The following is a 57,671-nucleotide window of genomic DNA, read 5'->3' as shown; positions in this document are numbered from 1 at the left end:
CCTCAAGCCGGCCTACTGCATCACCGGCGACCTGGTGCCCGAAGAGCAGGACCTGGATCTGCCGGGCTATCCCGGCGGCACCGTCAAGACCGGCAATTGGGTGACCGACCAATTCCAGTTGGACGCGTTCGGCGAGGCGCTGCTGTTGCTGGCGGCCGCCGCCCGGCTTGACCGGCTGGACACCGGGCATTGGCGGGCCGTGGAGACGCTGGTGGAGTCCATCGAAAAGCACTGGCGCGAACCCGATGCCGGAATCTGGGAGATCGACGACCGGCGCTGGGCGCATTCCCGGCTGACGTGTGCGGCGGGCCTGCGGCGCATCAGCGAGGTCGCGCCCGCGCGCCAGGGCGCGCAGTGGCAACGTCTGGCGGATCTTCTTGTCGCCGATACCAATTCGGACTGCCTGCATCCCGACGGACGATGGCAGCGCGCGCCCGATGACCCGCGAATCGACGCGGCGCTACTGATACCGTCGATCCGCGGCGCGATCCCGGCAACCGACCCGCGCAGCGTCGCCACCGTGGCCGCGGTGCGCACCGACCTCGGCCGGCATGGGTTCGTGTACCGGTTCCAACCGGGCAAGCGACCACTCGGCGAGGCCGAGGGCGCCTTCCTGCTCTGCGGATTCCTGATGGCGCTGGCCGATCACCAGCAGGGCAACAACCTGGCAGCCGTGCGCTGGTTCGAACGAAACCGCACCGCCTGCGGTCCGCCCGGTCTGTTCACCGAGGAATTCGACATCGGTCAGCGTCAACTGCGCGGCAACCTGCCCCAGGCCTTCGTCCATGCGCTGCTGTTCGAAGCGGCGCACCGGCTGACGGACGGGTACGGCCCGTGCGTTGGCAGCGGAACCGGGTAATTCGCCGTTTGACCGGCGTAGCGGCGGGTAGACCACAAATTGTGACCATCGGCAATCGTCGCCGCCGGAAGTTCCCCGACCGCTCGACGGTGGCGATCCGGTGGTCCACCCGCGTAGTTGCCGCACCGAAGGAGCAGCATGCCCAAGACCGCCGACTTCATCGTTGATCGCCTGCGACAGTGAGGAATTCACCGAATCTTCGGATACCCCGGCGGCGTGCGCCGCGCCAAAGACCTTGGAGTCGACGGCATTTACTGTTCCAACCACGGCGGCCGGCAGGCCAACGGCGGACTGCCCGCACTGGATTGCCTGCCCGGCGTGCTCCAAGCCGCCGACGGGCTGCCGGTGCTGTTCGATTCGGGCGTCCGCGGCGGCGCCGACGTCATCAAAGCCCTTGCGATGGGAGCCACCGCGGTGGGGATCGGCCGGCCCTATCCCTACGGGCTGGCGCTCGGCGGTGTCGACGGCATCGTGCACGTGCTGTGCTCCCTGCTGGCCGAAGCCGATCTGATCATGGCGGTCGACGGGTATCCCTCCCGAAAGGACCTGACGCCCGAGGCATTACAACGCGTCCAGGCTTATTCATAGCTTCCCTCGAGATACCAGCGCCGCTGGCGGTAGCACAGCAGCAACGCACGCTCACTCTCCAGCAACACTTGGGCGCGGGCGGTGCGGCTTCCCCCTTGACCGGCTTCGGGCCGGTCATCCCACCACCGCTCATCGACCGGCCATGGTCCGGCCCACCAGCGCAGCCGCTCGTCGCGGCCACCGACGGTCAGCCGCGCCGGGTCGGCAGAAAACATTCCCCGACTGGTTACCCCCACCGAATTGCCTTGGACATCAAGCAATTCCACTGGGTCGTCCAGTAATACGGCCGGTGACGGCTCGGGCAGTTGGCCCGGCCACGGCTGATTCGGGTCGGCGTGCGGCACCGGCTCGTCGCCCAGCGGGGTCAACGTGATGCGCTCGGCCGGCCCGCGACCGCCGGACAGCACCGGCACCTGCACCGCCTCCGGGCCCAGCAGACCTTGCACCCGCACCAGCGCCCGCCGGGCCCGCAGCCTGTCTTCTTCACCCAGGCCTCCCCATAGCGGCAACTGCAGCGCCTCGGCGGACACCACCTCGATCGCCTGCAACCGCAGCCGCGTCACCGGCGCGGTGGGCCGGTCGCGAACGGTCCGGTTGGTCAACCATCCGTCCAGTTGCCAGCGCACCCGGTCGGCGGTGCCATCCTCGGTCAGCGGTTCGGCGCAGCGCCACACCCGGCTGCGCTCTTCGCCGTTGGCGGTGACCGCGTGAATGGCCAGCCGGGTACATCCCACGCCGGCGGCCATCAGCGCCTGATGCAACGTTCCGGCCAGCGACCGCCCGGCAAATGCCGCGGCATCGACCCGGTCGATCGGTGGATCGCAGTGCAGTACGGCGTCGAGTTCCGGCGGCGATTCGCGTCCGGAGGGAAGGCGTTCGGGTTCACCGCGGGCGAACCGGTGCGCGGCCACCGCGTCGGCGCCGAACCGGGATGCGATATCGGTGCGGGACAATGCGGCGAACTGACCGATGCTCCGAATCCCCATCCGCCACAACAGATCCGTCAACTCCTCTCGCCCCGGCCCGGACAGGCTCGGCTCGGTGGCAAGCTGACGGATCGACAACGCCGACAGGAACCGCGCGTCGTGCCCGGGCTCCACGACGCGACCGGCACGCGCGGCGTATACCGCGGTGGACAGCTGGTCGGCGACCCCGACCTGGCACTCGGCGCCGGTCACTGAGCTCACAGCCACCGCGTCGATCAGCCGCTCGGCCGCCTGCCGCTCGGACCCGAAAAACCGCGCCGCGCCACGCACCGGCAACACCAAAAGCCCGGGCCGCAACACCTCGGCACGGGGCACCAGATCGTCTACCGCCGCGATCACCCCCTCGAAAAAACGGGCGTCGCGGTCGGCGTCGGCGGTCACGATATGCAATTGCGGACAACGGGCCGCCGCCTCCCGCCGCCGTAGCCCACGGCGTACTCCGGCCGCACGCGCCGTCGCCGAGCAGGCAATCACCCGGTTGGCCAAAGTGACCGCGACCGGAGCCGTCGCCGGCAGGCCCGAGGCCGCGGCCGCCGCGACCGCGGGCCAGTCCATGCACCAGATCGCCAGCACTCGAGACGAGGCCACCAGGTTCACCCCATTAGCACTCGGCCGACCGGCTGCCCCCGCGCGCATCCGCTGACCTGTAGCCGCACCCGGCTGATCCGTCCGAATCCGGGAGTGGGGACGCCCCGGCCGCACGCCGTGATCTCGTAGCCGCAGACCCGGGCCTCCAGCCGTGTCGACCCCCCTTCCCAGTCGCCGTCGGTGACCAGCAGCGTGCACCCCCTGTTGCGAGCCCGCGCCACCACGGCCCGCGCCCGCGTCCGCGTCACCCGGCGACCACCCAGACCCAGGACCACCAGGTCCATGCCGTCGATGAGCACCGCGGCCACCTCCACCGGATCGGTCCCGGGATCCGGTATCACCGCGAGCCGGCTCAGATCCGCCCCCATCTCCACCGCAGCCAGCAGCCCGATATCCGGTTGGCCGACGATGGCGGCATTGCCCCCGGCCGCCGTCACCGCGGCCACCATGCTCAGCAGCAAGGAGCGGGCTCCGGACAGCATCGCCACCGTCCCCCGCGGCAGCAGCGCCGGCAACTCCGGAACCGCCAGCGTGGATTCCGATTCCGGCAGCAGGTCATCGGAACGAACGAGGTCTTTTCCGGACAGCACAGCGATCTGCCGGCGCAACGATTCCAGCTGCTCAGCACGGCTTCCATGCGGTGGGCGGGAGGCGAAAGCCGCAGTCATGACTCGCCCTCCTACCAACTCTTGGACCGATGTTTTCGAATATATGTTCGATACGGTCGAGTAAACACCCACTCCGCGACAGCCGTCAAGCAACATGAGAAGCTGCTGTGTGCGCTCGGTGCTGGTGTGGCTGCTGGTGTGTTTCGGCAGCGTTTTCGCGCCGGCCAGCAGCGCTGCCGGATCCTGTCACCCGGCGGAGCTGTTCGCCACCGACAACGCCTGGGTCATCACCGGCCCCGATTCGGAGGCAGCCGGCCAATTGCACGACGACTTGGAGCCGTTCGAGCGTCAAGCCGTGGTGACCATCGCCCAGACCGGCGCCGAGGTGACGGGATCGACCTTGGTCGACGGCGTGTTCTGGTCCGCTACGCTGCAGCAGATCGCCTATGAGCGCGCCCGCCAGTTCCATCTCTGCGTGGTCGACGAACCCACGCTGCACATCGCCGCCGAGGCGATGAATCGCCAGTTCCACCAGGAAACTGCACTGACCTTCGAATATCTTCCGCACGGTGCGCCCGGAGCCGACGCGATCCTCATTGCGGTGCCCGGCATCGACATCGCGCGCTTCGGCGATGCGTTGATGGCTGATTCAGCCGCACGCCAGCGACTGCTGGGCGGATCTATCACCACGGCCGACCACACCTTGCTCCTGGTCGCCGCCAACCGCGATCTCGATATCGCCCGCCAACTCGTCGAGGAGGCCGGCGGGTCCTGGACCGCGGCCACCATCGACTACGGCAGGCGCGAATTCGTCCAGACGTAACGGTGCCCGGCCCTGATGTAGGTTACTCCCGGCTACTCCCACTCGATGGTGCCCGGCGGCTTGCTGGTGATATCCAGCACCACGCGGTTGACCTCGGGCACCTCGTTGGTGATGCGGGTCGAGATGCGCTCGAGCACCTCGTAGGGCACCCGGGTCCAGTCGGCGGTCATGGCGTCCTCACTGGATACCGGGCGCAGCACGATCGGATGCCCATAGCTGCGGTTGTCGCCCTGCACACCGACCGAACGGATATCGGCCAGCAGCACCACCGGACACTGCCAGATCTGGTTGTCCAAACCCGCGGCGGTGAGTTCCTCGCGCGCGATCGTGTCAGCGCGCCGCAGCGTCTCCAGCCTGGCAGCGGTGACCTCACCGACGATCCGGATACCCAGTCCGGGCCCCGGAAATGGTTGGCGCGCAACGATTTCCTCCGGCAGACCCAACTCCCGTCCCACCGCGCGCACTTCGTCTTTGAACAACAGCCGCAGCGGCTCAACGAGTTTGAACTTCAGGTCCCCGGGCAGGCCGCCGACATTGTGGTGGCTCTTGATGTTCGCGGTCCCACTGCCGCCGCCGGATTCCACCACGTCGGGATACAACGTGCCCTGCACCAGGAACTCAACCTCGCGCCCGTCCAACACATCTCGCACCGCACCCTCGAAAGCCCGGATGAATTGCCGGCCGATGATCTTGCGCTTGCCCTCGGGATTGCTCACCCCCGACAGCGCCGCCAGGAAGGTGTCGGCCACGTCGACGGTCACCAGGTTGGCCCCGGTGGCGGCCACGAAGTCGCGTTCCACCTGCGCGCGCTCCCCCGCGCGCAACAAGCCGTGGTCGACGAAGACGCAGGTCAATCGGTCCCCGATGGCGCGCTGCACCAGCGCCGCGGCCACCGCGGAATCCACTCCGCCGGACAGCCCGCAGATGGCGTGCCCATCGCCGATCTGCACACGCACCTGCTCGATCAGTGCGTGAGCGATGTTGGCCGGCGTCCACTCCGCGCCGATCCCGGCGAACTCGTGCAGAAACCGGCCCAGCACCTGTTGCCCGTGCGGAGTGTGCAGCACCTCCGGGTGGTATTGCACCCCGGCCAGGCGCCGTTCCCGATTCTCGAAGGCGGCCACCGCCGCCCCCGCGCTGCTGGCCACCACCTCGAATCCGTCCGGGGCGGCCGTCACCGCGTCACCATGGCTCATCCAGACCGGTTGGACCTGCGGCAGGTCCGAATGAAGCTTGCCACCAAGGACTTTCAGCTCAGTCCGACCATACTCGCTGGTGCCGGTGTGGGCGACCGTCCCGCCGAGCGCCTGCGCCATAGCCTGAAACCCGTAGCAGATACCGAACACCGGCACACCCAGGTCGAACAGCTCCGGATCCAGCTTGGGAGCGCCGTCGGCGTAGACGCTGGCCGGCCCCCCGGACAGCACCAGCGCCAGCGGATCACGGGCTTTGATCTCCTCGATGGCGGTGGTATGCGGGATCACTTCGGAATACACCCGGGATTCCCGGATGCGCCGGGCGATCAATTGGGCGTATTGCGCACCGAAATCGACGACGAGCACCGGCCGCGGCGAGGCTGATTTCACGGGCACTGAGTCTAACGGCTATCGAAACTCACCTGTTTCGCCCGCTCCCGACGAGGAGGCCTCCGGCAGCGAAAACACGCTGCGCAGCGCGTCAATGGCGCGCTGGTCACCGGCAAACCTGACCCGGCGCAGCGCTGCCGCGCGCTCGGCGTCCCCCGCCCCGAGGCGGGCGGTGACCAGATCCGCCGCGCTGGCGGTGATGGTGACCGAAGGTTGGCCGACAGCGCCGGCCAGACGTCCTTGCGTGACGGCGAACTCGAAACGGCGCCCGTCGATTTCGGCACGGCAGGTCGCTTCCACGCCGGTGGCATCGGCCGAGTTGAAGCCCAGCAGGATTCCGGCAAGAAAGCCGTTCAATGGCGACACCGGACCGCTGTCGATCGGATCAACCCGGTCCAGGCCAAACCAGGCAAGGCTCTGCAAGACGGGCAGCACCCGCCGCCAGCCGAGGTCGCTGAGGGTGTAGACGGTGCGCCCGACCGGGGCCGGCAGGTCGGTCCGGTCGATGAGTCCGGCGTCGTGGAGTTCTTTGAGCCGATCGGCAAGCAGGTTGGTGGCGATCCCGGGCAGCTCGGCGCGCAGGTCACCGTAGCGACGGGCTCCCCCCACCAGCTCGCGCAGGATCAGCAACGTCCATCGCTCACCCAGGACGTCGAGCCCGCGCGCAATGGGGCAGTTCTGGTTGTAGTTGCGGGCGGCCACGCTGCCAGCCTAACCAGCTTAGACAACTTCCTCAACTTTATACTTGAATTAATTGTCTATTAACTTTAGCGCCTTGTCCATGAACACTCGACCGGTCATCCGCCCGCACCCGATTCCCGCGCTAGCCGTCATCTGCCTGTCCGTCTTCGTCATCAGCGTCGACGCCACCGTCGTCAACGTCGCCCTGCCCACGCTGTCACGCGAACTCGGCGCCGACACCGCGGCGCTGCAATGGATCGTCGATGCCTACACCCTGGTGATGTCGGGCCTGCTGCTCTCGGCCGGCAGCCTGTCCGACCGCTACGGCCGGCGGGGCTGGCTCGTTGCCGGCCTCGCGCTGTTCGCGATCACCTCAGGTATTGCCGCGCAAGTCAATTCGGCAGATGCCCTGATCGCGGCACGAGCCGCCATGGGTGTCGGCGCGGCGGTGATCTTCTCGACCACGCTGGGACTGATCACCAACATCTTCACCGATCCCGTACTACGCGCCAAGGCGATCGGATTGTGGGCGGCCATGGTCGGTGTCGGGGTCGCCGTCGGGCCCATCACCGGCGGCTGGTTACTCGAACACTTCTGGTGGGGCTCGATTTTCATGGTGAACATTCCGATCGCGGTAGCCGCCATCGCCGGCGGCATCCTGTTCGTGCCCACCCCGCGCGACCCGGCGGCGCCCTGGGTCGACACTGCCGGCCTGCTGCTGTCGGCGACCGGGATCACCGCCCTGGTCTACACCGTCATCCAGGCACCCAGCTGGGGATGGACCAGCACCCGTGCGGTAACCGGATTCGCCTTGGCCGCAACGATTCTCCTCGGGTTCGCGCTGTGGGAGCGGCGCAGCAGCCAGCCGATGCTGGAAATGTCGGTGTTCGCCAACCGGTGCTTCTCGGGCGGCAGCCTAGTAGGACGTTGACTTCGGACCGGCGTTCATCAAGATCTGCTCCTATTTTCCGTACCCGATGAAGGTGCGGCTCAACGGTCACGAGTGGGCCAAACGCCAAGCCACCCAGGCCGGCATCGCGTTCAGCGAGTTGTCCAATGGGTTTGCCTCCTGCGCGGATCCCGACGCGCTGGAGGCGATCTGTGATCGGCTGGGCCCGGGCACCATCACGGTGTTCTTCGAGCGCTGGATAAGTCGCCTGCCGCTACCGCTGACCGAGCACGACCGCACCGCGGGCTACTGGTGGGAGCTGTCGATGCGCCAAGTCGAGGTCTCACGCACCCTGGTCTTCGGCGCCCACGACACACCCGGGGGTTCTTGGAAGCCCTGGTTGCTGACAATCTCGACATCGGCCGCCCCGACAGCGTGGAGCTGATCTTCCACAGGCCCCGAGGGCTGGGCCAGCCCATCAAACTCGGCTGCATGCCCCGCGCCAGGATCGTCACCCGCGGTACCCAGGTCCTCATCAACGCCTTCTACAAAAGTTCCCCCATCAAGCAGTATGTGAAAGACGGGCGCGCGTTGCGCATCGAGACCGTGATCAATCCCGATGACCTGCGCTGCCATCGCCGCCTGATCCATTTCGACGAACTACAGGCCAAAGCTCGTGACGTCAACCATCGCCTGCTTGATACTGCTTGATACTGAACGTGTCGGCCAGGGCTGCGTCCTTGCGAGTCCAGCCTTTGAGCGGATCGCACAGCCCACCCTCACCGAGGATGGCAGGAGGGCCCCGGCCTTACGGTTCGGCGACCCCCGGGTCCAAGCCCTGACCCGCGCTTCTAGGCACCAGCGTGCTCGCCGTCACCGGCATCACCAACAAGAGCCCGCGCGCCTTGATGACCGGCCTGCTCGACGGCACCGACTACTCGATGAACCAGGTCAGCTACGACCTAACCCGCCTGCGCACTAACAAGCACGCCGGGCACTTCCTGCAGCTTGAACAGCCGGACGAGGTTGCCGAGTTGATCCTGGCGTTCATCGGCTCACCCAGCTGAGGCGCGTTTGGCCGCGCGTCGGGTCGAAACGCCTGACACCCGTTCAGGGCAGGTTTAGTCTCTCGCCAAGGCCGGTGACCAGCCGGGCGGCAACCGCTAGCCCGATGTTGATGGCGGAAGGAATGCCGATGTCGTATGTGATCGCAGCTCCCGAGATTGTTGGCGCGGTGGCCGGCGATTTGGCCACGATTGGGTCATCGATCAATGCCGCCCGGGCGCTGGCGGCGGCCCCGACGACGGGGCTGCTGGCGGCGGGCGCCGACGAGGTGTCGGCGGCCATCGCGTCGCTGTTTAGCGGGCATGCCCAGGCCTACCAGTCGGTGGCGGCGCAGGCTGCGGCGTTTCATGACCAGTTCGTGAAAGCCTTGGCCGCCGGTGCGGCGTCGTATGCGAGTGCCGAGGCGGCCAATGTCTCGCCGCTGCAGGCGCTGCAGCAAGGCGCGTTGAACCTGGTCAACGCGCCCACCGAGGCGTTGTTGGGGCGGCCACTGATCGGCGATGGGGCCAACGGGGCGCCGGGGACCGGGCAGGCCGGCGGCGACGGCGGCATTTTGTGGGGCAACGGGGGTAAGGGCGGGTCTGGGGCGATCGGCCAGGCCGGCGGTAGCGGCGGGGGCGCGGGGCTGTTCGGCAACGGCGGTGCCGGCGGGGCCGGGGGGACGGGCGCGGCCGGCGGCGCCGGCGGGGCCGGCGGGACGCTGTATGGCTCCGGTGGTGCCGGCGGGACAGGCGGGATCGCGGGAGCCGCCGGGACCGGCGGGGCCGGCGGCACCGGCGGTAACGCCGGGTTCTGGGGCAACGGCGGGGCCGGCGGCAATGCCGGGGTCGGCGCGGCCGGCGGTAACGGCGGCACCGGCGGGACGCTGGTGGGCGACGGCGGCGCCGGCGGCGCCGGCGGGGTGGGCGTGGCAGGCGGCGGTACTGGCGGGGCCGGCGGGTCCGGCGGCAACGCCGTCGGGTGGTGGGGCAATGGCGGGGCCGGCGGGGCCGGTGGGATCGGTGGCACCGGTGCCGACGGTGCCAACCCCGGTCTCGCGCCCCCGGTGACCCCGGCCGCCAACGGCACCGACAACAGCGGCAATGCCAATACACCCGGCGGCAACGGCTCACCCGGCACCGTTGCCGGGCAGGCCGGCGGCAACGGCGGCAACGCCGGCGGCACCAGCGCCTCTAGCAGTGCAACAGGTGCCTCCGGTGGATCCGGTGGCCAGGGCGGCACCGGGGCGCCCGGCGGGGACGGCGGCAAGGGCGGTTTCACCACTGTTTCCTCTGGCATTGCGACGGGTGGTACGGGCGGTGCCGGTGGTAACGGCGGGGTCGGCGCGCCGGGCGGACTCGGCGGCACCGGCGGCCTCACCACCGCGACGTTCTCTGGCACTGCTGTCGGCGGGACTGGCGGGGTCGGCGGGGCCGGCGGTACCGGCGCGCCGGGCGGCGCGGGCGGCACCGGCGGCACCGACAGCAGCGTGCTCGGCGTTGGCGGAACCGGCGGGCATGGCGGCGCCGGCGGTCCCGCTGCCAACAACGCCGGCACCGGCGGGACCGGCGGGGTCGGCGGCGCCGGGGGTCGTGGCGGGATTCTGGGCGGCAACGGCGGCGACGGCGGTGTCGGGGGTGCCGGCGGAACCGGAGGGGTCGGTGCGGCTGGCGCCGTTGGCGGGGGCGGCGGGGGCGGCGGTGCCAGCATAAATACAACCGGCGGCGACGGCGGTGACGGTGGTGACGGCGGTGTCGGGGGTGCCGGAGGCACCGGCGGCGCGGGCGCGGCCGGCGGTGCGGGCGGCGCGGGCGGGATCTTGGGTCACGCGGGTAGCACCGGGGCAGGCGGCATGGGCGGGACCGGCGGGGCCGGCGGGGCCGGCGGTAACGGTGGCGTCGGGGGCGCCGCCGGCCTGGGTCCGTCCGGCAGCGGCACGGGCGGGGTTGGCGGTGCGGGCGCCGATGGCGGGACCGGCGGCGCCGGCGGGGCCGGCGCCGCCGGAAGCGCCGGCGTCGGTGAGACCGGCGCTACCGGCGCACAGGGTAACAACGGCGCAAACGGCTGACGTCGCGTGCCCCACGGGGTGTGGGAACCGGGCCCCGCCAGCGCGAGAGGGTCCCGCGTGCTCCAATTGTCGCTATTCCCTGCCCCTTTGGGGCGTGCGGTCATCGATCGGGGCACGTGTGAGGACCGCGGCGGCGCAGCGGATGGCGGCCGTCGACGCGCAGTTCTATTGGATGTCGGCCAAAATCCCCAACGATCAGTTCCCGCTCTATGCGTTCGACGGCGAACCTCGCGATCTCGAGCGTGCACGCAAAGATGTGCGCCGCCGGGCTCGGGCTTGCCCGGACTTGAGCATGCGGGTTGACGACGCATGCATGCTGACCTACCCGCAATGGGTGCCGGCTGCCATCGGGCCCGAGCACGACGACGGCACCGGCCACCGAGGCCATCATGGGGTCCCCGTCCGTCGACAAGGCCGCGATGGGATCGGCGGTCAATGACACCACGCGGGAATTCGGCGGCACCCTCGGCGTCGCCATCGTGGGCAGTGTCTTTGCCTCCGTCTACTCCGGCCGGCTTGCCTCGGCGGCCGCGCCGGCCGGGCTACCCGATGACCTCCGCTCAGCAATGCAACGCTCAATAGCGATGGCGGACAAGGTGATCGGACAGCTTCCAGCGCAGCGCAACACGGCGATTCGCGATGCCGTCCAGCATGCATTCCTCGACGGCCTGCAGGCGGGCACGCTGGTGTGCGCCGGCATCGCGCTGACCGCGGCGGTCGTCGTCGCGTGGCTGCTGCCGCCGCGGGCCGAGCAACCAGCCATCACAACGTTCGACCGGGAACAACTGGAAAGGGAAATCCGATGACACGCAAGCGCGTACTGGTAACCGGCGCCACGGGCCGGATCGGCGGCGCGGCGGCATGAACACCACCATCGCGTCCCAATATCGGACCGGCCTTTCCCGGCACAACATCGAGCACGCCCTCGTCGCCGCCGGGAAAGACCTCAACCACCTCACACCGGCCGACCTGGGGCCGCTGGAGGACTTTCACACCATGGGCCGATACGCCACCACGCAATTGGTGGAGCTGGCCGAAATCACCTGCCACGACCACGTTCTCGACGCGGGCAGCGGAATCGGCGGCACCGCCCGCTTCGTCGCCGCCCGCTGCGGCTGCCCGGTCACCGCGGTCGACCTCACCGACGAGTACTGCCAAACCAATCGCTGGCTCAACGGACTCGTCGGCCTGGACGACCGGATCACGGTTGCGCAGGCCGACGTCACCGCGCTACCGCTGCCCGACTCCGCCTTTGACGTCGTGATCAGCCAGCATGTGCAGATGAACGTGGCCGACAAGGAGCGGCTGTACACCGAAGCGCACCGGGTGCTGGGCTGCGGGGGACGACTTGCACTGTGGGACATCATGATTGGCGATTACGCCGAACTCGACTATCCGCTCCCCTGGGCCGACCAACCCGCACGCAGCCAGCTGGTCACCCGCGATCAGTTACGCACCGTCATCGAGTCCTGCGGCTTTGCGATCGAGCACTGGAACGACCTCACCGAACAGGCGGCCGCCCTGATGCAAGTCCTGCTGGGCCAACCCGCCAATCCGCTGGGCTTGCACGCCTTCGTCCCCGAGTTCAGGCGAAAAGCCGAGCACCTCACGCGCGCCCTGGCGGACGGACGCCTGCGCGCCATCCAGGGCGTCGCGCGGGCAACCGAGCAGCCGGGCACAGGGCTACGGTTGCGTAGCCCCACGGATTGATCAGGCCCACGCCGGTTGCCCCGAAGCGGCGAGCATGTCGGGTAACTAGTGTGGACCGCCGGGCCACGGCGAAATCCGTTGACGACGTCGCCCGCACTCCAAACGATGCCCGTCCCCGGGAGCCTGACGCGAATCGCTGGCGGCACACCGGTAAGCATGGTGGAGTGGTACCGCCTGAACCACCCCGAAAGCGAGGTACTCCGGTGCTGGGTCTGCCCGACAAAGTGCGCGCCTGTCTGTTCGACCTCGACGGTGTCCTCACCGATACCGCCAGCGTGCATACCAAGGCCTGGAAGGCCATGTTCGACGCATACCTGTCCGCGCGGGCCCAGCGCACCGGGGAACCCTTCGTCCCCTTCGATCCGGCCGCCGACTACCGCCAATACGTGGACGGCAAGAAGCGCGAGGACGGCGTGCGGTCCTTCCTGGACAGCCGGGGAATCCAGCTGCCCGACGGACATCCGGACGACCCGGGCGAATCCGAGACGGTCTACGGGCTGGGCAACCGCAAGAACGACATGTTCCAAAAGGTTCTGCGCGACGAGGGCGTCGAGGTGTTCGAAGGGTCGCGGCGCTATCTGGAAGCGGCCGCGGCGGCCGGGCTCGGTATCGCCGTGGTGTCGTCGAGCGCCAACACCCGCGACGTGCTCGAGATCACCGGGTTGGGCCGGTTCGTCCAGCAGCGGGTGGACGGCGTCCGGCTGCGCGAAGAGCACATCGCCGGCAAGCCGGCCCCCGACTCCTTCCTGCGCGGGGCACAGCTGCTCGACACCGATCCGGACGCGGCCGCCGTGTTCGAGGACGCGTTATCCGGCGTACAGGCCGGCCGGGCCGGTAATTTCGGCTTCGTGGTAGGCGTCGACCGAGTAGGCCAGGCCGAGGACTTGCGGCGCAACGGCGCCGACGTGGTGGTCAAAGATCTCGCCGAACTACTACAGGGGGCATGATCTCCGATGATCACCGAAGAGGCCTTCCCGGTCGAACCGTGGCGAGTCCGCGAGACCAAGCTCGACCTGAACCTGCTGGCCCAGTCGGAATCGCTGTTCTCGCTGTCCAACGGGCACATCGGCCTGCGCGGTAACCTCGACGAGGGCGAACCCTACGGTCTGCCCGGCACCTACCTGAACTCCTTCTTCGAAATTCGGCCCCTGCCCTACGCCGAAGCCGGATACGGGTATCCGGAGGCCGGCCAGACCGTCGTCGACGTCACCAACGGCAAGATCGTGCGATTGCTGGTCGACGACGAGCCGTTCGACGTCCGCTACGGCACGTTGATCTCTCACGAGCGGGTTCTGGATCTGCGCGCCGGGACGCTGACCCGCCGGGCCCACTGGTGCTCGCCGGCGGGCAAGCAGGTCAAGGTGGTCTCCACCCGGCTGGTGTCACTGGCCCACCGGGCCGCCGCCGCCATCGAGTACGTGGTGGAGGCCGTCGGCGAATTCTCTCTTGTCACAGTGCAATCCGAACTCGTCACCAACGAGGACCAACCGGAGACCTCCGCCGACCCGCGGGTGTCGGCGATCCTGGAGAAACCGCTGGAGGCCGTCGACCACGAATGCACCGAGTGCGGCGCACTTCTCATGCACCGCACCCGCAGCAGCGCCCTGATGATGGCCGCCGCGATGGACCACGAGGTCGAGGTCCCCGGGCGGGTCGAGATCACCACCGACGCCCGCGCCGACTTGGCCCGCACCACCGTGATCTGCGGGCTGCGCCCGGGACAGAAGCTGCGCATCGTCAAGTACCTGGCGTATGGCTGGTCCAGCCTGCGCTCCCGCCCGGCGCTGCGCGACCAGGCCGCCGGGGCGCTGCACGGCGCGCGCTACAGCGGGTGGCAGGGGCTGCTGGATGCGCAACGCGCCTACCTCAACGACTTCTGGGAGAACGCGGACGTCGAGGTGGAGGGCGACCCCGAGTCCCAGCAGGCGGTCCGGTTCGGGCTCTTTCACCTGTTGCAGGCCAGCGCGCGCGCCGAGCGCCGCGCCATCCCGAGCAAAGGCCTCACCGGTACCGGCTACGACGGACACGCCTTCTGGGACACCGAGGGCTTCGTGCTGCCGGTGCTCACCTACACCGCGCCGCACGCGGTCGCCGACGCGCTGCGGTGGCGGGCGTCGACGCTGAGCCTCGCCAAGGAGCGCGCCGCCGAGCTCGGACTCGACGGCGCCGCGTTCCCCTGGCGAACCATCCGCGGGGAAGAGTGCTCGGCCTACTGGCCGGCCGGCACGGCCGCCTGGCATATCAACGCCGACATCGCGATGGCGTTCGAGCGGTACCGGACCGTCACCGGCGACCACACCCTGGAGAAGGACTGCGGCCTGGCCGTGCTGGTGGAAACCGCTCGGCTGTGGCTCTCGCTGGGCCACCACGACCGCCACGGCGTGTGGCATCTCGACGGGGTCACCGGCCCCGACGAGTACACGGCGGTGGTTCGCGACAATGTCTTCACCAATCTGATGGCCGCCCACAACCTGGTCACCGCCGCCGACGCCTGCCTGCGTCACCCGGAGGCGGCCGAAACGATGGGCGTCACGACCGAAGAGATGGCCGCCTGGCGCGATGCCGCCGACGCCGTGAACATCCCCTACGACCAGGAACTGGGTGTTCACCAGCAATGTGAAGGGTTCACCACGTTCGCCGAGTGGGACTTCGAAGCCAACACCACCTACCCGTTGCTGCTGCACGAGGCTTACGTGCGGCTCTACCCCGCCCAGGTGATCAAGCAAGCCGACCTGGTGCTGGCCATGCAGTTCCAGAGCCATGCCTTCACCCCGGAACAGAAGGCGCGCAATGTCGACTACTACGAGCGGCGGATGGTGCGCGACTCGTCGCTGTCGGCGTGTACCCAGGCAGTGATGTGCGCCGAGGTCGGACACCTGGAGCTGGCCCATGACTATGCCTACGAAGCGGCGCTGATCGACCTGCGGGACCTGCACCGCAACACCCGGGACGGCTTACACATGGCCTCGCTGGCCGGCGCCTGGACGGCGCTGGTCGGCGGCTTCGGCGGGCTGCGCGACGACGAGGGCGTCCTGTCCATCGATCCCCAACTGCCCGACGGCATCTCGCGGCTGCGGTTCCGGCTGCGGTGGCGGGACTTCGGGGTGACCGTCGACGCCAATCACTCCGACGTCACCTACACCCTGCGCGACGGGCCCGGCGGCGAGCTGACGATCCGGCACGCCGGCGAAGACATCAAACTGGACACGTCGTCGCCGTCGACCATTGCGGTGCGCCCGCGCAAGCCGCTGCTGCCGCCACCGCTGCAACCGCCGGGCCGCGAGCCGATCCACCGCCGGCGCATCGGCGGCCACTGACCCGGGCGCAGCCGCCGGCGCACCCGGGACGTGCCGGGTCAATGCGGTTCGAGTATCCGCTCGACCTCGGCTTGCACAGCCTGCCGCAGTTCGGCGTCGTTGAGTTCAACACCGGTCGCCGACCGCAGCATGGGCTCGAATAACCGCCAACCCAGCCGCAGCGCAACGGCATTGGCGACGGCCAGGCGCGCGCTGGCATCGTCGTGGTGGCGGGTTCGCACGTAGTCGAGCAGTTCGGCAAGGTTGGGAAATCGCGCCTGCAGTTGCTCGGCCGAATATCCGTCGAGCAGCGTGCGGGCCCACACCCGCGTCTGACGGTCGAGGGCACGGTCGAGCGCCTCCGCGGGTGCCCCGCAGCGCAGCAGCGCGGTCAGGTTGGCACCGAGATGATTGAGCACGGCACCGACGAGCTGTTCCTTGGTCCCGAAATGCCGAAACACCAACCCGTGGTTGACCTTTGATCGGGCGGCGATGTCCCGGATCGACGTCGCGGCCGGACCGCGCTCGGCGAACAGGTCGGCGGCGGCCTCCAAGACCGCGGCGGCCACCTCTTCGCGCCCGGAAGGTGCCTCCCGGCGACCGCTTGCCGAACGTGTAGTCACGCGACTACACTACTGTGTAGTCAACTGACTACACTATTCTTCTCGAGGATGACAGCAATGACAGACCTGATAGCCGTACGCAAACTAAGTAGCCGTATCGGCGCCCGGATCGACGGCGTACATCTTGGCGGCGACCTGGCACCGGCCGCGGTCGAGCAAATCCGCACCGCGCTGTTGACCCACAAGGTGATTTTCTTCCGCGACCAGCACCACCTCGACGACCAGCAGCAGCTCGCGTTCGCCGGCCTGCTGGGCACTCCCATCGGCCACCCGGCCGCCGCTGTTCTGGCCGCCGAGAACGCGCCGATCATCACCCCGATCAACTCCGAATACAGCAGGGCCAACCGCTGGCACACCGACGTCACCTTCGCCGCCAACTACCCGGCGGCCTCGGTGCTGCGAGCGGTCACCCTGCCCGGCTATGGCGGGTCGACACTGTGGGCCAATACCGCGACGGCCTATGCCGACCTGCCCGAACCGCTGGTGCGCCTGGTCGAAAACCTATGGGCGCTGCACACCAACCGCCACGACTACGCGCAAACCTATGCGCAAAGCGGACCACTGACCGAGGCGCAGCTGGCGCACCGGCAGGCGTTCCAGAAGCCCGATTTCCAGACCGAGCATCCCGTGGTGCGGGTGCACCCGGAAACCGGTGAGCGCACCCTGCTGGCCGGCGCGTTCGTGCGCAACTTCGTCGGACTGGAAAGCCACGAATCAAGCGTGCTCTTCGAATTGCTGCAGCAGCGAATCACCATGCCGGAGAACACGATTCGCTGGAACTGGGAGTCGGGCGATGTGGCCGTCTGGGACAACCGGGCTACCCAGCACCGGGCCATCGACGACTACGACGACCAGCACCGGCTGATGCACCGGGTCACCCTGATGGGCGACGTGCCCGTCGACGTGCACGGCCGGCGCAGCCGCGTGGTCAGCGGCGCGCCGCTGGCTCTGGCCGGCTGAGGGGCCCGCTAACCGGCGTCGGCTGCGGTGTTGACCGGAGTGATCGGCAGCCACCGCAACGCCCCCGGCGCGTCGGCGGGAACCACCGGATGCTCCGGCTCGATCGGATCCAGCCGCCGGTACCCGTCGCCCTGCAGCGGCCGCTGATCGTTCTGACCCTTGTTGGGCCACAGCGAAGCGGCACGCTCGGCCTGCGCGGTGATGGACAGCGACGGGTTGACGCCCAGGTTCGCCGAGATCGCGGCGCCGTCGACAACGAACAGCGTCGGATAGCCGTAGACCCGGTGGTAGGGGTCGATGACGCCGCTTTGCGGGCTGTCCCCGATCACCGCACCACCGAGGAAGTGGGCGGTCAGCGGGATGTTGAACAGTTCACCCCAGGTGCCGCCGGCCACGCCGTCGATCTTGGCGGCGATGCGGCGGGTGACCTCGTTGCCGATCGGGATCCAGGTGGGGTTCGGCTCGCCGTGTCCCTGCTTGCTGGAGTACCAGCGAACGCCCAGCTTCCCGCGCTTGGTGAACGTGGTGATCGAGTTGTCCAGGTGCTGCATCACCAGCGCGATCACCGTCCGCTCGCTCCACTGCCGGGGATTGAGCAGCCGGATCATCTTGCGCGGATTCTCGCCGGCCTGCTGCAGTAGCTGCCGCCAGCGCGGCATGTCGGTGCCCTCGGGACCAGTCCCGTCGGTCATCAACGTCTGCAGCAGCCCCATCGCGTTGGACCCCTTGCCGTAGCGGACCGGCTCGATGTGGGTGTCCGGCGTCGGATGAATCGACGACGTGATGGCCACCCCGTGCGTCAGGTCCAGGTCCGGTGAGACCTTCAGTCGCGCGGCGCCGACAATCGACTCGGAGTTGGTCCGGGTCAATACGCCCAGGCGTTTGGAGAGCCGGGGCAGCTTGCCGCGGTCGCGCATCTTGAACAGCAGATGCTGAGTCCCCCAGGTGCCCGCGGCCAGGATCAGATAGGTGGCGGTGAAGGTGCGCCGATCCCGGCGTGCCCAACTACCGGTGCGGACGGTCCGAACCTCCCACAACCCGTCGGACCGCTGCTCGAAGGCTTTCACCGTCGTCATCGGAATCACCTCTGCCCCAGCCGATTCCGCCAGGCCAAGGTAATTCTTCACCAGCGTGTTCTTGGCGCCGTGGCGACAGCCCGTCATGCACTCGCCACATTCGATGCAGCCGGTGCGAGCCGGGCCCGCGCCGCCGAAATACGGGTCGGGCACGGTCTTGCCCGGCGTCTTGGTGTCATTGGGGCCGAAGAACACCCCGACCGGGGTCGGCACCCAGGTGTCACCGAATCCCATCTCGTCGGCGACTTCCTTGACGATGCGGTCCGCGTCGGTGAAGGTCGGGTTTTTCACCACGCCCAGCATGCGCTGGGCCTGCTTGTAGTGCGGCATCAGCTCGTCGTGCCAGTCGGTGATGTGGCGCCACTGCTGGTCGTTGAAGAACGGCTCCGGCGGTATGTACAGCGTGTTGGCGTAGTTCAGCGATCCGCCACCCACGCCGGCGCCGGCCAGGATCATCACGTTGCGCAATGGGTGAATGCGCTGAATGCCATAACAGCCCAGCCGTGGTGCCCACAGGAACCTGCGCAGGTCCCATGACGTGTTGGCGAATTCCGCGTCGGAGAACCGGCGGCCGGCCTCCAATACGCCCACCCGATAGCCCTTTTCCGTCAATCGCAGCGCGCTCACGCTGCCGCCAAAACCCGAACCGATAATCAGGACGTCATAATCCGGCTTCATCGCTGCAGTATGACCTTCTTTACACTCGGCCCGTCAAGGGGCCACCTGGTGGCACCGCCGTACTGATGCGCTGATGCGTTGATAACCATCAGTGCATACGACGCTCGACATCGACGGCGATGTGGTCGCCGCGGCCGTGAACTTGCGGCCCGTCCGGGAGTGGTTTGCCGCCAACGCGTCACGGGGCTGGGCTACCTGCCCGATCACCGTCGGGCTGGGCGGCACCAGCTGCTCGCGGGGATCAGCTGCCGACCGTCAGGCCGACCTTCTGGAACTCCTTGAGATCGCAATAACCGGCCTTGGCCATCGACCGGCGTAACCCACCAACCAGGTTGAGGGTGCCGAACGGGTCGTCGGACGGCCCGTTGAGCAGCCGTTCCAGCGGCGGCCGCTCACCCACCGCGATCTGCAGCAACGCCCCGCGGGGCAACGACGGGTGCGCCGCCGCGGCCGGCCAGAACCAGCCCTGGCCCAGCGCCTCGGCGGCCTCGGCCAACGGTGTGCCGAGCACCACCGCGTCGGCCCCGCAGGCGATGGCCTTGGCCAGCTCACCGGAGGTGTGGATATCGCCGTCGGCCAGCACGTGCACGTAGCGGCCGCCGGTCTCGTCGAGGTATTCGCGCCGTGCGGCCGCGGCGTCGGCGATCGCGGTGGCCATCGGGACGCTGATGCCCAGCACCTCGTCGGTCGTGGTCACCCCCTGCGTGGAGCCGTAGCCCACGATGACGCCGGCGGCGCCGGTGCGCATCAGGTGCAGCGCGGTGCGGTGATCCTGCACGCCTCCGGCGACCACCGGAATGTCGAGCTCGGCGATGAAGGTCTTCAGGTTCAGCGGCTCCCCGTCGCTGGCTACCCGCTCGGCCGAGACGATCGTGCCCTGGATGACCAGCAGATCGATCCCGGCCTGCAGCAGCACCGGGGTCAGCGACTGGGCGTTTTGCGGACTGACCCGCACCGCGGTGATCACCCCGGCTTCCCGGATGCGGGCCACCGCGGCGCCCAGCAGATCGGGGTTCAGCGGCGCGGCATGCAACTCCTGCAGCAGCTGTATCGCCGCCGCGGGTTCGGGGGCGGCCGCCGCAGCTTCTAGCAACTGCGCGATCTTGGCCTCGACGTCGGCATGCCGGCCGATCAGTCCCTCGCCGTTGAGCACCGCCAGCCCGCCCAGCCGGCCGAGTTCGATGGCGAACTCCGGCGATACCAGGGCATCCGTCGGGTGTGCCAGCAGGGGGATCTCGAACCGGTAGGCGTCAAGCTGCCATGCGGTGGACACGTCTTTGGACGAACGGGTCCGCCGCGACGAGACGATGCTGATGTCACTGAGTTCGTAGGTGCGCCGTGCCGTGCGGCCCATGCCGATCTCGACCATGATGCGCCGTCAGCGTGCGTAGTAGTTGGGCGCTTCGACGGTCATGGCGACGTCGTGCGGGTGGCTCTCTTTGAGACCGGCCGCCGTGATCCGGACGAACTGCGCCTGCTGCAGCACTTCGATGGTGGGTGAGCCGGTGTAGCCCATCGCCGCGCGCAGACCGCCGGTCAACTGGTGGATCACCGAATTCAGCGGTCCGCGGAACGGCACCCGGCCCTCGATCCCCTCGGGCACCAACTTGTCCTCGGAGAGCGCGTCGTCGGCGAAGTAACGGTCCTTGGAGTACGACTTGGCCGCCGCGCCAGAGCCCCTGCCCGCCATGGCTCCCAGTGAGCCCATGCCGCGGTAGCTCTTGTACTGCTTGCCGTTGACGAAGATCAGCTCACCGGGCGCCTCGGCGGTGCCGGCGAGCAGCGAGCCCAGCATGGTCGTCGACGCACCCGCGGCCAGCGCCTTGGCGATATCACCGGAATATTGCAGTCCCCCGTCGGCGATCACCGGCACACCCGCCGGCCGGCACACCGCGACGGCTTCCAGGATCGCGGTGATCTGAGGTGCGCCGACGCCGGCCACCACCCGGGTCGTGCAGATCGAGCCCGGGCCCACGCCCACCTTCACCGCGTCGGCTCCGGCGTCGACCAGGGCCGCCGCTGCCGACCTGGTGGCGACGTTGCCGCCGACTACATCGACCCGGTCGCCCACTTCGGCCTTGAGCTTGCGGACCATGTCGAGCACCAGCCGGTTGTGGGCATGCGCAGTGTCGACGACCAGCACGTCGACCCCGGCGTCCACCAGCATCATGGCGCGCACCCACGCATCGCCGCCGACCCCGACGGCGGCACCGACCAGCAGCCGGCCGTCGCTGTCCTTGGTGGCCAGCGGATGCTGCTCGGTCTTGACGAAATCCTTCACGGTGATCAGGCCGGTCAGCCGGCCCCGCCCGTCCACGACGGGCAGCTTCTCGATCTTGTGCCGGCGCAACAGGCCCAGCGCGGCCGACGCACTGACCCCCTCCTGGGCGGTGATCAGCGGGGCTTTGGTCATCACCTCGGCGACCTGCTTGCCCTGATCGACCTCAAAGCGCATGTCCCGGTTGGTGATGATGCCGACCAGCGCACCGTCGTCGTCGACCACCGGCAACCCGGAGATCCGGAACCGGGCGCACAGCGCGTCGACCTGGGACAAGGTGTTGTCCGGTCGGCAGGTGACGGGATCGGTGACCATGCCGGCCTCGGAGCGCTTGACCATCTCGACTTGGCCGGCCTGTTCGGCGACCGGCAGATTGCGGTGCAGCACACCCATGCCGCCGGCGCGGGCCATCGCGATCGCCATCCGAGATTCGGTGACGGTGTCCATCGCCGAGCTGACCAGCGGCACCTTCAGCCTGATCTTCTTGGTGAGCTGGCTGGAGGTGTCGGCGGTGGCCGGCACCACATCGGAAGCCGCCGGCAGCAGCAGCACGTCATCGAAGGTCAGCCCCAGCATGGCCACCTTGTGCGGGTCGTCGCCACCGGTCGGCACCGGGTCACCGGTCAGGCCACCGACATGCGCGTCGCGCACATACGGGCTGCCGACCAGGTCGGAGCTTTCTTCCAGGCGAGACATGCCACGGGACATCGGGGGCCCTCCATACGCATGCGGAGTGAGAAACCCATCCTATCGGCTCCCGTCCGGGCGACGACGCAGGCCGCGACGCGGCGTGAGATCGCGGTCCCCTCAACCAGGTAGCGGCAAGGGGCGAACCGGGCAACAGCCCGTACTCGGCCCGCAGCCTGTGGCGCGGCCGGGTCCGACCCGTACGGCGCGCCCGCTGAATTTCTGGCGCGATGGCTGCCTGGCTGCGTAGTGTAGAGGCGTGCGCGACCACCTGCCGCCGGGTTTGCCGCCCGATCCGTTTGCCGACGACCCCTGTGACCCGTCGGCGGCGTTGGAGGCCGTCGAACCCGGTCAGCCCCTCGATCAGCAGGAGCGCCTGGCGGTAGAGGCTGACCTGGCAGACCTCGCCGTCTACGAAGCTCTATTGGCGCACAAGGGGATTCGCGGCCTGGTGGTCTGCTGCGACGAGTGTCAGCAGGACCACTACCACGACTGGGACATGCTGCGGGCTAACCTGCTGCAGCTGCTGATCGACGGCACCGTCCGCCCGCACGAGCCGGCCTACGATCCCGAGCCGGACGCCTACGTCACGTGGGATTACTGCCGCGGCTACGCCGACGCCTCGCTCAACGAAGCGACGTCAGACGCAGACGGATTCCACCGCCGTCACTAGGTGGTCCGCCCGGTAGCTCCTTCTAGCCTGGTTCCCCGGCCGGTGCCGGCGATGAGCCGGGTTCCGTTGGGCCCGCAGCCGGAGGCACCGGCGTGCTGGTGGGCAGCGGCGACGACGGACCGGCCGTCGGCTTCGACGTTGGTGCCGGGCTACCGGTCGACATCTCGGGCGTGACCGGACTGGTCGGCGCCGTCGATTCCGGTGCCCCTGATGTCGCTGCCGGCTCGGTGTCGGGAGCCGGCGGCGCCGACGACGTTGCCGGGGATTCACCCGGGGCAAAGACCCTGGAAAGAACGGACTGCGGCGACGGGCCCGGTGGCACCGTCGCGTTGGGATCGCGCCTTTCCACCTTGGTGTTCAACTGGTTCAACTCGTTGAGCAGGTGCTGCCGGCGGCTGCCGTCGTTGACGGCCTGCAACGTACTGCTGATTTCGGCCAGTTGCGTTTCGGCCTGGTCCCACTGTCCCTGGGCGATCAGTTGCTCGGCCCTGGCGAGGTCGGCCTTGGCCGACAACACAATTGGGTCGTCGCTGACCCGCGGCTCGTTGAACATCATCGCGTGCAGGCCGTACAGGGCGTCGCCGGGCCGCGCATCGGCCACCAACGCACCGAACCCACTCAGCGCCAGCAGCGTCGCGGCCACCGACCCGACAGCTGCCAGCGCGCGGCGAGAGCGCCGGCGCTCGGCGATTCCCTCGATCAGTGCGTCGACGGCCTCATCCGGCGACACCAGCGCACTGGCCGGTGGCCACCGCAAGTCGTCGCGCCATTGCCCCAGCAGGGTGGCCAGCGCGTCATCGTGCGGATCGTCGAGGGCGACTTCGACGCGGCCGGCGAGCGCGTCGAGAAGTAGATCGGTCCCGGCCAGCTCGTCCAAGCCGGGCCGATCGAAACCGGAATCACGCATAGTCACCTGCCGCGACAATTTCGTCTTTGAGCCGTTGAAGCGCGCGATGCTGGGCCACCCGGACCGCTCCCGTCGTGCTGCCGACGGCGGCCGCGGTCTCCTCGGCGGACAGGCCGACGACAACGCGCAGGATGAGGATCTCCCGTTGCTTGGACGGCAAGATCTCGAGCAATTCGTTCATCCGGGTCACCGAATCGGCTTCGATGGCCAGCTGTTCGGGGCCGGCGTCGGCCGATCGGCGGTCCGGAACCGACTCTGCGGGGTATGCAAGGTCACGGCCGGCCGCACGATGAGCGTCGGCGACTTTGTGCGCCGCGATGCCGTAGAGGAAAGCCAGGAACGGGCGTCCTCGGTCCCGATAACGCGGAAGCGCCGTTATGGTGGCCAAGCACACCTCCTGTGCCACATCGTCTGCTGAGAGGCCACTCCGCTCGATCGTGCCGACTCGCGCCCGGCAATATCGCACCACGATCGGACGGATGGTCTCCAGCACCTCCCGAAGTGCGTTCCGGTCTCCTGCCACGGCCTCCGCAACCACCGCGTCGAGACGTTCCCCTTCAATTGTCATTGACGGCGATATCTCCAACGTTACGAACCGGACACATCCCGGGCTAACTCACGGATTGACAATAACGGTCTAGCGGCGAATCAAGCGGGACGCCAGGTCCCACCGGCGCGCCGTACTTGATCTGCGCAGATATCACGAATTTCGCGCAACTGGCGTGTCGAAAACGTGACACTCCCGATATCGATCAGCAAGCGAGCCAACGCCCAGCGCAGCGGAATCAGACCCAGGCGCCCGGTAGTTACCAGCGCCTGCTCACCCACGCAGCGAGCCCGCTCGGCAGCGCCGGCACCGCACAGCGCCGCCGCCAGCACCACCTCACTTTTGACCCGGTGCCTGGCCGACCCGCCGGCCATCGTCCGCGCCAGCTCCACCGATTCCCTGGCACGGTCGACGGCGGTCGCCGCCTCACCTGAGGCCATCGCCAACTCCGCGGCCACCCAGCCACGGCGTACCGCCAGCCGGTGCGCCACGTCGGCCGGCAACCCGGCCGCATCGAGCACCGCGTCCGCACGCGTCAACAGCGTCGCCGACACAGCGAAGCGGCCGACGCCCAGAGCGTCGGCCGCCAGTCCGATCAGCGCATCACCGCGGGCCTCGGGATCTGTCCCGGCCAATGCCAGAGCGTGACCGTCCCAGCCCCGCGCCAGCGTGTGCCAGCCGAGCTGGCGCAGAAAGGACCCCTGGGTGCTGTGCGCCAGCGACGCCAAGCGGCCGGTCGGGACGCGGCGCCGCAGCGACTCCAGATCGCTGTAAGCCGAGCCGTAGCGACCTTGTCCCCCGGCGGCCACGGCGCGCAGCCACAGCTGTCGTGGCGTCGTCGCCGTCGGCAGCGGCCAGCTGCCCGGGCTGCTTCCGAAGGCTGCATCGGCCAACCGCGACTCAATCGATTCAATCGCCATATCGGTCGAGAAAGTGTGTCGAGTTTCTTGCAGGGTGATAGCTGCACCCTAACGCGAATCCGATGCTGCAATTGCCACAAGGGCCCCGTGGCGACCGGAGCGCCTATTGATCCTGAATTGTCGGAATTGCCGACGCAGCGGCAATTCCGGAGGAAACGCCACGCGCAGGGTCGCCACGGCCCGATGGCCACGGCTGACGGCAACCTCGACGCACCTGCCACGATGGCGGTCACGTGGCCACACCACCGGCGACTACACCGATCAACAGCGGCACCGCACCGCCACTGGATTGCGTCCGGGCTGCCGGGCCGACGCGGGCGGTACGCGTCGGTATAGGCGACATGCGTTGGTGATGGGCTTCGTCAAATCGACCAACTTTCGGTCGCCATTGTCATAAGCTTTCCGTTGTCACGGTTTTCGACGGGTGTGGTGCGCGATGGTGCTGACGGACGCGGAAATAGGGGGAGCCGTCGCTACGCGCCGAGATACCGCCACGCACGCAGATCAAATACGTGCCGCAGCGCCAATTGGGGCCGATTGGGCACGATATCCGTGATCCTCGATTCCGTCGTCATTGTGGTGGCCAGGCCGAGAAGGCCGGCCAGAAGGGATGATTGCGATGAATTTCTTGGTGGCACCGCCTGAGGTCAATTCGGCGCGAATGTATGCCGGTGCGGGCCCGGCGCCGATGCTGACGGCCGCAACCGCGTGGGACGGATTGGCCGAAGAGCTGGGATCGGCGGCACGTGCGTTCTCCTCGGTGACCTCGGACCTGACGGCGTCCTGCTGGCAGGGGCCGGCCTCGGCCGCGATGGCGGCGGTGGCCGTCCCGTATGCGCAGTGGCTCGACGCCGCGGCGACCCGGGCGGTGGGCGCGGCGGTGCAGGCCAAAGCGGTGGCGGCCCTGTTTGAGGCGGCGCGGGCCGCGGTGGTGCATCCGGTGGCGGTGGCCGCCAACCGGCATCACCTGCTGTCGCTGGTGTTCTCCAACCTGCTGGGTCTCAACGCCCCGGCGATCGCGGCCAATGAATGCGAATACGAGGAGATGTGGGCCCGGGATGTGGCCGCGATGGTGGGTTATCACGGCGGGGCGTCGGCAATAGCAGCTCAGCTGGTGCCCTGGCAGCAGGCGCTGCAGATCCTGCCTGGCCAGGTCGCCGCAACGGCTGCGGCCAGCCCGGTAGCCCCCATCCAGGTCGGAGCCGCTGCGGCGGCCAACCCGGCGGCAACACTGATCGAGTACGCCCTGATCGCCGGTCTCCTGCAAACCGGCCTCATGGTCGCCGTGGCGAATGTGGGCAAGGGAGTCGAGACGACGTTCGCCGCCGTGTCCGGGGCGATCGAACCGGCGGCCAGGGCGATCGCGACGGGCGCGACCGCGGTCGCGGCGCCGGTGGCCAAGGCACTTGCGGAATCCCCGGTGGTGGCCGCCGCGACCGCGGCCATCGCGCCGGTGGCCACGCAGGTCGCGACCGCGGTGACCGTCGCGGCCAACACCGCGACCGCGGCCGTCGCGCCGGTAGCCGCCCAGGTTGCCAGCGCCGTGGCCGGTGTGGCCGGTACCGCGGCGACGGTCGTCGGGCAGGTGGCGACGGCTGCGACCACCCAGGTCGGCGCCGCCATCACCGCGATTCAGACCGCGGGCGCGGGATTGGCCCAGCAGCTGACGGCGGCTCTGGGCGATCCGTCGTTGCTGGCCCCGTTGCTGACGTCAGCGTTGGGTGATCCGGCGGTATTGGCCAACGCGGTCACGACCGCTCTGGCCAATCCAGCGCTGCTGACCGACTTGGTCACCTTGTTCGCGGGCAATCCCGCCTTGGCGACCAATCTGTTTGGGCTGCTGGCGGCCAATCCACAACTGCTGGCAACCCTGGTCAGCCAAGTGGAGAACAATCCGGCATTGCTCGCCGCGTTGATGACGGCCTTCTCGCAGCTACAGGCCAGCAACCCGGCGCTGGCCGCACAGCTGATGAGTTTGGCAGAACAATTGGCCAGCCAGCTCGGGATCGGACAGGCGGCCTGAGCAGGCGCGCCGGACAGTCCATAGACTCAGTCGGCCCCGCCACCGCCCAGTCCAACGGCCCCGTGGTCGGCGAAATCCGTGATGGGTGAATAGCGAAAGGGCACCCACCACGCGCCGGCCGCCGATCACGAAGCACAACATTCGCGTTTCACTCACCCTGAGTGGTAAAAAGTTTGTGCTTTCTGTGTTACGTACACATTACTCACAGCAATCTGTCGGCAAATTACAGCATGCTCACAGCAGCCCGTTGAGCTGCGGAAACAAGATTTCACACCGGTCTCGACGGCACGCTTGGGCGTCGCCAAATGCGTGACAGATGAACACCGAGTTAATTCTCGTCCAACGCACAGGTATTTGGCCGCTCTGGCGGGCTATTGACGGAAATTCGGAAGTCCCCCTAGCGTTTAGCGTTGTCTGGTAGTCATCGGTGACTCCTCCTGAAGTATCAGTTGCACACCTCGCGCGTTCGCGAACCTAACCTCCACTTGGATGTGCCGTGCAGAGAGGGAATGAGTAATGCCACAGCCGGAGCAGCTACCCGGGCCCAATGCCGACATCTGGAACTGGCAGTTGCAGGGTCTGTGCCGCGGAGTCGACTCATCGATGTTCTTCCATCCCGACGGCGAGCGCGGTCGCGCCCGCATGTTGCGCGAGCAACGCGCCAAGGAAATGTGCCGTCGCTGCCCGGTGATCGAGCAATGCCGCTCCCACGCCCTGGAGGTGGGCGAGCCCTACGGCGTATGGGGCGGCTTGTCCGAATCGGAGCGCGACCTGCTGCTCAAGGGCGGCATCGGGCGCAGCCGGGGTATCCGCCGCTCGGCATGACGGGCCCGGCTCGCCGCGCTTGAGCGGTGATTACGCGGCGACGTCCGGTCTGCGGTAGATGGTGCGGCCCTCTTTGATCGTCTCGACGACCTTGATGTCTTTGATGTCCATCGGGTCGACGGTGAGCGGGTTGCTGTCCAAGATCACCAGATCGGCGAGTTTGCCGACCGTGATCGAGCCCTTGGACTGTTCCTCGCGGTACTGATATGCGGCGTCGATGGTGATCGCTTTGAGCGCCTCGAGGGGCGTGACACGCTGATCGGCGCCGATGACCTCACCGCTGCGTGAGACGCGATTGACCGCCGTCCACACCACGAACAACTGGTCCAGTGGTGAGACGTTGAAGTCGGTGTGGTTGGTCGGGCGCAGGCCAAGGTCGATGGCAGTGCGCATCGGGCTGAGGAAATGCGCCTGCTCCTTGCCGCGCAACCGGACATGGGTATCGCCGAAGTAGAACGCGTGCTCGGTGAACAGCGACGGAATCAGGTTGTATTCGACGTACTTGTCGAGCTGGTCGCGGCGCACGAATTGGGAATGGATGACGGTGGTGTGGCGGTCTTTGGAAAGGTCGGCGGCGGCGGCGTATTCGTGTGCCGTCAGCAGGACGTCGATGGCGGCGTCACCGTTAGCGTGGATGTTCAGCGGCACACCGAGGTCGTAGACACGTTTGAACCAGGAGTTGACGGTTTCCTGCGGGAACGGCAGCTCGCCGGTCCAGTTCTGCTGCCCGTCGGGGCCGTCGACGAGGTAGGGGGTGGTGAAGAACGCGGTCCGGCCCTGCGGCGAACCGTCGAGAGTGACTTTGACGCCACCGAGCTTGACGCGGTTGTGGTAGCTCCCGAACGTGTCGGGCGGGTTGTCCTCGAGAACCGCATCGAGGTCGAGGATGAACGGATAGGCGACGACGTCGATGAGGGTGGCGCCGCCCGCGGCCGCCCGCTGCATCACAGCGATGTCCGCCGCGTGAGTCGCCCCTTCGTGGGCAGTCGTGATACCGGCCGCCGCGTACAGCAGTTGGCCGGCGATGCTCCACTCGACCTCTTGCTCGCGGGTGGGTTTGGGCAGCGAGGCGAAGATCGGCAGAAATGCGGTTTCCATGACCAGGCCGTCGGGTTCGTCCGAGCCGTCCTTGCGCACGATCACCCCGCCCGGCGGGGTCACGGTGCTGGCCGAAATGCCGAACTTCTCCAGGGCCGCGGAATTCAGCACGCCGCCGTGCAACGACACGTGCCCGACCATCACCGGGTTGTTCGGGAACTCCTTGTCGAGGTCTTCTCGATGCAGGGTCCGGCCCTCGGGCATGACCGTCTCGTCGTAGCCGTAGCCCATGATGAGTTCACCCGCACCGATGTTTCGCGCATCGCGGAAGTTCTTCAGCTCCGCGACGATGGCGTCGACGTCGGCGCCGGGACCTGCCGGTGGCGCGAACACATTGACCTGGTTTGCCACCGTGAGCGCATTGATGTAGTGGCTGTGCGGGTCGATGAAGCCCGGCAGCAGCGTTTTGCCGGCGAGGTCGACGGTGCGCGTTCGCGGGCCTTGGTGTTGTTGTACCACGTCGTCGCAAGCCCCGACGGCGACGATGCGACCGTCCTTGATGGCGACTGCTTCCGCCGTTGGCTGCTCATCGTCAATCGTGACGATGTCACCGTTCAGATAGATGGCGTCAGCGTCGCCAGTCATGTTGACCTCCTTGTGATCGCCAGCCATCTTAGTGCGGCGTTCTGCAATACACGCAACTCCGGTTGTCGGTGCCGGCGACACCAGCATACGAAACATGTTGCGCTGCAATGTGTTATCCGACTGTCAGCGACGTGAACAAACGCTTCGCCGGACCGACGCCGGGTGAGACCCCGAGTCTGTATCAGAGCCAGTCTGTTCTTTTTGCGGAGCAATGAATTTCACGCCATCATCGAGAGCTCGGCCGCCGCGTCGGGTGACTTTCGGTATCGAGCTACCGACCCGGCGTCAGTCGGTAAGCCCGTGCGAACGAGGACGGTCCGGCATTCTTTGCGAAAAGCCGATATCTGCAATGCCATCGGCGTAGCGTGCGTGGCGAGTTACTCGATCCCACCTTCGGGCACCGGGTCGCTTTCGAGAATTCCACGTGTTACTGACAGGGGACCTGCCGTGGCAAATTTCGTGATGCTGCCGCCAGAGATCAATTCATTGCGGATGTTCACCGGTGCGGGATCGACGCCGATGCTGGACGCGGCCGCGGCCTGGACCGGGCTGGCCTCGGAGTTGGGGACGGCGGCGTCGTCGTTTTCGGGGGTGACCTCGGGGTTGGCCCTTGAGTCGTGGCAGGGTGCGGCCTCAGCGGCGATGACGGCCGCGGCTGCCCCGTACGCGAAGTTGTTGAGCGCGGCCTCGGCCCAGGCTGCGCGGGCAGCCCAGCAGGCGCAGACGGTCGCCGGTGCATTCGAGGCCGCCCGCGCGGCAACGATCCATCCGTTGGCGGTGGCGGCCAACCGCTCCGCCTTCGTCCAGCTGATCAGGTCAAATTGGCTGGGCCTCAATGCGCCGGCGATCATGGCCGCCGAGGGGCAGTACGAGCAGATGTGGGCTGCGGACGTGGCTGCGATGCTCGGCTATCACGCCGAGGCGTCGGCGGCGGCCGCGCAATTACCGAGTGGTCTGCAGCAGTTCCTGCAGAATCTGCCCAATTTGGGCATCGGCAACAAGGGGAACGCCAACGTCGGCAACGGCAACATGGGCAGCGGAAACATCGGGTTCGGGAACAGCGGCCTGGGGAACAGTCAGCTTATTCCCCCGCAGCCGGGCAACAATAACATCGGCAGCGGAAACAACGGCAACAACAACTTCGGCGCCGGAAACGCCGGCAATGGAAACTTCGGCTTCGGCAACTTCGGCAACGGGAACATCGGCTTTGGAAACGGCGGTCCCACCGACCTATCGAATCCAAACCTGTTCACATTTTCTCCCACGCCGGGCAACAACAACGTGGGCATGGGCAACACCGGCAACGGCAACTTCGGCCTGGGGAACCTGGGTAACGGAAACATAGGCGGTGGGAACACCGGCATTGGCAACATCGGTGCGGGAAACACCGGCACCGGAAACTGGGGCTTTGGAAACCACGGCAACAATAACTTCGGAATCGGCCTCACCGGTGACAATCAGGTGGGCATCAACCTGGCCGGGCTACTGAATTCGGGCAGCGGCAACATTGGCTTCGGCAATTCCGGCACCAACAACATCGGCTTCTTCAACTCCGGCAGTGGCAACATCGGCGCCTTCAGCGCAGGCACCAACACCGTATTTCCTGATCACCTCAACAGCTTCGGCTTCGGGAACTCGGGCACGGGCAACTTCGGCTTCGGGAACTCGGGCAGCGGAAACGTCGGCTTCTGGGATTCGGGCCTGCTCAACACCGGCTTCGGGAACGCGGGCTCGATCAATACCGGTGGCTGGAATGGGAACAACCTCAACACCGGCTTTTTCAACTCGGGCTCGACCAATACGGGCTTCGGTAACTCCGGCCACGTCAATACGGGCTTTTGGAATGCGGGCAATCTGAACACCGGCTTCGGGAATACCGCCGACCAGGGTCCGGTGGGCTTGGCTGCCACTGGAAACTCGGGATTCTCTAACGCGGGTGTCGCAAACTCGGGGTTTGGAAACACGGCTGCTAACGGCGGCCACGGTATCTCGGGCTTCTTCAATTCGGCCGCCGGGGGCTCGGTTATCACCGGGGTTAGTTCAGGCTTTTTCAATACCGGTGTCACCGACGCGATGGGTCCATTCCCGAGCGGCATGCTCAGCGGTTTCAACTCGGGCTTCTTCAACACCGGCATCGCCAATGCTGGCCTGCTGAGCCTCGGCCGGCTGGTTCTCTTGGCTACCTGATAGCTTCCGGCACTTTCGGCGCCGCAATAGTTGAATTCGACCGCGGCGAGGCGTCCGGCCACGTCTGCGCGGTCGCTGGTCCGCGGTGGCTTCGCGTCGCTAAGCGTGGGTTCCGGGGCCGCGTTGCGACTGCCGGTGCACACTTTTGCACCATCGATCACGGCGAATCGGAACATTATGACCTTTGGTCGGCGGTGCCGCGGCATCGATCATGGAGAGTACCTCGAGCATCTCCGCGGAGCGAACCGGTACGGGGCCGCTGCTAGCCACCGCAATCACCCCGGGCCGCCAGCACTTCCGCAGCCGCCAGCACGTGTTGCTCTCGGTGCTGTCGCCGAGGCCGAGCCGAAAGGATCTAGCCGAATGAACGCCACAGCAGCCGCCGGCAAGCCCAGTCCACGAATCTTGATTTCGCGCGGGCTGTTTTTCGACGGCAGCGGCGCGCCAGGGGTGGTGCGCGACGTCGCGATCGCCGACGGCGTGGTGATCAACGTGTCCGCGCACGCGCTGAACCCGGGCAGCTTCGACGAAGTCATCGACGCCGACGGGAAGTGGGTCATGCCAGGCTTTCTGGAGATCCACTCGCACTACGACGCCGAAATCGTCACCGCCCCTGGGTTGCCCGAGTCGGTACGGCACGGGGTGACCACGGTGGTTACCGGTAACTGCTCGCTGAGCATGGTCACCGTGGATGCCGACGATTCGGCGGACCTGTTCGCCCGGGTGGAGGCCATCCCGCATTCGGGCATCAAAACGATTCTGCAGCAGAGCAAGACATGGAGCACGCCGGGCGACTACCGGAAATGGCTTCAACAGCAGCCGCTGGGCCCCAACGTCGCGGCCATGTTGGGTCACAGCGACCTGCGGGTCGGGGTACTGGGCCTAGAAGCGGCCACGGACAAGAATTTTCGGCCGAACGACACCCAGATGACCGAAATGGAGCGCATTCTCGACGACGCGCTGGACGAGGGCTTCCTGGGGTTGTCGACGATGACAACTCGTCGTGACAAGCTGGCCGGTGACCGGGCCTGGGCAGAGCCATTGCCGTCGACGTTCGCGAGGTGGCGCGAATACCGCAGGCTACACAAGCGGCTGCGCCGGCGGGGCCGCATCCTGCAGAGTGCCCCCAACGCCGAAACGCAAGTGAACGTGCTGGCGTTCGCGTTGACCGCGGCCGGCATCGGTCGTCGGCCGCTGCGCACCAGCCTGCTGACCGCGATGGACTTCAAGTCCAACCCCATGCTGCACCGGGTGTCGCGGCTGCTGGCATTTCTGACCAATCGAGCGCTTCGCGGCGACTTGCGATTTCAGGCGTTGCCCGGCCCGATGACGATCTTCTGCGATGGGGTGGATTTCGCGGCCTTCGAGGAGTTCAGCAGCGGCGTCACGCTGCGGAACCTGCGCACTGCCGACGATCAGTACGCGCTGCTGAGCGACCCGAAGTTCCGGGCCCAGTTCATCAAGGACATGGGCGGATTCATGATGAACGGCCTGTGGAACCGACGTTTCGACGATGCCGTCATCATCGATTGCCCCGATGTCTCGGTGGTGGGCCGCACCTTCGAAGACCTTAGCCGCGAGCGCGGTCAGCACCCCGCCGAGGTGTTCTTGGATCTGGCCGCCACCTGGCGGGACAAGTTGCGGTGGTACACCGTGGTGGGCAATCACCGCCCCGACATCGTGCTCGACTTGTTGGCAAGCCCAGGGACCCACATTGGATTCGCCGATTCCGGTGCGCATTTGCGCAGCCTGGCGAACTACAACTTCGGGCTGCGTGCCCTGACGATGGCCAAGCGGGCCGGACAGTCGCCGCGCCCGAAGATCACCGTCGGCGAGATGGTGCGCAAGCTGACATCGGATCTGGCCGACTGGTGGGGCGTAGAGGCGGGACGGCTGCGCATCGGCGCCCGCGCCGACGTGGTGGTGGTCAACCCCGACGGCCTCAACGACCAGGTCTTCGAGGTCGCCGAGGCACCCGCGCCCGACGCCTTTGGGGTCGACCGCGTGGTCAACCGCAACGATGACGCGGTGGACGCCGTGCTCATCAACGGCCGCACCGCCTACACGCGTGCGTCCGGTTATGCAGCTGATCTCGGGCAGTCTGCGGCCTACGGAATTTTTCTGCCGTCGACCCACACGCCAACCAAATAGCACTAACCCCGACAGATGACGAAAGAGGTTCTGGGATGCGGCATTTGCTACCGCGTTGCGGCGCCGCTGCCGCGCTTACTCTGACGCTGGCTTTCTTGCCGGTGCTCGGAGTCGGCGCACCGGCGATTAGCCGGGCCGACGACAATTGCCCCGTTGGCTGGGTTTGGAACAACGTTTCGCAACAATGTGAGCTGGCTTCGACGCCGGGATCCGCAGCCGGCCCCACACATATTGGGCCCCCACCACCGGGTACACCGGGAGGTGTCTACGGGCCCGGCGGCTGGGGCGGACCGGGTGGACCCGAGGGACCCCCAGCGCCCGGTGAACCCTACGGACCTTATGGACCCCAGTGGGGCGTGCCCGGAACCCCCGGCGGCATCGGAAGCCCCGGCCAAATCGGTGGAATCGGCGGACCCGGCGGCTTCGGCGGACCCGGCGGCATGGGTGACGCCGGTGGGAGACGGTGACATCGGCGGGCATGCCGGTATTGCCGGCACGGGAGGACGCTGAACCTCGTTAGGTGGCCGGTTTGCCGCGCCATTGCAGGAGCTCGAGCGCGACGGCGACGTGAACGCTGCTGTGTTCCAGCGGTCGAGGCAGGAGTTGCTCAGCGCGCTCGAGTCGACGCAGCAACGTGTTGCGGTGTGTGTAAAGAAGTTTCGTGGTGCGCCCAACGCTGCACTGCTCGTTGATGTACGTCAGCACCGTCTTGTGCAGCTCGGGCCCGGCCGACTCGAAGTCTCCCAGCGTGTTTTTGATGAATTCCTCTGCGGCCTCGCGGTTTTGAGTGATCAAAGCGATCAACTGGACATCGGCGAAAAACGCTACCCGCTGACGGGATTGCAGCCCGGCCACCATGCGCTGGGTGGTGAGCGCCTCGAGGTGGCTGCGGCGGAAGCCCTCGATACCCTTGGCGATTGTGCCGATGGCGATTCGCGCGCCGGGAGTGCCCTCGACCGCCCGACGAACCAGCTCGACATCGAGGGCGGACTCGGGCACCCAAACCCACCGGGTGGCCGCACTCGCGATCACGGTCAGTGGCCGCGCGAAACCGGCGGCGTCGCCGAAGGCGTCGGCGACACGGTCAAGCTGGCTGAGGTCGCCGTCGGGTTCGTCGCTCCAGATGACCGCGCCGATATGGGAGCGGTTCAGGGCGTAGCCCAATCGCGCTTCGGCACGCTGGCGGCTGATCGGGGCGCCGTCGAGGATCAGCGCGGTCACTTCGCGGCGCTCGGCATGAGTGCCGCGGGCCAATTCGTCGCGTTCCTGTTGCACCTGGGCGGCGATGCCGGCAGCCGTGGCGTCGATGAAATTGCTGATGGACCGAAAGGACACATCGAGCAGCTCGCGCAGCTCGTCGGCGTCCGAGGCCAGCTTGAAGCCGATATCCATCCAGAGCCGCCAGCCCACGGTCAGCGCCGGACGGAAAGTGAACGGCTCCAGGCCGCGGCGCGCCATGTCCCGGGCGATACTCAGCGGCTCGGGGCCCACATTGGGCGGCACCGGAGCACCCGGGTTGCTGACATTGGCTGCGGCCCAATGCATCAGGCTGGATCGAATGCTTCGTCGGGTGGCCGCTGCCAGGACGGGATCGTCGGCAATGGACGGATTGGCCGCCATAGTTTGCCGGTCGTATTCGTCAAACCACTCCGGGGGAGCGTTGAGGACAATCCGCGCTCCTTGCCGAATCATCTCGCATACCTGCGGTGACGGACTTTGCCATACCACCCACCCACCCTAAACCCGTGTGCACACTTTTGCACCATTTGTAGGTCGGATTGGGAAGTTTGGCCCTTGGCCGGCAACGGCCCGATAACGATGATGGATCGCAGATCGTCGGCAGCCATAGCCGTCTGCGGCGGTGGTGAGCAACTTGCCGGGCTCTGGCGCGGCGACGAGCGCGCATTGGGTGATGGCGGCCGCTCCGCCACCGAGGTTTTTCCGACCGCCGCCGAGTAATCCAATGGGGAAAAATGAAAACCACATCACGGCCGCTGCACATTCCCGGCGGTTCGACGAAACCACCGGCCCGACTTCAAATACTCAAACGTCCCGGTGCGGCCTCACCCGGATATGGCGGGATCGGCTTGCATTGTCCGGTCAACCCGTACCCGTTGGCACCACACATCCAGAACGCGGTCATCGAAGCGGTCCGAGGCCAAATCGCAGCCATCAACACCTATCCCGACAGTAACGCGACGGTGTTACGAACAAAATTAACCGAATACGTCTCCAATCACGCGCGCATCCCGGTGACGCCTGAAAACATCTGGGTTGCCAATGGTTGCAACGAAATACTGCAGCAGATCTTTCGCGCATTCGCCGGGCCCGGGGGAACCGCACTGGGCCTGGAACCGTCGTACAGATACTTTCCGGTGATCGCGGAAGCGGTCGGCATCCAATGGCGGAGCGTGCCGTCGCGGGCGTTTCCGCAGCGCGACATAGAGACGGCCCTTACCGCCATAGAAAGATGCCAGCCCGATGTCGTGGTGATCGCGAATCCGAACAATCCCACGGGCGACAGCTTCAGCATGGAGATGTTCGAGGAAGTGCTGTCCCGGTTACGGTCCGGAATACTCGTCATCGACGAGGCATTCATCGAAATGTCAACCAAAGACAGCGCGGTCCAGCTCATACACCGCTACCCGGACAAGATTGCGATCTGCCGGACTCTGAGCCAGGCGTTCACTTTCGCCGGCGGAAAATTAGGCTATGTGATAGCCGCCCCCAACATTATTAATACGCTGCTCGCAACGCGACTGCCGTATCACGTGTCATCGATGACACAAGCTGCGGCGGCGGTGATCATCGATCGCGCCGACGAGATCCTGGCTAAAGTTCCCGAGCTTCTGCTGGAACGTGACCGGATGGTCACCGCCCTTCAGCTGGCAGGATTCGACATTCCCCACAGCGACACCAGCTTCTTTCTCCTGGGGAAATTAGATGATGCGCATGCGGTCTGGGAAGCCTATGCAAACGCCGGCATCTTTCTCGGCGACGTGGGTTTATCACACTATCTACGCGTTTCCGCTGGATTGCCACACGAAAACGACCAGTTCCTGGAGGCGACCAGCCATTTGCTCGATCTCGGCAAGATCGCTATTAGTTAGGAAGATGTCGTGAACGCTCCACAGTTGGTATTGACGCGCGGACGGGATGACTGTCGCGGCGGACAGCTGTCCGCCTTCCGACCTCCGAATGTTTCGGACGTCCGGCCGGCCGCCGTGTCGCCGCGGCCGTCCGTGGCAATAGTTATCCCCGCCTATAATGAGGACCGTATTATCGGCAGATGCCTGGAATCATGCATCGCCCAGACATCTGCGCCCGACGAAATAATCGTGGTCAACAACAAATCGACTGACGATACCCTGGCGGTGGTGCGCCGATATCAAAGACACCACCGGCAGTTCAACATCCGCCTGCTCGAGCAGAATGAGCATCAAGGGCTCATTCCGACACGCAACCATGGGTTCGACCATGCGCGCAGCGATGTCATCGGCCGCATCGATGCCGATACCATCATCGCCGATGACTGGGTCGAAACAATTCGCCGCCGATTCGCCAATCCGGCCGTGGACGCGGCGACCGGTCCGGTTTTCTACCATGACATGCCTTTGCGAAGACTCGGTTTCTGGGGGGACCACCGAATTCGCAGCTATCTGGAGCGCCACTCAACAGATCAGCGGTTTCTCCTGGGCGCCAACATGGCAATCCGGAACTCGGCGTGGCGAGCGGTCCGTCAGCTGGCCCATCGGGATCCCGAAGATCAACTGCACGAAGATATCGATCTTGCCCTGACCTTGTTCAAGAACGATTTGAAGATTGCGTACGAGCCGACAATGGTCGCAGGCATATCGGGCCGGCGGTTGGAAGCCCCAGTGCTTGACTTTTACCGCTACATCACGCGGTATACCAGGACGACGAAGGTCCATGGCGTCAAGAGCTGGACGGCGCTGCTGACGATGGCCATTCTGCTGCTGGTGTATTTGCTATTCCGGCCGGTTCGGTTCTTTTACGACGTCGAGAACCATCGATTTACATGGTCGAAGCTGCGCGCCAAGCTTCGCCGGACAGCCACGACGCCGCCGTTCGGGCGCAGGGACGCAGTGACAGCAGGGCACACTGCGGACCACCGTGCGGCCGACAGTGTCGGGACCGGCACTCGGGCCGGGCCGATAGTCCTATGCAAGCCAACATGTTTGGGGTCTTTGCCGTGAGACCTGGGTAGTGGCACGGATTCCGGCATGAACCGGAAATCACCCTAGCGCCGCGCGATAGGCGATGTAGCGGTAGTAAATCGCAGTGCGGCGCAACGGGTTGGTAGCCGCGGCCGGATAGGCCGCATCGAGCGTGACAACGAAGTCTCCTGCAACCGGACCAGACACCCGCAGGGGCGTGGGCACAGGCCTCCGGCATCCGCGGGCGGCGACCACGTCGGCGCCGATCGCGCGGCGTGCGCACACTTTTGCACCATCCCCCGCCTTGGGTTGGGTCATTTCGCCCTTGGGCGGCGGTGCTGTGGTCTCGATCATAGAAAGCACTTGGCCAGTACACGGCCAGTTCAGGGACCAGCTCACAGGTCAACTCAGAGGGAGGTAAGCGCATGTCTTTCGTGACCGCCCAGCCACCGGCGCTGGTGGCCGCAGCAGCCGATTTGCTGGGCATCGGCTCGGCGATGAACGCGCACAACGCGGCCGCGACGGCCACGACCACCGCGGTCGTGCCACCCGCTGCCGACGAGGTTTCCGCGCTGATCGCCGCTCAGTTCGCCGCGCACGCCGTCCTGTACCAGGAGATCAGCGCCCACGCCGCGGCCATTCACGACCAGTTGGTGACCACGTTGGGCACCAGCGCCGCCTCGTACGGCGCCGCCGAAGCCGCCAACACCGCTGCGGTCGGCTGAGCGAGGGTGCCGCGATGGACTACGCAGCTTTGCCGCCGGAGATCAACTCCGCGCGCATGTATGCCGGGGTCGGTTCCGGGCCGCTGCTGGCTGCGGCGGCGGCCTGGGACGGGCTGTCCGTTGAGTTGTACTCCACCGCTGCCCGGTGCTGGTCGGTGATCTCGGGGCTGGTTGGCGGGCCCTGGCAGGGCGCGGCATCGGTGGCGATGGCGACCGCGACCGCCCCCTACCTGGCGTGGCTGAACGTCACGGCAGGGCAGGCCGAGGCGACCGCCGGGCAGGCCACCGCGGCCGCGGCCGCCTACCATGCGGCATTCGCGATGACGGTGCCGCCGGCGGAGATCGCGGCCAACCGCGCGCTGCTGATGGCGCTGGTAGCGACCAACGTCCTGGGCCAGAACACTCCGGCGATCGCGGCCACCGAGGCCCACTACGCCACGATGTGGGCCCAAGACGCCGTCGCGATGTACGGCTACGCCGCGGCCGCGGCCGCCGCAACCCGATTGACCCCGTTCGCCGTAGCGCCGGAGGTCGCCCAGGCGGCCGGCCGGACGGCCAGTCAAGCGGCCGCCAGCAACGCGGTGAAGTTGTCCCAGTTGATCAACACCGTGCCACCGATGCTGAAGTGGTTCGCCACCCGTCCGTTAGTCGCCGGTGTGGTCACGGTGGAAGAGGGGATGCTGACCCCGGTCGAGGTCGTCATGGGCAGTACGTCGGCGACGATGTCCATCACGTCGGTCCTGAGGTCGTTCATGTCGATGGGGCAGGTCGCCGCACAGGCCGCGACGCCGCTGGCGCAGGCGGTCACCAACTTTGGACTCAAGATGCCGGGTCTGGGCCGCGTCGGGACGGTGTCGGCGGGCATGGGCAGGGCCGGTTCGATCGGGGCGTTGTCGGTACCGCACAGTTGGGGCGCCGCAGCCCCGAACATCAGCCACGCCGCCACGGCATTGCCGAACACCGGGCTAGCGTCCACTTCCCAGATTGCACCGGATGCAGCAGCCCCCATGTTGGGCGGTCTGCCAGCGGCGGGCAGAGCCGCCAACACGAGCAGCGCTAGCGCCTCCCGATACGGCCTTGCGCAGCGCTTCGTGATCGTCGGCTCGCCCGCCGCCGGTTAACCCGACCCACCCCACACGTCAAAACGGAGGAACCCCATGGCTGCGCTCTACACGCAAACCCGGTCGGCCCAGGACAAGCTGACGTTCGCCCAATGGATGACCGTGCTTGCCATGGGCCTGGGCTTCTCCATCACCGGTGCCGACCCGGCCATCTTCTCCAGCAGCCTGGTGCCGGTGCGCGAGGGCCTGCACATGAGCACCGCCGCCGCCGGATTCACCGCGAGTCTGGCCACGCTGACCCTGGCGGCGACGATCCTCGGCGCCGGAACGCTGGGCGACATCTACGGCAAACGCCGAATGTATCTGCTGGGCCTGGCCGGAGTGATCGTCAGCGGCCTGCTCGCCGCAGTCTCGCCCAATGCGGTGACCCTGATGATCACCCGGGCTCTGACCGGTGTCTGCTTCGCCTTCCTGCTGGGCCTGTCCCTGGCGATCATCAACGCCGTCTTCCCGCCCGCGCAGCGAGCCAAAGCCATCAGCTTTTTCTTGGGGACGGCATTCCTGGTAGGAGCGCCGCTACCACTGATCGGCGACATCCTGGTCGAGTCGCTGGGGTGGCGCTGGGCATTGGTCGTTGCCCCGGCCGCGGCGTTGATCACCATTCCCATCACGTTGCGGTTCGTCCCCGAGACATTCCGTATCCAGGGCCGCCGGATCGACTACCCCGGCATTGGCGCGGCCGGCCTCATGATGGTCAGCCTCGTCTACGGCCTGTCCCGCCTGGCTCATGGCCCCGGCGCGGCGGCGCCGCCGCTGCTGATCGGGCTGGCCGCCGGAGTCTTTTTCGTCTGGTGGGAGCAACACACCGACCAGCCGGCGCTGGACCTGCGGATCTTCCGGGCCGGCCCCTTCAACGCCGCGGTCATCACCGGATTGGCCTTCAATTTCCTGCTGGCCGGCCGCGTGCTCCTGCTGGGTTACTACACCACCGTGGTCCGCGGGTTTGCGCCGACGGTGCTGGGTCTGTTGCTGGTGCTGGCCGCCGCGGTGCAAGCGCCAGCGGCCGTCATGGGCGGTCGCCTGATGATGCGGACCTCGGCGCGAACCACGATCCTGTGGGGTCTGGGACTGCTCACCCTGGCCAGCTGCATGTTCGCCACCTTCGGGGTGGGCACCTCCCTCCCGGTGATCGCCTTGGGAGTCGTGATGCTGAGCGTCGGCGTCGCCATCGTCGAGCCGCCGCAGGCGAGCATCATGATGAGCTATGCCCCGCCGGGACTGGAGGGCTCGGTGTCGGCGGTCAAGCCCGGGGCCGGCCAATCCTTCTACTCCCTGGGCCCCACCGTGGTTACCCTGCTGACCACCACGTTCTACACCGCACGGGCCCGGGAGCGGCTCGCCGGCTTGGGTATCTCTCCCGCGCAGGCCGCCAACGCGTTGGAGGCATCGCGCTCAGCCGGCGGCGGTCACGTCGGCAGCCTAGGCAGCCTCAACCCCGAGCTGGCGCATCGGGTTCTGGCAGCTACCCAGGAGCTCATCGCCTCGGCGCTGCGCACCACCAGTCTTGCCATGGCACTGGTACCGCTGGCCGCGGCCGTCGCCGTCTGGCTGCTTCTCCCCCGCAATCGAGCAGATCAGAACTCATGACGGGTGGTGCCGGCCGCACCCCGATGGGATTGACCGGCGGGGTACGGCTGGCTCGCCCGCATCGCGGTAGCGTGCCGAGAATGAGCATCGGCGACCGGAAGCGGTTCCGCGGCTGCCTTCTCGGTGGCGCGGTGGGCGACGCGTTGGGCGCACCGGTGGAGTTTCACACCCGTGAGCAGATCCTGGCGCGGTTCGGCCCGGAGGGCATCACGGCGTATGCGCCCGCTTATGGCGGTGTCGGCATGGTCACCGACGACACTCAAATGACGCTGTTCACCGCCGAAGGGCTGCTGCGGTACTGGGTCCGCGGACGCATGAAGGGCTTGTCGACGTACACCGGGGTAACCGCAAACGCGTATCTGCGATGGCTGCGCACCCAAGGTGAAGCACCCGTGCAGCATGTCGGGATCGGCGAGCCATTCGGTGACGGCCATTCGGGCTGGCTCTACCAGCAGCGCCAGTTGCACAGCCAACGCGCGCCCGGCAACACGTGTATTTCAGCGCTTCGCGGGATACGTCATCTCGGCGAGCCCGCGGAAAACCACAGCAAGGGCTGCGGCGGGGTCATGCGGGTGGCACCCGTGGGGCTGTTTGTCTCGCGCCAGCCCGATGGGACGCTGCGCCACGCGTTCCGGATCGGTACCGAACTTGCGGCCCTGACGCACGGTCACCCCACGGGTTCGTTGTCGGCCGGGGTGTTCGCGGCGCTCATCTACCAGCTGGCGCTGGGGATACCGCTGGCGGAGGCGCTGCCGGAGGCCAAGCGCATCCTCGTCGAGTTCGCTGACCACGACGAAACCCTCAACGCCGTGGAGTCAGCCGAGGCCGCGGCACGTCGCGGCGGGCGCCGCCATGAGACTGTAGCGGGGTTGGGGCAGGGCTGGGTGGCCGACGAGGCGCTGGCCATCGGCGTGTATTGCGCGCTGACAGCAGAGTCGTTCGAAGACGGCATCGTGGCGGCGGTCAACCACGACGGCGACTCCGATTCGACGGGCTCGATTGCCGGCAACCTCCTCGGCGCGGCGCTCGGCGTGGGCGCGATCTCCAGCGACTGGCTGGAACCGCTGGAACTTCGCGACGTCATCAGCGAGATCGCCGACGACCTCTACGACTGTGCGGACTGGCATCTCTCCGAGTACAGCTTCGACGACGCCGCTAAGCGCATGTGGCACAAGTACCCGGGGTATTGACCAATTACAGCCGATAGCCCGAGTCGCTCGTTTGGCGTTGGCCGATCCGGGTAGGCCCATGCCATGAACAAGGGCGTGCAAAAGCCTGCGGCCGTTGCCGCAGCCGTGCTTACCGCGGTCATCGCACCGATAGGTGCGTGTGCCAACCAGAACACCGCCCAGCCCAACACGTCGCCGCTGACCGCCCCGCCGCCCGGCACCGAGCGGATGACCACACAGTTGAAGAGCGCCGACGGAACTCTGGTGGCCAACGCCACCTTCGATTTCGCCAACGGCTTCGCGACGCTGACCGTTGAGACGGTCCCGAACCAGGTCCTGACCCCTGGTTTCCACGGGCTCCATATCCACTCGGTGGGCAAATGCGAGGCCGATTCGGTTGCCCCGACGGGAGGAGCGACCGGCGACTTCAACTCCGCCGGAGGCCATTACCAGGCGCCTGGGCATACGGGTTATCCCGCCAGCGGCGACCTGACCTCCTTGGAAGTACGCTCCGACGGCACGGCAAAACTCGTCACCACCTCCAACTCGTTCACCGCGGCGGACCTGCGAAATGGCTCGGGCACCGCGCTGATCATTCACCAGGACCCGGATAACTTCGGCAATATCCCTCCCGCCCGCTACACCCAGAAGAACGGCACACCGGGCCCGGACGAAGAGACGCTGGCCACCGGCGATTCGGGTAAGCGAGTGGCCTGCGGTGTGGTCTCCGCGGCGACCACCACCTCGTCTCCTTCCTCGTCCTCCACCTCATCCGAAGGCGCCACACCTACCGTCACCACGCTCACCACCACCGCCACCGTCGTGCCGCCGCCGTCCATGAGCACCAGCACCAGCACTGTCACCGTCACCAGCGTCCCGACCGTCACGTCCACGCCGACCGGCACCGTAACGACTCCCAGCCTTCCGCCGAGCGGCTGATGCGCCGACCGTCTTTTAGATCCGAAGTACGGGCGTGCCGGCGGCAGCGGGTCAGGCCAATCTCCTGGTGAAAGTGCACCTCACGTAGGTATAACTCGAGGTCCCCGCAGACGGCAGACCGGGCTTCGGTGTCGACAAGCGGGAGCTTCACGGCCACCGACCGAGGCACACCCGGTTCGCCGTCGAGATGGGTGCGGTAGATGCGGCCGAGCAACCACTGAGTCGAGCAATGCGAAACACCCCCGGCTGGGCCGCCGCGGGTGTTTCGTTTATCTGGTCCAGACGTGGGTGGTCTGCCGACACTGGCCAATGCTCGGCGCGGGCGAGCCCTGGGAATCACTTCTAGCTGATATCAGTTGAAGCTGATACTCTATGGTACGTGCGGAAATGGGAGGTCGATCTGACTCTCATCGAGGCCTGGATGGACACCCTCGACGACGAGGAGTACGACAACTTAATAGCAGCGCTCGAGCAGTTGGAGGAACACGGCCCAGTCGCCCGACGACCGTTCGTGGACACCCTCGAAGGCTCAAAGCACCCGAACATAAAGGAGCTTCGTCCGCGCCCCACCAGGGCTGGAGCCCACATTCGTGTGCTGTTCGCGTTCGATATCAGATCACAGGCGATCATGCTGATCGCCGGAGACAAGGCCGGCAATTGGTCCACGTGGTATGCCAAGCACATTCCCATCGCAGATGACCTGTTCACCGCTCACCAGGAACGTCTACCTAGGGAAGGAGCTGACACGGCCAAAGCCGTTGATCCGAAGACAAGGAAGGGGAAGAAACGATGACCAATCTCGATGACATGCGCCGCCGTCGTCCGGGCAACCGGACCCGTATTGACGCGATCAAGGCGGAGATGGACCGTGAGGTCGCCCAGTACCGTCTCCGTGAACTTCGCGAGGCCGCAGGCCTCACTCAGACGACCCTCGCTGCGGCTATTGGCGTTGGCCAGAACCGTGTCTCCCAGATAGAGCATGGCGAACTGGGCACGTGTCGTGTCGACACACTACGCAAATACGTCGAGGCGACAGGCGGCGAGCTGGAGGTCTCCGTGAAGCGACCGGACGGGTCGCGGGTGCTCCTCAGTCTCTAAGGTTCATCCCGATGACCTAGGACCGAAAAGCGAAGCACCCCCGGCGTATTGGGCCGGGGGTGCTTCGTACTGGGCGCACCTAGTGATGGTGGTGGCCATGACCATGACCATGGCCGTGGTCGTGTTCGTCGGCGTTGGCGGGCTTGTCGACAATGGCCGTCTCGGTGGTGAGCACCATCCGAGCCACCGATGCGGCGTTGAGCACCGCGGACCGGGTCACCTTGACCGGGTCGACGACACCGTCGGCGGCCAGGTCGCCGTAGGTCAGGGTGCTGGCGTTCAGCCCATGGCCGACGGGCAGCTCGCTGACCTTGCTGACCACGACCGCTCCGTCAAGCCCGGCATTGGTGGCGATCCAGTACAGCGGTGCTGCGAGCGCCTCGGAAAACACGTCGACGCCGAGTGCCTCGTCGCCCGACAGCGACGCCCGTAGATCCTTCAGCGCCTCACGGGCCTGGATCAGCGCGGAGCCCCCGCCGGCGACGATGCCCTCCTCGACCGCAGCCTTGGCCGCCGCGACCGCGTCCTCGACGCTTTCCTTGCGTTCCTTGAGCTCGGTCTCGGTGGCGGCGCCCACCTTGATGACGGCCACCCCGCCGGCCAGCTTGGCCAGCCGCTCGCCCAGCTTCTCGCGGTCCCAGTCGGAGTCGCTTCGCTCGATCTCGCCGCGCAGCAGGTTGACCCGGGCCGCGACCGCTTCCGGAGCGCCACCGCCGTCGACGATGATGGTCTCGTCCTTGCTGACCACAACACGCCGGGCCGAGCCCAGTACGTCCAGGCCCACTTCCCGCAGCACCAGGCCGGCGTCGGGGTTGACCACCTCGGCGCCCGTCACCGCCGCCAGGTCCTGCAGGAACGCCTTGCGCCGGTCGCCGAAGTACGGCGACTTCACCGCGACCGCTCGCAGCGTCTTGCGGATGGAGTTGACGACCAGCGTTGCCAGCGCCTCACCCTCGACGTCCTCGGCGATGATCACCAGCGGCTTGCCCGATTCGGCAACTTTCTCCAGCAGCGGCAGCAGGTCCGGCAGCGAGCTGATCTTCTCCTGGTGCAACAGGATCAGCGCGTCTTCGAGCACGGCCTCCTGCGAGTCGAAGTCGGTGACGAAGTAAGCCGACAAAAAGCCCTTGTCAAAGCCGACACCCTCGGTGAATTCCAGCTCGGTGTTCAGCGTCGAGGATTCTTCGACGCTGACCACGCCGTCGGCGCCGACCTTGGTCATCGCCTCGCCCACCAGCTCACCGATCTGCTCGTCGCGCGAGGAGACCGTGGCCACCTGCGCGATGGCGTCCTTGCCCGATACGGGTGTCGCCGACGCGAGCAGTGCTTCGGACACCGCGTCGGCAGCCTTGCCGATGCCGGCGCCGAGTGCGATCGGGTTGACACCCGCAGCGACCAGCCGCAAGCCGGCCTTGAGCAGAGCTTGGGCCAGCACGGTGGCGGTGGTGGTGCCGTCGCCGGCGACGTCGTTGGTCTTGGTGGCCACCGACTTCACCAGCTGGGCGCCCAGGTTCTCGAAGGGGTCTTCCAGGTCGATCTCACGTGCGACGGTGACGCCGTCGTTGGTGATAGTGGGTCCGCCGAAGGACTTGGCCAACACCACGTGCCGACCACGCGGGCCCAACGTCACCCTTACCGTGTCGGCGAGCTTGTCCGCACCCGCCTCCATGGCGCGACGCGCGATTTCGTCGTACTCAATAAGCTTGCTCATCAGGTTCCTTCCGCCGGGCGATGTCCACTACGGCCTCGGCTGCTAACGCATGCCGCCCCGGAAATCACCCGTGGCCGTGCACGGGGATCGCCGGGGCGGAACACGGTTCTGTTACTTGGAAACGACAGCCAGCACGTCGCGTGCCGACAGGATCAGGTATTCCTCGCCGTTGTACTTGATCTCGGTGCCGCCGTACTTGCTGTAGATGACGGTGTCGCCCTCGGCGACGTCCAGCGGGATTCGCTTCTCGCCATCCTCGTCCCACCGGCCGGGGCCGACAGCGACGACGGTGCCCTCCTGGGGCTTCTCCTTGGCGGTGTCGGGAATGACCAGACCGGACGCGGTCGTGGTCTCGGCCTCGTTGGCCTGCACGAGAATCTTGTCCTCGAGTGGCTTGATGTTCACCTTCGCCACGATTGGAGCCCTCCACTATTGGGTCGGGTCCGGGTTCAGGCCCGGACCGGATTTGGCGGTCGGTCCGGGGCTTGCCCCGGAACCGTCCGAATTACCAGGTGATTCGGCATTCTTCCGTGCCCTCGCGCCGTCGTCGCGGGTGCCGGCAACAGGGGTCGTCCGACTGCCACCTAGCACTCTATACATGAGAGTGCTAGCACTCAAGGGCACCCCGGTGCTTCTGCGTGTTGGCGTGTCCGCCGTCCGCGAACTCTCAGCCGACCTGGCCTTTTACCTGACCTGTCACGACAGGCAGGCCGGGGTCGGTAGCCACATCCAGCGGTGACGGCGGAGCCCCCGCGGCCACCAGGTGCGCGGCGAACGCGGCGATCATGGCGCCGTTGTCGGTGCACAGTCGGGGCCTGGGGATACGCAGACTCAGGCCCGCCTCGGCGCAGCGCTGGGTGGCCAGCTCGCGCAGCCGCGAGTTGGCGGCCACGCCTCCCGCGATCAGCAAGGTGGACACCCCCAGGTCGGTGGCCGCGCGCACCGCCTTCTTGGTCAGCACGTCGGCGACGGACTCCTGGAATCCGGCCGCGACGTCGGCGGGCCGAGAGTCGGGATGGCTTTCCAGATAGCGGGCTACGGCGGTCTTGATCCCGGAGAAGCTGAACGCGTAGGGATCATCGGCCGGCCCGGTCATGCCACGAGGGAACACGGGCATCTCCGCGGCCTCCCGACCGCAGGTGCGGGCCAGGTCGTCAAGCACCTTGCCGCCCGGATAACCCAGGCCCAGCAGCCGCGCCACCTTGTCGTAGGCCTCACCGGCCGCGTCGTCGACGGTGCTGCCCAGCTCGACGATCGGCTCGGCAAGCGAGCGCACGTGCAACAGGTGGGTATGTCCGCCGGACACCAGCAACGCCACGCACTCGGGCAGCGGGCCGTGTTCGTAGACGTCGGCGGCCAGATGCCCGCCCAGGTGGTTGACGGCGTAGAACGGCACTCCCCACGCCGCCGCATAGGCTTTGGCCGCGGCCGCTCCCACCAACAGCGCACCGGCCAGGCCCGGACCGATGGTGGTAGCGACGACATCCGGTCGTTTCACGCCGGCCGCCGCCAGTGCCCGGCGCATCGCGGGACCAAGCGCTTCCAGGTGTGCCCGGGAGGCTATCTCGGGGACCACGCCGCCGAAGCGTACGTGCTGGTCGACGCTGGAGGCCACTTCGTCGGCCAGCAATGTCACCGTGGCCCCAACACCCGTGCCGCCCAGCCGCGCGATGCCGACTCCTGTTTCGTCGCAAGAGGTTTCGATAGCCAGCACGATAGTCACTGCGCGCCGCTTCTCCTCATCGCTTCGTCCCCCGCAAGCGGGCGGTACCCCCACGGCATCGTCGCCGGCCCGGGTCATCGGCGCGCCTCCCGTCGCATCGTGTAGGCGTCGGCGCCGCTGACCCGGTAGTAGCGCCGGCGCAGGCCGATCTGCTCGAATCCCATGTTGCGATACAGCGCGAGGGCGGCCTCGTTGTCGGTGCGGACCTCCAGGTATACGACCCCGCCCTCGGCGAAACGGAGCAGGTCGTTGAGCAGCCGACGGCCGATGCCTTGTCCCTGATAGGCCGGATCCACCCCGATGGTGTGCACCTCGTACTCGTAGGGCGGGGTGCGCCCCAACCGGGAAATGCCGGCATAGCCGACCAGGGTGCCGGCGCTGCGAGCTCCCACGTAGTGGTTGCGCGCGCTGGCCAGTTCCCGTTCGAAGGCCACCGCCGGCCACGGGTCGTCGCCGTCGAACAACTGGGCTTCCAGCTCGGCGCACCGCTCGGCATCGGCGGGGGTCAGCGCACCGAGGATGACGGGCCCGGTGTGGGCGGTCATGCGCGAGCCGCCAACGGCTTGGCATCCGGCCGTCGCAGATACAGCGCCACCAGCGGCGGCGGGTTGGCGGACCATTCGCGCACCGCGCCGACCAGCCCGGTCGGCGTCGGGTACACCGGCTCACATCGTGGCAGGCCGAACAACGCCGCGTGCTCGGGCGAGCCGGCGACGGCGCGGGCCGGCCCGAGATCGACGTCGGCCGGGGCGCTGACGGCCGGCCCGGCGATGCGGGCCCCGTCGCGATAGCGAGCCCAATACACCTCGCGGCGGCGTGCGTCGGTGACGACCAGCGTGTCACCGGTGGTGTGGCCGCCGATGCCGTCCAGGCTGCACACGCCGTATACCGGGATCTGCAGCGCATGCCCATAGGCGGCGGCGGTCGCCATCCCGACCCGCAAACCGGTAAACGGGCCGGGGCCGCAGCCGACCACCACGGCGTCCAGCTCGCTCATGCTCAGCGCCGCGTCGGCGAGTGCGGCCAGCACGTTAGGCGTCAGCCGTTCGGCGTGCGCCCGCGCGTCGACGGTGACCCGCTGGGCCACCGTCACGCACTGCGTGCCCTCCATGAGGATCACGCCCGCGGTCACGGCCGGGGTGGCGGTGTCGATCGCCAAGACCAGGCTCATGAACACACCCACTGCCAGGTCGCGATCCGCACGTCGGAATGGCTGACTCGCTCCAACCGGACGTCAAGGTGGCGCTGCGACAGGCGTTCGGCCAGGCCCTCCCCCCACTCGACCACCACCACCGCGTCGTCGAGATCGGTGTCGAGGTCCAGCGAGTCGAGCTCGCCGAGCAGAACGGCACCGGGCCGGTCCAGCAAGCGGTACAGGTCGACGTGAATCATCGCCGGACGGCCGGATCGGCGCGCCGGGTGTACCCGCGCCAGCACATAGGTCGGCGAGGTGACCGGACCGTCGACATCCATGGTTGCGGCAATTCCCTTGGCCAGCACGGTCTTTCCAGCACCCAGTGGACCGGAGAGCACCACCACGTCGCCGGCCCGAAGCTGCTCACCCAACCGGGCTCCCAGCGCGACGGTGTCCTCGACACGCTCCAGCTTCTGCTGCTCAGCCACGGCGCCGCCACCGTTCCCGAAACCGCCGGTACCGCAACGTCATCGCGGCCGGAGTGGCCCGGTCGACCAGCCGAACCAATCCCTCGTTGATGGCGTCGGGCTTCTCCAGCAGCGCCAGATGACTGGCCCCGGTGACGATGACCAGTTCCGACTGCGGCAGCGAAGCCGCCATCTTCCTCGAATATTCGTCCGGGGTGAGCAGGTCGTGGTCGCCGCAGGCGATCAGCGTCGGGACCTTCAGCAACGTCCATAGCCCCGCGGTTTCGTCGTGGACTTCCAGGGCCTGCAGGAACTCCACCAGGGTGGCGATCGGGGTGTCGTTCATCATCCGCTGCGAGAACGCATCCAGGCTCCGGCTGACCTGCAGGTCGCTGAAGGACGCGGCGCGCAGGATCGGGGCGATCAGCGACCGGGACACGGTGCGGCCGCGGTGTACCAGCTTCGGTGCGGAGCGGGCAGTGAACCGCACGGCTTCCAACGCCGGGTTCTTGAGGAACTCGCCCAGCGGTGAGCGCGTCACCCCTTCGGCGGCCGAGGAGATGATCGCGGCCCCCACGATCCGCTGGCCGTAGTGCTCGGGGAACTGGCGGGCATGCGACAGCACCGTCATTCCGCCCATCGAATGTCCCACCAGCACAATCGGCCCGCGCGGCGCGGTGGCCCGCAGGACCGTTTCCAGGTCCTGGCCGAGTTGGGTCAGCGTGTAGGTCTGCGGCGCGGCTTCACCGGACTGGCCATGCCCACGCTGGTCGTAGAAGACCATCCGCACCTTCGAGCCCCAGTGTTCGCCAAGCCGGATCCGCTGAAAGTGGAAGGCGCCCATGCGAAGACAAAAACCGTGGGCGAAGACCAGGGTCACCGGCGCATCGACCGGCCCGGCCTCGCGCACCGCCAGCGGTACCCCGTCGGGGGTGGTCACCACGTGGCCGCGGTCGCTGTCCAGCCGCTCGAAATCCTCGTCGGTGTAAGGGTCTTCAATGACGCCGCTGCGTTCGGCCAGCGAGCGGCGGGCAGCGGCTCCGACGATCGTGGCGACCGCGGTCAGCCCGGCGCCTCCCGCAAGCCAGGCCCTACCCTGGTAACCTTTATGGGATTCGTTGGGATTCAACGGTTTTCGGCCTCACGATAGGTCCTGGTGATCCGCCCGCGCGGGCTGGTGACCACTTCGTAGTGGATGGTGCCCACCAGATCGGCCCAGTCCTGTGCGGTGGGCTCGCCGCTGGTGCCGGGCCCGAACAGAATGGCCTCGTCACCTTCGGCCACGTCGACCCGGCCGGGGCCGAGGTCGACGACGAACTGGTCCATGCAGATCCGGCCGACGCCCGGTCGGCGCCGGCCGTTGATCAGTACCTCCAGGCGCCCGCCCAGTGACCGGAACACGCCGTCGGCGTAGCCGATCGGCAGCAGCGCCACCGTGGTGTCGTGCGGCGCGATCCAGGTGTGCCCGTACGACACGCCTTCTCCTGCGGGAACCGACTTGACCAGCGCCACAGCGCATTTCACGGTCATGGCCGGCACCAGGCCCATCTCGCCCAGCTCCGGCACCGGGCTCAACCCGTACACCGCGATGCCCGGGCGCACCAGGTCGAGGGTCAGGTCGGGACGGGCCATGGTCGCAGACGAATTGGACAGGTGCGCCACCTCGAACCGGACGCCCTGTTCGCGGGCGTATGCCAGCATGTCCCGGAACCGTTGGGCCTGAACGTCGTTGATGGGCTGTTGCGGCGCGTCGGCGTACACCAGGTGCGACATCACTCCCCGCAGCCGGATCGCATGCTCGGCAGCGGCCTGACGCAACCTGGCCAGCATCTCCGGGTACAGCGCCGGCGGCACGCCGTTGCGGTTGAGACCGGTGTCGACCTTGACGGTCACCGTCGCCGTCGTGCCGGTGCGGGCCACCGCATCCAGCAGTTCGTCGAGTTGACGCGCCGACGAGACCGCAATTTCGACGTCGGCAACCAGCGCCGGCCCGAAATCGATGCCGGGCGGATGGAGCCAGGCCAACACCGGGGCGGTGATCCCGTCGGCCCGCAACGACAGCGCCTCGTCGACGGTGGCGACACCGAGTTCGGCCGCCCCCGCCGCCAACGCCGCCCGGGCGACCCTGGTCGCGCCGTGGCCGTAACCGTCCGCCTTGACGACGGCCATGACCTGCGCGCTTCCGGCGTGCTCGCGCAGCACCCGCACATTGTGTTCGACGGCACCCAGGTCGACCACGGCCTCGGCCAGGACGCCCGGCGTTCGGGATATCGGCGTAACGGCCAACGAAGTCGTGCTCCCACTCGTCTGTGTGTTGGTTCGCAGCCATTCTCCCAGAACGGCTCGGATCACCGGTGAGAGCTACGCGGCGTTGGTCACATGCGTCACACCCGTCCCGGGAGTTGGCAGGCGCCCGATGTGCCCACCTAGTACTACAGCCGTAGATCAGGGTTGTTGATGCTGGCGTGTCTGCGCTGGTAGAGGCGGCGACCGCGGCATGTTCGGTGTTTGTGATGACAACGGAATTGGCCTCGGTCGCCGCGGCTCATAGCGTAGACCCTGATCGGTGGCAGACGGAGTTCTCGGCGGTGATCGATCGCATCACGTTTTGCTCGTTACGAACCCTTGCGGCATGCCGGTGAATTGATGGCCGGGATGGTCTCGGGCCTGGACAGAAAGAATTGCTGGACCATCGCCGAACATCGCGGTGCGGCCACCCCGGACGGGTTGCAGCATCTGCTGGCACGGGCCAGCTGGGACGCTGATGCGGTCCGTGATGATCTGCGTGATTACGTCATCGACGCCTTTGGCGACCGGGGTGCGATCTTGGTGGTCGACGAGACCGGCGACGTGAAAAAAGGGCACTGCGACGGTCGGGGTGCCACGTCAGTACAGCGGTACGGCTGGGCGGATCGAGAATTCTCAAGTGGCGGTGTATCTGACCTACGCCGCCCCGCGCGGACACGCCCTGATCGACCGGGCACTGTAGCTACCCAAGTCGTGGAGCGAGGACACCGACCGGTGTGCCGATACCGGAATCCCCGAGGATAAGCGGGGTTTCGCGACCAAACCGACGCTGGCCGCCAAGCTGATCGACCGCGCCGTGGCGGCCGAGGTACCTGCGGCGTGGGTGACCGGCGACGAAGTCTATGGCGCTGACCCGCGGTCGCGCGCGCGGGTTCGCGAGCACCGCCTGGGGTATGTCCTGGCGGTCGCGGCCAACCGGCGGGTACCCACCGACGCCGGCCCGATCCGTGTCGATGCGCTACCGGCGCTGATCCCTGAACACGCCTGGCAGACACACTCCGCCGGCCCTGGGGCGCACGGCCCCCGCCTGTACTCCTGGGCGTGGTTTCGGCTGCTGGCCGAAGACGACACCGACACCGGCGTTCACCATTTGCTGATCCGCCGCAACGATGCCACCGGTGAACACGCCTACCTGCGCTGCTACAGCCCGCGCCCCGTCCCACTACGCACCCTGGTGGCCGTGGCCGGTCAGCGCTGGCGCATCGAGGAATCCTTCCAAGCCGCCAAAAGGACTCGTCGGCCTCGACCAGCACCAGGTCCGGCGCTGGAACTCCTGGCATCGCTGGACCACCTTGGCCATGCTCGCCCACGCCTTCCTGGCCGTGGCCACCGCCATCGAACACGACACCGCACCCACCCCGATCGGATTGATTGCATTGACTGTCAACGAGTTTCGACGTCTCTTCGACGCACTGCTGCTGACCGCAACACACACCCTGACAAGCCTGCTGGCCTGGTCACGACGGCGGCGACGACACCAATACCGAGCCCGGCTCTCGCACTATCGACGGCGTGAAACCCAATGATCCCGATCTACGGCTGCAGTACTAGCAGCGACAACCTCACGTGTCGCTGCTAGGTGAGCACAACGAACATCCTCCCCGGCAGAGGCCACTGTGACGGATGTGACATGACGCCGTTGCGGTGCGCCCGCCTCCCCAGGGGTCCGCGCTAATGCGCGAAGTGCTGGGCGTCGTAGTGCCCGCCGGGCTTGAGCTTGTTCAGCGTGCGCACCGCGGTGGAAATGTCGTCGTGCAACGCCCGGGCCAGGTCGGCGGACAGCCCTTCCCGCACCACGATGCGCAGCACGGCGATGTCGGTGGCGTTGTCCGGCATGGTGTAGGCCGGGACCTGCCAGCCGAAGGTACGCAATTCATGCGAGACGTCGAACTCGGTGTAACCGTGGTCCCCGGCGAGGCGGAAAGCGACCACCGGAATCGCCGAGCCGTCCGAGATCAGCTCGCAGTGTTCCACGGTGCGCAGCTGCTCGCCGAGCCACCGCGCGGTGAGCGACAGTGCCTGCATGACCTTGGTGTAGCCCTCGCGACCGAGCCGCAGGAAGTTGTAGTACTGCCCGACGACCTGGTTGCCCGGACGGGAGAAGTTCAGCGTGAACGTCGGCATGTCCCCGCCCAGGTAATTGACCCGGAACACCAGCTCCTCGGGCAGATATTCGGGGCCGCGCCACACGACGAACCCGACGCCGGGATAGGTCAGCCCGTACTTGTGGCCGCTGACGTTGATCGACACCACTCGGGGCAGCCGGAAATCCCATTGCAGGTCCGGATGCAAGAACGGCACCACGAACCCGCCGCTGGCGGCGTCGACGTGCACCGGGACGTCCACGCCACCGCTCGCCGCCAACTTGTCGAGCGCGGCGCAGATCTCCGCCACCGGTTCCAGCTCACCGGTGTAGGTGGTGCCCAGAATCGCCACCACACCGATGGTGTCCTCGTCGACGGCGTCGACCACCTGCTCGGGAGTAATGACATAGCGCCCTTTCTCCATCGGCAGATAGCGGGGTTCGACGTCGAAGTAGCGGCAGAACTTCTCCCACACCACCTGCACGTTGGAACCCATGACCAGGTTGGGTGTCCGACCCTTCCAGTCCTTGGTCTTCGCCCGCCAGCGCCACTTCATGGCCAGACCACCCAGCATTACCGCCTCACTGGAGCCGATCGTCGACACTCCGGTGGCGCTGCCCGGGTCGTCGTCGCGCAGCCCCTCGGCGTGGAAAAGGTCGGCCACCATGGATACGCAGCGGGACTCGATGGCCGCGGTCGCCGGGTATTCGTCTTTGTCGATCATGTTCTTGTCGAACGTCTCGGCCATCAGCTTGCCGGCCTCGGGGTCCATCCAGGTGGTCACGAAGGTGGCCAGGTTCAGCCGCGAACTGCCGTCGAGCATGAGTTCGTCGTGGATGAAGCGGTAGGCGGTCTCGGGGTCCATCGACTCTTCGGGAAGCCGCAGCGCCGGCACCGGAGCGGTGAACATCCGCCCGGTGTAGGCCGGAGCAATCGAGTGCGCGGGCACGGACGGGTGGCTGCGGGACACGGTGGATCCTTTCGTTGTGGATATCTACAGAGCAGCCAGAGCGGCCCTGATGTGGTGCAGGATTCGTGATGCGGACGTCGGCGCACCGCCGGGCCCGGGATCGACGGCCGAAAGCCCTGCCGCCCGAGCATGCACGAAGGCCGCTGCCGCGGCCGCCTCGGCCGATGCAAGGCCCGACGCCAGCAGGGCACCGATCATCCCGGACAGCACGTCACCGGAACCGGCGGTTGCCGCCCACGATTGTCCGGCCGGACTCAGGTACACCGGGCCGCCGGGATCGGCGATGACGGTGACGTTCCCCTTGAGCAGCACGGTGGCGCCGAAGCTGTCGGCGAGCCTGCGGCAGGCGCCGACCCGATCGGGACCGGGCGGTGCGCCGGCCAGCCTGGCAAATTCACCGGCATGCGGCGTCAGCACCGTCGGCGCTCGGCGATCGACCACCAACTCCGGGTGGGCCGCCAGCATGGTCAGCCCGTCGGCATCGACCAGGACGGGCAGGTCGGTTTCCAGCGCGAACCACAACGCGGCGGCGGCCTCCTGGTCTGAGGTACCCAGTCCCGGCCCGACGACCCAGGCCTGCACCCGTCCGGCCGCCGCCGGGGTGGGCGACGCGATCACCTCCGGCCAGTGGGAGAGCACCTCGGCATGGGCGCTGCCGGCGTAGCGGACCATCCCCGAGGTGGCCGCTACCGCTGCACCGGTGCACAGCACCCCCGCACCCGGATAGGTCGAGGAGCCGGCCAGGACACCGGTGACGCCCTGGGTGTACTTGTCGTCGTCGGGACCGGGTACCGGCCAGCGCGCGAGTACGTCGGCGGCCTGAAACTCCCGCAGATCGGTGTCGGGCAGGTCGAGCCCGATATCGACGAGCACGACGCGACCGCAATCGGCCAGCGCGTGGACCGGTTTGAGGCCGCCGAAGGTGACGGTCAGCGCGGCGTGCACCGCGGGACCGGTGATCGCTCCGGTCGCCACGTCGATGCCGCTGGGGATGTCGACGGCGACCACCGGGATCCCGGCGTCGTGCACGGCGGCGAACACCTCGGCCGCCGCGGGCCGCAGCGGCCCCGAACCGGAAATGCCCACCACCCCGTCGATCACGAGATCGGTTGCGGTTGGCACGCTTTCGACGACGCGACCGCCGGCTTTGGTGAACGCCGCCAGCGCCTTAGGGTGGGTGCGTTCCGGGTTGAGTAGCACCGCGCGGGCCGACGCCCCGCGACGGCGCAGGAAGGTGGCTGCCCACAGCGCGTCGCCGCCGTTGTCACCGGATCCGACGACCGCGCACACCCGCCGGCCGGCAACTCCGCCGGTGCGGGCGGTCAGTTCCCGAATGATCTCGGTGGCCAATCCGTAAGCCGCCCGCCGCATCAGTGCGCCGTCGGGCAGGCTGGCCAACAGCGGTGCTTCGGAGTCGCGGATCTCGTCTGCAGAGTAGTAATGCCGCATCGGTGTCAGCATTCCATGCATGCCAGTGGCTTAGACGGTATGGGGGGCCGGTGCCTCCTGCGAGCCTCGCTTGCGGAAAATCTCCTTGAGCCTCGCCGGATTCCAGGCCGGCCGTTGGCGTTCTCGAGCCATCGGATAGAAGGCCAGGCCGATGAGGATGGCCGTGAAGTGCCCGATCGCGGTGAAGTCCAGTTCGGTCTTGTCCATAGTGATCAGCGGGAAGCCGAAGATGACGAACAGCACGCCCAGGTAGCCCCACCGCCACGGCTTGGCGATGTGGTAAGTCAACACGGCCATCACCCCCACCAGGAAATAGCTGACCCCGATATCGCGCGACTGCACCAGACGTTCGGACGCGTCACGCATTTGGATCGCGAAGTAGAGCAAACCCTCGCTGAAATAGGTAGCGCCGATGTGAGCGGTCAGTCCTACTGTGAGCCAACGCAACTGGCCAAGCCAATGCTCGGCGGGAGCGAGAAACAGCGTGAACAGTAAAAGATAGGGCTCCAGGTTCCGGCCGTCGATCCACAACAGGCTGGAGAACAGCACCTCCAGCGGATCTCGCCCCAGGTGCCTGATGTTGGTCGACCGGTGCAGCAGGACGGTGTGCAACTGGCGCCCGGTGAGCTGGTTCTGGATGATCGTCGTGATCGCCAGTACCAACAGCCAGGTGTACGTCAATGGCGCGTTGCTGACGAAATGCCACACCGCAAGCACCCAACTGCGTACTCGCGTCGACACCGATACATGCGTCACGCATCAACTTTTGCATGTCTGGCCTTGCCACGTGAAGCGACGGGCCGTGCGTCAGTTACTCCACGGTAACGGACTTGGCCAGGTTGCGCGGCTTGTCTACGTCGTAACCCCGGGCCTGGGCGACCGCGGCGGCGAACACCTGAAGCGGGATGGTCGACAGCAGCGGTTGCAAAAGCGTTGACACCGCAGGGATTTCGATCAGGTGATCGGCGTAGGGACGGACGGTTTCGTCGCCCTCCTCGGCGATCACGATGGTCACCGCGCCCCGGGTCTGGATCTCGCGAATATTGGACAGCAGCTTTGCGTGC

49 protein-coding genes and 7 pseudogenes (2 of these 56 running past the window's edge) are annotated in these 57,671 nt (G+C 67.2%); 29 read left to right on the top strand and 27 right to left on the bottom strand.

The window, feature by feature from the left end; genetic code table 11:
- Nucleotides 1-859, top strand: the 3' end of a protein-coding gene (locus tag EET10_RS05640) for a glycoside hydrolase family 15 protein (RefSeq protein WP_051490265.1). Its footprint begins 938 nt before the window's first position; the window shows 859 of its 1,797 coding nt (coding positions 939-1,797); the start codon falls outside the window, past its left edge; it ends in the stop codon at nucleotides 857-859.
- A 204-nt stretch (nucleotides 860-1,063) separates the two neighbouring features.
- A pseudogene (locus tag EET10_RS05635) lies at nucleotides 1,064-1,447 on the top strand (alpha-hydroxy-acid oxidizing protein); the annotation flags it as partial.
- Here the strand turns inward: EET10_RS05635 and EET10_RS05630 are convergent.
- Nucleotides 1,438-3,024, bottom strand: coding sequence for a DNA polymerase Y family protein (locus tag EET10_RS05630; protein WP_167480249.1), 1,587 nt, complete (start codon nucleotides 3,022-3,024; stop codon nucleotides 1,438-1,440). The pseudogene EET10_RS05635 and the gene EET10_RS05630 sit on opposite strands and share 10 nt — an antisense overlap.
- A 2-nt stretch (nucleotides 3,025-3,026) precedes the next feature.
- Entirely contained in the window at nucleotides 3,027-3,689 is a 663-nt protein-coding gene (locus EET10_RS05625; RefSeq protein WP_036398252.1) for a hypothetical protein, read from the bottom strand.
- 94 nt (nucleotides 3,690-3,783) lie between these two features.
- Here EET10_RS05625 and EET10_RS05620 point away from each other — a divergent pair, with 94 nt between their 5' ends.
- Nucleotides 3,784-4,452, top strand: coding sequence for a hypothetical protein (locus EET10_RS05620; protein ID WP_036398254.1), 669 nt, complete (start codon nucleotides 3,784-3,786; stop codon nucleotides 4,450-4,452).
- A 32-nt stretch (nucleotides 4,453-4,484) separates the two neighbouring features.
- On the opposite strand, the gene guaA is transcribed toward EET10_RS05620, so the two are convergent.
- Nucleotides 4,485-6,038: a glutamine-hydrolyzing GMP synthase gene (guaA, locus tag EET10_RS05615; RefSeq protein WP_063467733.1), complete on the bottom strand. Its 1,554-nt coding sequence runs from the start codon at nucleotides 6,036-6,038 to the stop codon at nucleotides 4,485-4,487.
- Between the two features lie 18 nt (nucleotides 6,039-6,056).
- Nucleotides 6,057-6,740 (bottom strand): winged helix-turn-helix transcriptional regulator, encoded by a 684-nt coding sequence (locus tag EET10_RS05610; protein ID WP_122501959.1) that lies wholly within the window; start codon nucleotides 6,738-6,740, stop codon nucleotides 6,057-6,059.
- Between the two features lie 79 nt (nucleotides 6,741-6,819).
- On the opposite strand from EET10_RS05610, the pseudogene EET10_RS05605 reads away from it, so the two are divergent.
- From EET10_RS05605 to EET10_RS05570, 10 genes and pseudogenes are all read left to right on the top strand, one after another.
- A pseudogene (locus tag EET10_RS05605) lies at nucleotides 6,820-7,638 on the top strand (MFS transporter); the annotation flags it as partial.
- 64 nt (nucleotides 7,639-7,702) lie between these two features.
- The gene (locus EET10_RS29965; RefSeq protein WP_218028435.1) at nucleotides 7,703-8,053 is read left to right on the top strand and encodes a hypothetical protein; all 351 of its coding nucleotides are present in this window, start codon (nucleotides 7,703-7,705) and stop codon (nucleotides 8,051-8,053) included.
- Nucleotides 8,044-8,319 (top strand): hypothetical protein, encoded by a 276-nt coding sequence (locus tag EET10_RS29960; protein ID WP_174719674.1) that lies wholly within the window; start codon nucleotides 8,044-8,046, stop codon nucleotides 8,317-8,319. Before EET10_RS29965 ends, EET10_RS29960 begins: the two co-directional genes overlap by 10 nt.
- Nucleotides 8,320-8,591: 272 nt before the next feature.
- Nucleotides 8,592-8,675, top strand: a pseudogene (locus EET10_RS32150) (alpha/beta fold hydrolase); the annotation flags it as partial.
- A gap of 128 nt (nucleotides 8,676-8,803) precedes the next feature.
- The gene (locus EET10_RS05595; RefSeq protein WP_122502746.1) at nucleotides 8,804-10,720 is read left to right on the top strand and encodes a PE family protein; all 1,917 of its coding nucleotides are present in this window, start codon (nucleotides 8,804-8,806) and stop codon (nucleotides 10,718-10,720) included.
- Between the two features lie 142 nt (nucleotides 10,721-10,862).
- Nucleotides 10,863-11,069: pseudogene (locus EET10_RS05590) on the top strand (DUF1298 domain-containing protein); the annotation flags it as partial.
- 40 nt (nucleotides 11,070-11,109) lie between these two features.
- Nucleotides 11,110-11,526: an MFS transporter gene (locus tag EET10_RS05585; RefSeq protein ID WP_036398262.1), complete on the top strand. Its 417-nt coding sequence runs from the start codon at nucleotides 11,110-11,112 to the stop codon at nucleotides 11,524-11,526.
- 55 nt (nucleotides 11,527-11,581) lie between these two features.
- Nucleotides 11,582-12,430, top strand: a complete 849-nt coding sequence (locus tag EET10_RS05580; RefSeq protein WP_122501958.1) for a class I SAM-dependent methyltransferase — start codon at nucleotides 11,582-11,584, stop codon at nucleotides 12,428-12,430.
- Nucleotides 12,431-12,586: 156 nt separating this feature from the next.
- Nucleotides 12,587-13,377, top strand: a pseudogene (locus EET10_RS05575) (beta-phosphoglucomutase family hydrolase).
- A gap of 6 nt (nucleotides 13,378-13,383) precedes the next feature.
- Entirely contained in the window at nucleotides 13,384-15,747 is a 2,364-nt protein-coding gene (locus tag EET10_RS05570) for a glycoside hydrolase family 65 protein (protein ID WP_099188039.1), read from the top strand.
- Nucleotides 15,748-15,785: 38 nt separating this feature from the next.
- Here the strand turns inward: EET10_RS05570 and EET10_RS05565 are convergent, their stop codons facing one another.
- The gene (locus tag EET10_RS05565) at nucleotides 15,786-16,349 is read right to left on the bottom strand and encodes a TetR/AcrR family transcriptional regulator (RefSeq protein ID WP_081260848.1); all 564 of its coding nucleotides are present in this window, start codon (nucleotides 16,347-16,349) and stop codon (nucleotides 15,786-15,788) included.
- A 57-nt stretch (nucleotides 16,350-16,406) separates the two neighbouring features.
- On the opposite strand from EET10_RS05565, the gene EET10_RS05560 reads away from it, so the two are divergent.
- Nucleotides 16,407-17,309, top strand: coding sequence for a TauD/TfdA dioxygenase family protein (locus EET10_RS05560; RefSeq protein ID WP_122501957.1), 903 nt, complete (start codon nucleotides 16,407-16,409; stop codon nucleotides 17,307-17,309).
- An 8-nt stretch (nucleotides 17,310-17,317) separates the two neighbouring features.
- Here the strand turns inward: EET10_RS05560 and EET10_RS05555 are convergent, their stop codons facing one another.
- From EET10_RS05555 to guaB, 3 genes are all read right to left on the bottom strand, one after another.
- On the bottom strand, nucleotides 17,318-19,063 hold the full coding sequence (locus EET10_RS05555; RefSeq protein ID WP_036398272.1) for a GMC oxidoreductase: 1,746 nt from the start codon (nucleotides 19,061-19,063) through the stop codon (nucleotides 17,318-17,320).
- Nucleotides 19,064-19,304: 241 nt separating this feature from the next.
- Nucleotides 19,305-20,432 (bottom strand): GuaB3 family IMP dehydrogenase-related protein, encoded by a 1,128-nt coding sequence (locus EET10_RS05550; RefSeq protein ID WP_063468612.1) that lies wholly within the window; start codon nucleotides 20,430-20,432, stop codon nucleotides 19,305-19,307.
- Between the two features lie 9 nt (nucleotides 20,433-20,441).
- Nucleotides 20,442-22,049 (bottom strand): IMP dehydrogenase, encoded by a 1,608-nt coding sequence (gene guaB, locus EET10_RS05545; protein WP_036398274.1) that lies wholly within the window; start codon nucleotides 22,047-22,049, stop codon nucleotides 20,442-20,444.
- Nucleotides 22,050-22,287: 238 nt separating this feature from the next.
- Here guaB and EET10_RS05540 point away from each other — a divergent pair, with 238 nt between their 5' ends.
- Complete coding sequence (locus tag EET10_RS05540) at nucleotides 22,288-22,701, top strand: DUF5319 domain-containing protein (protein WP_023371174.1); 414 nt, start codon at nucleotides 22,288-22,290, stop codon at nucleotides 22,699-22,701.
- Nucleotides 22,702-22,723: 22 nt separating this feature from the next.
- Here EET10_RS05540 and EET10_RS05535 read toward each other — a convergent pair whose 3' ends face one another.
- The 3 genes from EET10_RS05535 to EET10_RS05525 form a co-directional block, all read right to left on the bottom strand.
- Nucleotides 22,724-23,608, bottom strand: coding sequence for an anti-sigma-D factor RsdA (locus tag EET10_RS05535; protein ID WP_036398278.1), 885 nt, complete (start codon nucleotides 23,606-23,608; stop codon nucleotides 22,724-22,726).
- Nucleotides 23,601-24,176 carry an ECF RNA polymerase sigma factor SigD gene (gene sigD, locus EET10_RS05530; protein ID WP_036398280.1) on the bottom strand — a complete coding sequence of 192 codons (576 nt, stop codon included), beginning with the start codon at nucleotides 24,174-24,176 and terminating at the stop codon, nucleotides 23,601-23,603. Before sigD ends, EET10_RS05535 begins: the two co-directional genes overlap by 8 nt.
- 80 nt (nucleotides 24,177-24,256) lie before the next feature.
- Entirely contained in the window at nucleotides 24,257-25,075 is an 819-nt protein-coding gene (locus EET10_RS05525; RefSeq protein WP_036398282.1) for a hypothetical protein, read from the bottom strand.
- A gap of 619 nt (nucleotides 25,076-25,694) precedes the next feature.
- On the opposite strand from EET10_RS05525, the gene EET10_RS30045 reads away from it, so the two are divergent.
- Nucleotides 25,695-27,098, top strand: coding sequence for a PPE family protein (locus tag EET10_RS30045; protein ID WP_176586650.1), 1,404 nt, complete (start codon nucleotides 25,695-25,697; stop codon nucleotides 27,096-27,098).
- A 516-nt stretch (nucleotides 27,099-27,614) separates the two neighbouring features.
- On the top strand, nucleotides 27,615-27,923 hold the full coding sequence (locus EET10_RS05515) for a WhiB family transcriptional regulator (protein ID WP_036398284.1): 309 nt from the start codon (nucleotides 27,615-27,617) through the stop codon (nucleotides 27,921-27,923).
- Between the two features lie 30 nt (nucleotides 27,924-27,953).
- Here EET10_RS05515 and EET10_RS05510 read toward each other — a convergent pair whose 3' ends face one another.
- Entirely contained in the window at nucleotides 27,954-29,606 is a 1,653-nt protein-coding gene (locus EET10_RS05510) for an amidohydrolase (protein WP_036399407.1), read from the bottom strand.
- A gap of 447 nt (nucleotides 29,607-30,053) precedes the next feature.
- Here EET10_RS05510 and EET10_RS05505 point away from each other — a divergent pair, with 447 nt between their 5' ends.
- Nucleotides 30,054-31,793, top strand: coding sequence for a PPE family protein (locus EET10_RS05505; RefSeq protein ID WP_036398286.1), 1,740 nt, complete (start codon nucleotides 30,054-30,056; stop codon nucleotides 31,791-31,793).
- Between the two features lie 363 nt (nucleotides 31,794-32,156).
- Nucleotides 32,157-33,944 (top strand): N-acyl-D-amino-acid deacylase family protein, encoded by a 1,788-nt coding sequence (locus EET10_RS05495; RefSeq protein WP_099188035.1) that lies wholly within the window; start codon nucleotides 32,157-32,159, stop codon nucleotides 33,942-33,944.
- Nucleotides 33,945-34,460: 516 nt separating this feature from the next.
- On the opposite strand, the gene EET10_RS05485 is transcribed toward EET10_RS05495, so the two are convergent.
- On the bottom strand, nucleotides 34,461-35,672 hold the full coding sequence (locus tag EET10_RS05485; protein WP_036398289.1) for an Rv1453 family transcriptional regulator: 1,212 nt from the start codon (nucleotides 35,670-35,672) through the stop codon (nucleotides 34,461-34,463).
- A gap of 245 nt (nucleotides 35,673-35,917) precedes the next feature.
- Here EET10_RS05485 and EET10_RS05480 point away from each other — a divergent pair, with 245 nt between their 5' ends.
- The gene (locus EET10_RS05480; RefSeq protein WP_063467674.1) at nucleotides 35,918-37,054 is read left to right on the top strand and encodes an aminotransferase class I/II-fold pyridoxal phosphate-dependent enzyme; all 1,137 of its coding nucleotides are present in this window, start codon (nucleotides 35,918-35,920) and stop codon (nucleotides 37,052-37,054) included.
- Between the two features lie 9 nt (nucleotides 37,055-37,063).
- On the top strand, nucleotides 37,064-38,161 hold the full coding sequence (locus tag EET10_RS05475) for a glycosyltransferase family 2 protein (RefSeq protein WP_081260667.1): 1,098 nt from the start codon (nucleotides 37,064-37,066) through the stop codon (nucleotides 38,159-38,161).
- A 39-nt stretch (nucleotides 38,162-38,200) separates the two neighbouring features.
- Here the strand turns inward: EET10_RS05475 and EET10_RS05470 are convergent, their stop codons facing one another.
- The gene (locus EET10_RS05470; protein ID WP_036398291.1) at nucleotides 38,201-38,476 is read right to left on the bottom strand and encodes a hypothetical protein; all 276 of its coding nucleotides are present in this window, start codon (nucleotides 38,474-38,476) and stop codon (nucleotides 38,201-38,203) included.
- A 71-nt stretch (nucleotides 38,477-38,547) separates the two neighbouring features.
- Here EET10_RS05470 and EET10_RS05465 point away from each other — a divergent pair, with 71 nt between their 5' ends.
- The 7 genes from EET10_RS05465 (at nucleotide 38,548) to EET10_RS05435 (ending at nucleotide 44,761) form a co-directional block, all read left to right on the top strand.
- Entirely contained in the window at nucleotides 38,548-38,847 is a 300-nt protein-coding gene (locus tag EET10_RS05465) for a PE family protein (RefSeq protein WP_036398293.1), read from the top strand.
- Nucleotides 38,848-38,861: 14 nt separating this feature from the next.
- Nucleotides 38,862-39,968 (top strand): PPE family protein, encoded by a 1,107-nt coding sequence (locus EET10_RS05460; protein WP_036398295.1) that lies wholly within the window; start codon nucleotides 38,862-38,864, stop codon nucleotides 39,966-39,968.
- A gap of 36 nt (nucleotides 39,969-40,004) precedes the next feature.
- Nucleotides 40,005-41,555 (top strand): MFS transporter, encoded by a 1,551-nt coding sequence (locus EET10_RS05455; protein WP_051490178.1) that lies wholly within the window; start codon nucleotides 40,005-40,007, stop codon nucleotides 41,553-41,555.
- Nucleotides 41,556-41,635: 80 nt separating this feature from the next.
- Nucleotides 41,636-42,745, top strand: coding sequence for an ADP-ribosylglycohydrolase family protein (locus EET10_RS05450; protein WP_036399414.1), 1,110 nt, complete (start codon nucleotides 41,636-41,638; stop codon nucleotides 42,743-42,745).
- Between the two features lie 75 nt (nucleotides 42,746-42,820).
- On the top strand, nucleotides 42,821-43,663 hold the full coding sequence (gene sodC, locus EET10_RS05445) for a superoxide dismutase[Cu-Zn] (protein WP_423793544.1): 843 nt from the start codon (nucleotides 42,821-42,823) through the stop codon (nucleotides 43,661-43,663).
- A 379-nt stretch (nucleotides 43,664-44,042) separates the two neighbouring features.
- Nucleotides 44,043-44,456, top strand: a complete 414-nt coding sequence (locus EET10_RS05440; protein WP_036398299.1) for a type II toxin-antitoxin system RelE/ParE family toxin — start codon at nucleotides 44,043-44,045, stop codon at nucleotides 44,454-44,456.
- Complete coding sequence (locus EET10_RS05435; RefSeq protein ID WP_122501955.1) at nucleotides 44,453-44,761, top strand: helix-turn-helix domain-containing protein; 309 nt, start codon at nucleotides 44,453-44,455, stop codon at nucleotides 44,759-44,761. Before EET10_RS05440 ends, EET10_RS05435 begins: the two co-directional genes overlap by 4 nt.
- Before the next feature lie 79 nt (nucleotides 44,762-44,840).
- On the opposite strand, the gene groL is transcribed toward EET10_RS05435, so the two are convergent.
- The 9 genes and pseudogenes from groL to alr all read right to left on the bottom strand — a co-directional run bounded on the left by groL (nucleotide 44,841) and on the right by alr (nucleotide 52,083).
- Nucleotides 44,841-46,472: a chaperonin GroEL gene (groL, locus tag EET10_RS05430; RefSeq protein ID WP_036398303.1), complete on the bottom strand. Its 1,632-nt coding sequence runs from the start codon at nucleotides 46,470-46,472 to the stop codon at nucleotides 44,841-44,843.
- A 111-nt stretch (nucleotides 46,473-46,583) separates the two neighbouring features.
- Nucleotides 46,584-46,886 carry a co-chaperone GroES gene (gene groES / locus EET10_RS05425; RefSeq protein WP_003418028.1) on the bottom strand — a complete coding sequence of 101 codons (303 nt, stop codon included), beginning with the start codon at nucleotides 46,884-46,886 and terminating at the stop codon, nucleotides 46,584-46,586.
- Between the two features lie 253 nt (nucleotides 46,887-47,139).
- Nucleotides 47,140-48,195: a tRNA (adenosine(37)-N6)-threonylcarbamoyltransferase complex transferase subunit TsaD gene (gene tsaD, locus EET10_RS05420; protein ID WP_036399416.1), complete on the bottom strand. Its 1,056-nt coding sequence runs from the start codon at nucleotides 48,193-48,195 to the stop codon at nucleotides 47,140-47,142.
- Nucleotides 48,196-48,198: 3 nt separating this feature from the next.
- Nucleotides 48,199-48,267 (bottom strand): annotated as a pseudogene (locus tag EET10_RS32145) (16S rRNA (guanine(966)-N(2))-methyltransferase RsmD); the annotation flags it as partial.
- Between the two features lie 2 nt (nucleotides 48,268-48,269).
- Nucleotides 48,270-48,740, bottom strand: a complete 471-nt coding sequence (gene rimI / locus EET10_RS05415) for a ribosomal protein S18-alanine N-acetyltransferase (RefSeq protein ID WP_036398305.1) — start codon at nucleotides 48,738-48,740, stop codon at nucleotides 48,270-48,272.
- The gene (gene tsaB / locus EET10_RS05410; RefSeq protein ID WP_036398307.1) at nucleotides 48,737-49,366 is read right to left on the bottom strand and encodes a tRNA (adenosine(37)-N6)-threonylcarbamoyltransferase complex dimerization subunit type 1 TsaB; all 630 of its coding nucleotides are present in this window, start codon (nucleotides 49,364-49,366) and stop codon (nucleotides 48,737-48,739) included. The genes rimI and tsaB overlap by 4 nt, the downstream gene beginning before the upstream one ends.
- A complete protein-coding gene (tsaE, locus tag EET10_RS05405; protein WP_036398309.1) occupies nucleotides 49,363-49,818 on the bottom strand; it encodes a tRNA (adenosine(37)-N6)-threonylcarbamoyltransferase complex ATPase subunit type 1 TsaE in 456 nt (151 codons plus the stop codon). Before tsaE ends, tsaB begins: the two co-directional genes overlap by 4 nt.
- Nucleotides 49,811-50,863, bottom strand: coding sequence for an alpha/beta fold hydrolase (locus EET10_RS05400; protein WP_423793568.1), 1,053 nt, complete (start codon nucleotides 50,861-50,863; stop codon nucleotides 49,811-49,813). Before EET10_RS05400 ends, tsaE begins: the two co-directional genes overlap by 8 nt.
- 59 nt (nucleotides 50,864-50,922) lie before the next feature.
- Nucleotides 50,923-52,083 carry an alanine racemase gene (gene alr / locus EET10_RS05395; RefSeq protein ID WP_036399419.1) on the bottom strand — a complete coding sequence of 387 codons (1,161 nt, stop codon included), beginning with the start codon at nucleotides 52,081-52,083 and terminating at the stop codon, nucleotides 50,923-50,925.
- A 227-nt stretch (nucleotides 52,084-52,310) separates the two neighbouring features.
- On the opposite strand from alr, the pseudogene EET10_RS05390 reads away from it, so the two are divergent.
- A pseudogene (locus EET10_RS05390) lies at nucleotides 52,311-53,630 on the top strand (IS701 family transposase).
- A 145-nt stretch (nucleotides 53,631-53,775) separates the two neighbouring features.
- On the opposite strand, the gene gad reads toward EET10_RS05390, so the two are convergent.
- The 4 genes in view from gad to glmS are tightly spaced (at most 55 nt apart) and all read right to left on the bottom strand, a layout consistent with a single transcriptional unit that may run on beyond the window.
- The gene (gad, locus tag EET10_RS05385) at nucleotides 53,776-55,158 is read right to left on the bottom strand and encodes a glutamate decarboxylase (protein WP_036398313.1); all 1,383 of its coding nucleotides are present in this window, start codon (nucleotides 55,156-55,158) and stop codon (nucleotides 53,776-53,778) included.
- A 24-nt stretch (nucleotides 55,159-55,182) separates the two neighbouring features.
- The gene (locus EET10_RS05380) at nucleotides 55,183-56,607 is read right to left on the bottom strand and encodes a bifunctional ADP-dependent NAD(P)H-hydrate dehydratase/NAD(P)H-hydrate epimerase (protein WP_036399421.1); all 1,425 of its coding nucleotides are present in this window, start codon (nucleotides 56,605-56,607) and stop codon (nucleotides 55,183-55,185) included.
- 30 nt (nucleotides 56,608-56,637) lie between these two features.
- Entirely contained in the window at nucleotides 56,638-57,363 is a 726-nt protein-coding gene (locus tag EET10_RS05375; protein ID WP_051490179.1) for a rhomboid-like protein, read from the bottom strand.
- Nucleotides 57,364-57,418: 55 nt separating this feature from the next.
- Nucleotides 57,419-57,671, bottom strand: the 3' portion of a protein-coding gene (glmS, locus tag EET10_RS05370) for a glutamine--fructose-6-phosphate transaminase (isomerizing) (protein WP_036398315.1). Its footprint extends 1,616 nt past the window's final position; 253 of the gene's 1,869 nt are visible here — the last part of the coding sequence; its start codon lies off the right edge, out of view — the gene reads right to left on this strand; its stop codon occupies nucleotides 57,419-57,421.

The sequence above is a fragment of the Mycobacterium pseudokansasii genome, from assembly GCF_900566075.1.
GTDB lineage: Bacteria > Actinomycetota > Actinomycetes > Mycobacteriales > Mycobacteriaceae > Mycobacterium > Mycobacterium pseudokansasii.
This window is presented reverse-complemented; position numbering and strand designations above follow the sequence as displayed.

Bases quoted from the DNA above. Each gene is read 5' to 3' on its own strand.
- EET10_RS05625 (WP_036398252.1), bottom strand. From the start codon at position 3,689: ATGACTGCGGCTTTCGCCTCCCGCCCACCGCATGGAAGCCGTGCTGAG.
- EET10_RS05620 (WP_036398254.1), top strand. From the start codon at position 3,784: ATGAGAAGCTGCTGTGTGCGCTCGGTGCTGGTGTGGCTGCTGGTGTGT.
- EET10_RS05595 (WP_122502746.1), top strand. From the start codon at position 8,804: ATGTCGTATGTGATCGCAGCTCCCGAGATTGTTGGCGCGGTGGCCGGC.
- EET10_RS05585 (WP_036398262.1), top strand. From the start codon at position 11,110: ATGGGGTCCCCGTCCGTCGACAAGGCCGCGATGGGATCGGCGGTCAAT.
- EET10_RS05580 (WP_122501958.1), top strand. From the start codon at position 11,582: ATGAACACCACCATCGCGTCCCAATATCGGACCGGCCTTTCCCGGCAC.
- EET10_RS05570 (WP_099188039.1), top strand. From the start codon at position 13,384: ATGATCACCGAAGAGGCCTTCCCGGTCGAACCGTGGCGAGTCCGCGAG.
- EET10_RS05560 (WP_122501957.1), top strand. From the start codon at position 16,407: ATGACAGACCTGATAGCCGTACGCAAACTAAGTAGCCGTATCGGCGCC.
- EET10_RS05555 (WP_036398272.1), bottom strand. From the start codon at position 19,063: ATGAAGCCGGATTATGACGTCCTGATTATCGGTTCGGGTTTTGGCGGC.
- EET10_RS05550 (WP_063468612.1), bottom strand. From the start codon at position 20,432: ATGGTCGAGATCGGCATGGGCCGCACGGCACGGCGCACCTACGAACTC.
- guaB (WP_036398274.1), bottom strand. From the start codon at position 22,049: ATGTCCCGTGGCATGTCTCGCCTGGAAGAAAGCTCCGACCTGGTCGGC.
- EET10_RS05535 (WP_036398278.1), bottom strand. From the start codon at position 23,608: ATGCGTGATTCCGGTTTCGATCGGCCCGGCTTGGACGAGCTGGCCGGG.
- sigD (WP_036398280.1), bottom strand. From the start codon at position 24,176: ATGACAATTGAAGGGGAACGTCTCGACGCGGTGGTTGCGGAGGCCGTG.
- EET10_RS05525 (WP_036398282.1), bottom strand. From the start codon at position 25,075: ATGGCGATTGAATCGATTGAGTCGCGGTTGGCCGATGCAGCCTTCGGA.
- EET10_RS30045 (WP_176586650.1), top strand. From the start codon at position 25,695: ATGAATTTCTTGGTGGCACCGCCTGAGGTCAATTCGGCGCGAATGTAT.
- EET10_RS05515 (WP_036398284.1), top strand. From the start codon at position 27,615: ATGCCACAGCCGGAGCAGCTACCCGGGCCCAATGCCGACATCTGGAAC.
- EET10_RS05510 (WP_036399407.1), bottom strand. From the start codon at position 29,606: ATGACTGGCGACGCTGACGCCATCTATCTGAACGGTGACATCGTCACG.
- EET10_RS05495 (WP_099188035.1), top strand. From the start codon at position 32,157: ATGAACGCCACAGCAGCCGCCGGCAAGCCCAGTCCACGAATCTTGATT.
- EET10_RS05480 (WP_063467674.1), top strand. From the start codon at position 35,918: ATGAAAACCACATCACGGCCGCTGCACATTCCCGGCGGTTCGACGAAA.
- EET10_RS05470 (WP_036398291.1), bottom strand. From the start codon at position 38,476: ATGATCGAGACCACAGCACCGCCGCCCAAGGGCGAAATGACCCAACCC.
- EET10_RS05465 (WP_036398293.1), top strand. From the start codon at position 38,548: ATGTCTTTCGTGACCGCCCAGCCACCGGCGCTGGTGGCCGCAGCAGCC.
- EET10_RS05460 (WP_036398295.1), top strand. From the start codon at position 38,862: ATGGACTACGCAGCTTTGCCGCCGGAGATCAACTCCGCGCGCATGTAT.
- EET10_RS05455 (WP_051490178.1), top strand. From the start codon at position 40,005: ATGGCTGCGCTCTACACGCAAACCCGGTCGGCCCAGGACAAGCTGACG.
- EET10_RS05450 (WP_036399414.1), top strand. From the start codon at position 41,636: ATGAGCATCGGCGACCGGAAGCGGTTCCGCGGCTGCCTTCTCGGTGGC.
- EET10_RS05435 (WP_122501955.1), top strand. From the start codon at position 44,453: ATGACCAATCTCGATGACATGCGCCGCCGTCGTCCGGGCAACCGGACC.
- groL (WP_036398303.1), bottom strand. From the start codon at position 46,472: ATGAGCAAGCTTATTGAGTACGACGAAATCGCGCGTCGCGCCATGGAG.
- rimI (WP_036398305.1), bottom strand. From the start codon at position 48,740: ATGACCGCCCACACCGGGCCCGTCATCCTCGGTGCGCTGACCCCCGCC.
- tsaB (WP_036398307.1), bottom strand. From the start codon at position 49,366: ATGAGCCTGGTCTTGGCGATCGACACCGCCACCCCGGCCGTGACCGCG.
- EET10_RS05380 (WP_036399421.1), bottom strand. From the start codon at position 56,607: ATGCGGCATTACTACTCTGCAGACGAGATCCGCGACTCCGAAGCACCG.